Origin of the sequence: Demequina sp. TMPB413, from assembly GCF_020447105.2 — a bacterium.
Taxonomy (GTDB): Bacteria; Actinomycetota; Actinomycetes; order Actinomycetales; family Demequinaceae; genus Demequina.
On the sequence record NZ_CP096184.1, the window covers coordinates 342,164 to 398,634 of the forward strand.

A 56,471-nucleotide genomic window follows, 5' to 3' on the forward strand; every position below is an offset into this window, starting at 1 on the left:
ATTCGCACCTATAACTACCCAGAGAACCGCATCGCTGATCACCGCACGGGCTACAAGGCGTACAACCTTGACCACGTGCTCGCAGGTGAACTCGGCCCCGTCGTTCAGTCGGCGATTGACGCCGACGAGGCGGCTCGGCTCGACGCATACGAGTCCTGATGGCGCGGCTGGGGGACCAGGTCAGGGCCGCCTCGCGCGCCCTCGCCGACGCCGGGGTTGCGTCTCCCTCGCACGACGCTCGCGAGTTGGCTGCCTTTGTCTTGGGCGAGCCGCGGTATCCCGTTCTTGAGCCCGACGCTCTTCCTGAGGGCTTCGACGCCGAGTTCGCCGACGTGGTGGCAAGGCGAGCGGCGAGGGAGCCCTTGCAACACATCGTCGGCTACACCGTGTTTCGCCACGTGACGCTCACGGTCGACCCTGCCGTGTTCGTGCCGCGACCCGAGACAGAGGTGGTCGCGGGCGTGGCGATCGACGAGGCGCTACTGCTCACCGGCGCCGGACGCGCGGCCCTCGTGGTTGACCTGTGTTCTGGCTCTGGCGCCATTGCCGCGTCGCTCGACGTCGAGGCCCCTGACGCTACAGTCGTCGCCGTCGATGCGAGCCAGGACGCGGTGCGTATGACGCGCTCAAATCGCGCCACCGTCGGCGCGATAGGCGGGAGGACGGAACTCGGCGATGTGGGCGATTCCTCGTTGCTCGCCGACCTCAACGGAACCATCGACATCGTCGTGTCCAACCCGCCGTACATCCCCCCGGGCGCGATCCCTCGCGACCCAGAGGTCCGCGAACACGACCCCCAACTCGCCCTCTTCGGAGGCGGCGAGGATGGGCTTGAGATTCCACGCGCCGTCATCGCCGCCGCCGCGCGCCTGCTGAGGCCTGGCGGCCTGTTCGTCATGGAGCACGCCGACGTGCAGGGCGAGAGTGCTCGCGAGGCGGCGGAGGCGACGGGTGTCTTCACCGCCATCGAGACCCGCCAGGACCTGACGGGCAAGGACCGCATGCTGGTGGCGCGGCGGCGCTGAAAAGTCTCCGCAGCGTCGGCGTCATGCCACACTGGGGGCGTGATTCTGCCCTGCTTCGACCCCGCAACCTGGGGTCCGTCGCTTGACGCCGCCGTCCACGCCTTGTCGCGGGGAGAGGTGGTCGTGTTGCCCACCGACACGGTGTACGGAGTGGGGGCCGACGCCTTTCAGCCTCAAGCGGTCGCGAGGGTCCTCGCGGCGAAGGGCCGCGACCGGCAGATGCCCCCGCCGGTGTTGATCCCGTCCGTCCGCACCGTCGACGGCCTCGCGCACGACGTCTCGGCGCCCGCGCGCGCGCTCATGGATGCGTGTTGGCCAGGCCCTCTCACTGTCATCGTCCTTGCGCAGCCAAGCCTCGCTTGGGATCTCGGCGAGACCCGCGGCACCGTCGCGCTCAGGATCCCTGACCACGCGGCCGCTCTCGCGCTACTTGCACGGACCGGCCCGCTTGCCGTGACCAGCGCCAACCGCACCGGGCAGCCGGCGGCCACCACAGCGGACGACGCGAAGGAGCAGTTGGGCGACGCCGTGTCCGTCTACCTCGACGCGGGAGACAGTCCTTTGGGCGTCGCCTCGACCATCGTCGACGCCACCGGCCCGGTCCTCAAGGTGGTGCGCGAAGGCGGAGTGAGCTGGGACCGACTCGTCGAGATTGTGGGCGTCAAGGCCTTCGACGAGGAGACAAGCGCCTAGATGAAGGTCTACCTGACGCTCCTGGTCGTCTCCGCTCTCGTGACGTACGTGGCGACGCCAGCCATGCGACATCTCGCGATCCGACTGGGCGCTGTCACCGCGGTGCGAGCGCGCGATGTCCACCTGGTGCCCACCGCGCGGCTCGGCGGAGTCGCGATTTACCTGGGGCTTGCGGCAGGTCTGTTGTTGGCCTCGACCATTCCCTTCCTCTCCGGAGTATTCGCCGCGTCAAACAGTGCGTGGGCCGTGATGGCCGGTGCCGGTCTGGTGTGCGCCGTCGGCGTCGTCGACGACGTGTGGGACCTCGACTGGATGGCGAAGCTCGCCGGGCAGATCCTCGCGGCCCTGCTGATGGCGTGGGGAGGCGTCCAACTTGTCGCGCTGCCCATCGGCGGCCGCACGATCGGCGACAGCTACCTCTCGCTCATCGCCACCGTCGTCATCGTGGTGGTCGCGATCAACGCGGTGAACTTTGTCGATGGCCTTGATGGCCTTGCCGCAGGGCTGGTCGCGATCGGCGGCATGGCCTTCATGGTGTACACCTACGCGCTTGCTCGCGACGCCTCGCCAGGCGACTACTCCTCGCTCGCGACGGTGCTCGCCGCCGTGATGGTGGGAGCGTGCCTTGGCTTCCTGCCTCACAACGTGCATCCCGCCAGAATCTTCATGGGCGACTCAGGGTCGATGGTGCTCGGCCTCGCCTTTGCTGCCGCCGCGATCACGGTGACGGGGCAGATCGACCCGCAGGTGGTGAGCCAGCGCGCAACAATTCCCGCTTTCTTGCCGATGCTGTTGCCGCTCGCCGTCGTCGCGATCCCGCTGTTGGACATGGGACTGGCGTTCCTCAGAAGGCTTGGCAAGGGCAAGTCGCCCTTTCAGCCTGACGCTCATCACCTTCACCACCGTCTCCTGAAGTTCGGTCACTCGCACCGGTGGGCCGTCGCGGTGCTGTGGCTATGGACCTTTGTGGTCTCCTTCTCCGCCGCGTCCGTTGTGTTGGTGCGGCTGAGATACGCCGCGTTGATGGCGGTACTGGGATTGATCGTTGCCGCGGGCATCACGTTCTCGCCAGGGTTGCGCCGATGCTTTGGGCGGTTGTGGCGCGGCATGGGGGTAGCTGCGGGGCCAGCCCGCAGGCTTACGCCTGAGGGCCGCGAGACGCTGCAGGGCTCACCTGGCTCCCACGACTCACCTGACTCACCGTAGGAGACGAATCATGACATCTGACAACGGCGACGCCGAGGCGCGCACCTATCGCTGGGCGTTGACGGCGACCGGCATCTCGCTCGCCGTGCTTGCGGCGATCAGCGTGGCGGCGGGGGCAGTGTGGCGCGGTCCAGACGGCGTGTGGGCGGCCGTTGCGGGGGTAGTTGTCGCGGCAGTGTCCGGCCTGGTCACTCAGGGTGCGATGCTCGTCGCCTACCGCCGTGACCCCAACGTTTTTGCCAGCATCGTCGCTGGCGCATGGCTGGCCAAGATGTTCGCGATCGTGATCGGGGTTGTCGCCCTTGGTCGCGTGGACGCGATCGATCGCCAGATGTTTGGAATAGTGGTCTTGGTGGGCGTGACTACCACCCTTGCTATCGACCTCATCGCCGTAAAAAGGGGACGAGTGTCCTATTCAGGATCGAGTTCGAACCGTGACGACTCATAGGTTAGGCTTGCGTCCAGTCCCACACAGACACGGGCGCCATGTGTGCGTGCGCCCTGCCGCCCACCCCAGGGAGAGATGCGAGTGCTGAACCTGGCCGCCACCGTGCTGACGGCTGCCGACGACGGCAATGCCGAAGGCTCGTCGCAGAATTTCTTTGAGTGGCTCGTCACGTCCACGGGATTCCACCCCCCGTCGGTCGAAGACTTCAATCCAGACGCGCTGCTGTTTGGCGGCACGATCTTCGAGTTCAACCGCATCACGCTCGTGCGCGTCGTCGCCGCCGTGGTCATGGTCGGGATCGTCTGGCTGGTAGCGCGTCGTGCCACCATCGTTCCCACCCGCGGGCAGGCAGCAGTGGAGATGGCGCTCGACTTTGTGCGGGTGCAAATCGCAGAAGAGGTCATGGGCGCTGAGCGGGCACGCAAGTACGTGCCGTTCCTCACGACCCTGTTCATCGCGATCGTCTTCTTCAACATCACTGGCGTGGTGCCGCTGCTCAATATTGCGGGAACCTCGCTCATCGGCTTGCCGATCATCATGGCGCTGTGGGTCTACGTCATGTACCTCGGAGCAGGCGTCCGCAAGCATGGTCTAGGCGGGTACCTTCGATCGAGCCTCTTCCCTCCCGGCGTTCCGTGGCCCATCTACTTCCTGCTCACGCCCATCGAGGCCTTGCAGATCTTCTTCCTGAGACCGGCCACCTTGGCGTTGCGACTCGCGGCCAACATGATCGCCGGTCACCTGATGCTCGTCCTCACGTTCTCTGCCACCCACTTCTTCTTGCTGGAGGCCACGGGCGCATTGAAGGCTGCGGGTGCGGTCTCGCTCGCTGCGGGCCTTGCATTTACTTTGTTCGAGATCTTCGTGGCGCTGCTGCAGGCGTATGTGTTTGTCATGCTGGCCACCGTGTACCTCAATATGTCGTTGGAAGAAGAGCACTAGACCATCACCCAAGACCTGCGGGGTCGGATCGGCCTCGTGACAACGGAAGGAACAACAGTGGACACCACCACTCTCGCCGAAGTCTCCGGCAACATTGCCACCATCGGCTACGGCATTGCCACGCTCGGCCCAGGCATCGGCCTCGGCATTCTCATCGGCAAGACCGTCGAGGGCATGGCGCGTCAGCCAGAGGCCTCCGGCCAGCTTCGCACCACCATGTTCATCGGTGTCGCATTCGTTGAGGTGCTCGCGCTCCTCGGCCTGATCACCGGATACCTCTTCACGTAATGAACCGCCTCATCATCTTCGCGGCCGAACCTGGCGAGTCGGGGTCGGAGTTCGTTCCCATCTTCCCGACGAACTACGACCTGCTGTGGTCGACCGTCATTTTCGTGATCATCGCTGTGGTGTTCATGCGCGTTCTGTTGCCCAAGCTCCAGAAGGTGTTCGACGAGCGCGCAGAGTTGATCGAGGGTGGCATCTCCAAGGCCGAGCAGGCGCAGGCCGATGCGGCGGCTGCTCTCGAGGAGTACACGGCGCAGTTGCGTGAGGCCCGCACGGAGGCGGCCAAGATCCGTGAGGATGCCAGGAACGAGGCAGCCCAGATCGTCGCCGACGGCCGCGAGAAGGCAGCGCTCGACGCCGAACGCATCGCCGAGACTGCCGCCAAGCAGATCGACGCCGAACGTCAGCAGGCCGTCGTGTCACTGCGCGCGGACATCGGCTCGCTTGCCACGGAGCTCGCGTCTCGCATCGTGGGCGAGTCTCTCGCTGACGAGGCACGTCAGCAGCGCCTCATCGACGGCTTCCTCGACGAGCTCGAGGGCTCGGTCAAGGAGAAGAGCTGACGATGAAGGGAACCAGCCAGAACGCACGCGACGCGGCATTGCGCGCCTTTGATCCGGTGGCTTCTGCCGCCGGCAAGGATGGAGCGCGCCTCGCCGCTCAGTTGTTCGCTGTCGTCGACGCGCTCGACGGCTCTGGCTCGCTGCGCCGGGCGCTGACAGATCCTTCTCGTCCTGCCAAGGACAAGGCGGCGCTGGCTGCGAACCTCTTTTCCGGCTCTGACGAGCGGGTGCGCACGGTTGTTGGCGATCTCGTGAAGGAACGCTGGTCAGAAGAGGAAGACCTCGTGCAGTCGGTGGAGGACGCTGGCTCGCTCGCGCTTCTCGCGCAGGCAGACGCGGCAGACACTCTGCACCAGGTCGAAGAGGAACTGTTCCGCTTCGAACGTGAACTCACCGCCCACCGCAGTCTGCTCACGGCACTCGGCGACCGCTCTACGGACGCCTCCCGGCGCGTGGCGCTGCTCAAGGACGTCGTTGGCAACAAGGTGGGCGCGACCACCCTCGCGCTGCTCGAGCGCAAGGTGGCCGCTCCACGTGACACGCGCCTTCTCAATGCCGTTCGCGAACTGGTCCAGGCCGCCGCAGAGCGTCGCGAGCGACTCGTGGCACGCGTGACAGCCGCCGTCGAGCTCAGCGCGGCTCAGCGCAACCGGCTGGCGACAATCCTCAAGGACGCTTTCGGTCACGACATTCAGGTGAATGTTGCCGTGGACCCAGAGGTTCTGGGTGGCATCAAGGTTCAGGTCGGTTCCGAGGTGGTGGACGGCACGATCGTCTCCCGCCTGGCCGACGCACGACGACGACTTGTCGGCTCGTAGCCGACACCCCGACTTCCGCCTTCCCAGCGGTATCGACAGGAGAGTAATAAATGGCCGAGTTGACGATCAGCCCCGACGAGATCAGGGCCGCGCTCGACGCTCACGTGAACTCATTTGAGCCGCAGGGCACGAAGACAGAAGAGGTCGGTACCGTGACCCTCGCGGCCGACGGCATCGCGCAGGTAGAAGGTCTGCCAGGCGTGATGGCCAACGAGTTGCTGCGCTTCGAAGACGGCACCCTTGGCCTCGCCCTGAACCTCGACGTGCGCTCCATCGGTGTGGTGGTGCTCGGCGAGTACACCGGCATCGAAGAGGGTCAAAGCGTGCAGCGCACGGGCGAAGTGCTGTCCGTTGAGGTGGGCGATGGCTACCTCGGTCGCGTGGTCGACCCGCTCGGCAACGCCATTGACGGTCTCGGCGAACTGAAGACAGAGGGCCGCCGTGCTCTCGAGTTGCAGGCGCCTGGCGTGATGGCCCGCAAGTCGGTGCACGAGCCACTGCAGACAGGTCTCAAGGCGATTGACGCCATGATCCCGATCGGCCGCGGCCAGCGCCAGCTCATCATTGGTGACCGCCAGACCGGTAAGACGGCCATCGCGATCGACACGATCATCAACCAGAAGGCCAACTGGGACTCTGGTGACCCAAACAAGCAGGTCCGTTGCATCTACGTCGCGATTGGTCAGAAGGGTTCGACCATCGCCGCGGTGCGCGGCGCCCTTGAGGACGCTGGCGCGATGCAGTACACGACGATCGTGGCGTCGCCCGCTTCAGACCCCGCAGGCTTCAAGTACCTCGCGCCCTACACCGGCTCGGCCATCGGCCAGCACTGGATGTACGGCGGCAAGCACGTCCTGATCATCTTTGATGACCTGTCGAAGCAGGCGGAGGCCTACCGGGCCGTGTCGCTGCTGCTGCGTCGTCCCCCGGGCCGCGAGGCATACCCTGGCGACGTCTTCTACCTGCACTCTCGCCTGCTCGAGCGTTGCGCCAAGCTGTCCGACGAGATGGGCGCTGGCTCGATGACGGGTCTGCCCGTGATCGAGACCAAGGCAAACGACGTCTCGGCGTACATCCCGACGAACGTCATCTCCATCACCGACGGCCAGATCTTCTTGCAGTCTGACCTGTTCAATGCGAACCAGCGCCCCGCCATCGACGTCGGCATCTCGGTGTCGCGAGTCGGCGGCGCGGCTCAGGTGAAGGCGATGAAGAGCGTCTCAGGAACCCTGAAGATCGACCTCGCGCAGTACCGCTCGCTCGAGGCGTTCGCCATGTTCGCTTCTGACCTCGACGCGGCGTCGCGCCAGCAACTGACGCGTGGTGCCCGCCTCATGGAGCTGCTGAAGCAGCCCCAGTACACCCCGTACCCCGTCGAGGAGCAGGTGGTTTCCATCTGGGCAGGGACCAAGGGCAAGCTCGACAAGATTGCGTTGAGCGACGTCATGCGCTTCGAGCGCGAGCTGATCGATCACCTGCGCCAGTCAAGCAAGGTCATGGACCACATCGCTGGCACCGGCAAGCTGTCTGAAGAGGACGAGGCAGAACTGCACTCTGCCGTCGACAGCTTTGTGGAGACCTTCTTGGAGTCCGCGAACGCAGAACTGACCACCGATGCGAGCATCGAGGGCGGCAGCGACGCGGAGACCGAGCAGGAGCAGATCGTCACAAAGAAGAAGAAGTAACGCATGGCCGGCCAGCAACGCGTCTATAAGGCGAAGATTAAGTCGACCCAGTCGCTCAAGAAGATCTTCCGTGCGATGGAGCTTATTGCTGCCTCGCGCATCGGGAAGGCTCGCGACAGGGTGGCCGCTGCTGCGCCGTACTCACGCGCCATCACGCGGGCGATCTCTGCAGTGGCCAACCACTCCGACGTCGAGCACCCGCTGACGAGCGAGAGGGATGACACCAATCGCGTTGCCATGCTCGTCATCACCGCTGACAGGGGTATGGCGGGCGCGTACTCGGCGAACGCCTTGCGTGCTGCGGAACGCTCCCGCGAACGTCTCGAAGCCGAAGGCAAAGAGGTTGTTCAGTACGCGGCAGGGCGACGCGGTGTCTCGTACTACACGTTCAGGCATCGTGAGCTCGCCGGGAAGTGGACAGGAGACTCCGACGGTCCGACGCACGCCGTGGCAAACGAGATCGCGACCGAATTGCTCAGGGCGTTCCTTGCTCCTGTGGAAGAAGGCGGCGTGTCAGAACTGCACATCGTCTACACCCACTTCACGTCGATGGTCAGCCAGGAGCCCCGCGTCATCCGCATGCTCCCGCTCGAGATCGTGGAGGGCGTCGCCGAGGCGGCAGACGAGGCCGAGCCGCTGTACGCCTTCGAGCCAAGCGCAGAGGAAGTGCTCGACGCCCTTCTGCCGCGCTACATCGAGTCCCGCATCTACAACTGCTTGCTCCAGGCAGCCGCCTCCGAGCTCGCCAACCGTCAGTCGGCCATGAACACCGCAGTGTCGAATGCCGAAGACATCGTTCGTCAGTACACGAGGCTCGCCAACTCGGCGCGCCAGTCCGAGATCACCCAGGAAATCAGCGAGATTGTGTCGGGCGCTGACGCGCTCGCCGCCTCGTGATCGGAAGAGAGCAACCATGACTCCCACCGCCAAGACCGCGTCGAAGGCACCGGCGAAGAAGACGACGGCCAAGAAGGCGCCCGCCGAGACAACTCCCGCTGCGCAAGGCGGCGCCGTCGGACGTGTTGCCCGCGTCATCGGCCCCGTCGTCGACATCGAGTTCCCCGTGGACGCTCTGCCAGGGATGTACAACGCGCTCACCACCGAGATCGACCTGTCTGCTCAAGGCGAGGGCGAGGGTGGCGGCATGCTGCACATGACCCTCGAGGTCGCTCAGTACCTGGGCGACAACATGGTGCGCGCGATCGCGCTCAAGCCGACCGACGGACTCGTGCGCGGCGCCAAGGTGATCGACACCGGCGAGCCCATCTCGGTGCCGGTCGGCGACGTCACCACCGGCCACGTGTGGAACGTCACGGGTGAACTGCTCAACGGCAAGGAGGGCGAGACGGTCGAGATCACCGAGCGTTGGCCCATCCACCGCAAGCCCCCCGCCTTTGACCAGCTCGAGTCGAAGACACAGATGTTCGAGACGGGCATCAAGGTCATCGACCTGCTGACGCCATATGTGCTCGGCGGAAAGATCGGCCTCTTCGGAGGCGCTGGCGTCGGCAAGACTGTGCTGATCCAAGAAATGATCTATCGCGTTGCCAACAACCACAACGGCGTCTCGGTGTTCGCGGGGGTGGGGGAGCGCACCCGCGAGGGCAACGACCTCATCGAAGAGATGACCGAGTCTGGCGTCATCAAGCAGACCGCCTTGGTGTTCGGCCAGATGGACGAGCCGCCGGGCACCCGTCTGCGCGTCGCGCTGTCGGCTCTGACGATGGCGGAGTACTTCCGTGACGTCCAGAAGCAAGACGTGCTGCTGTTTATCGACAACATCTTCCGCTTCACTCAGGCCGGTTCCGAGGTCTCGACCCTGCTGGGTCGCATGCCTTCGGCCGTGGGCTACCAGCCCAACCTGGCCGACGAGATGGGCCAGTTGCAGGAGCGCATCACGTCGACGCGTGGTCATTCGATCACCTCACTGCAGGCGATCTACGTGCCAGCAGACGACTACACGGACCCCGCCCCCGCCACGACGTTCGCGCACCTCGACGCCACCACGGAGCTCAGCCGCGAGATCGCCTCGCGCGGTCTGTACCCAGCCGTGGACCCGCTGGCCTCGACCTCGCGCATCCTTGACCCTCGCTACGTGGGCCAAGAGCACTACGACGTCGCCAACTCGGTCAAGTCGATCCTGCAGCGCAACAAGGAACTGCAAGACATCATCGCGATCCTCGGTGTGGATGAGCTGTCGGAAGAGGACAAGATCATCGTCGCGAGGGCTCGCAAGATTCAGCAGTTCTTGTCGCAGAACACGTACATGGCGACGCAGTTCACTGGTGTCGAGGGCTCGACCGTTTCGCTCGACGAGACCGTGACGGCGTTCAAGGGCATCACCGAGGGCACCTACGACCACATCTCGGAGCAGGCCTTCTTCAACATCGGTGGGCTCGAGGACCTCGAGAAGAACTGGGCGCGCATCCAGAAGGAAAGCAGCTAAGCCATGGCGCTCATCGTTGACATCGTCGCGCCAGACCGCGTGCTGTGGAAGGGCGAGGCCACCTTTGTGTCCGCGCCAGCGGTCGAGGGCTCGATTGGGCTCCTTCCCGGTCACGAGCCCATCCTGTCGGTGCTCGGTCGCGGCGTGGTGAAGGTGGTTCAGGCGGGTGGCGAAGACCGCCTTGTCGACATCGGCGGCGGCTTCTTGTCCTTCGACCACGACACCATCACGATCGTGGCCGAGCCAGCCGAGCAGAGCTAGCGCGAGGGGCCGTGCGCGTCGTCATCGCGCGTTGCGTCGCCCGCTACTCAGGTCGGCTCAACGCTCACTTGCCCGTGGCGACCCGGGTCATCATGGTGAAGGCAGATGGCTCGGTGCTGCTCCACTCCGACGGCGGATCGTATAAGCCGCTGAACTGGATGAGCCCGCCATGCTCGTTGAGGATCGAGGCGATCGAGCCGGACCAGGCCGACGGCGAGGAGACTCCCGTCGCGCGCTGGGTTGTCCAGCACGACAAGACCGATGACCGGCTCGAGATCGAACTGTTCACCGTCTTTGCCGACACCGAGCACGAACTGGGTGCCGACCCTGGCCTCATCAAGGATGGCGTCGAGGCACACCTTCAAGAGCTCCTGGCCGACCAGGTGGGGCTCCTTGGCCCAGGACACACGCTCGTCAGGCGGGAGTTTCCCACCGCGATTGGGCCTGTGGACATCCTCGCTCGCGACGCCACAGGCAGGGCGGTGGCGGTCGAGATCAAGCGCAGGGGAGACATCGACGGGGTGGAGCAACTCACCAGGTATCTCGAGCTCCTCAACAGGGATCCTTTGCTGTCGCCGGTCGAGGGCGTCTTTGCCGCTCAAGAGATCAAACCGCAGGCGCGAGTGCTCGCAGAGGACCGGGGGATCCGGTGCCTGGTTCTGGACTACGACGCGATGCGCGGGGTCGACGACGGCTCCGCGAGGCTGTTCTAGCCATCGGTGCGGGGTCACGGAGCAGCGAGATAGCCGGATTCGGCGCCGCGCCGCTGGGTAGCCACACCGCTGGGTAGCCACACCGCTGGGTGGTCGCGCCACTGTGTACGTTGCGCCCCGCGTGCTCCAGCGCTGGCGTGACAACGCCCCCCTCGCCGTAGCGGGGGAGGCGTTGTCGGGGAGGGGAGAGGGCTAAGCGTGCATCCCTGCAGGGCTCTCCTCGTCCGAAAGAAGCGGGTCGCCTTCCCGTGGCCGGGCGCCGGCCGGTTCGCCAACGTCGTCGCGCTTGGCGTGTGTGGGGGAGACGTTAATCAGCAGTGCGGCGAGCAGCGCGGCTAGCAGCACAGCACCGACCGAGATCCACATCGCCGTCGTGAAGCCATGCACCGCCGCTTGCGCCATCTCGGCAGGGGCGGCGGCGCCATTGGCCACGATCCAGTTGGCGGTCGCGGTAGCGGCCACGGTGTTGAGCAAGGCGATGCCGATTGAGCCACCCACTTGTTGGGTCGTGTTGAGCGTCGCTGACACCACGCCAGCATCGGTGCCGCGGACTCCGCCGGTCGCGGTGGCCATACTGGGCATGAAGGTCATGCCCATGCCGAGCCCAAGGAAGACCAGGCCGGGCATGACGTGCAGCAGGTATGTGGATCCGGGTTCGATCTGGGTGAGGAAGGCGAGCGCGGACGCGGCGATCAGCAGGCCGGGCAACATGAGCCTGCGAGGGCCGATGCGTGGCAACAGGCGGGCGGAGATTCCGACGGCCCCTGTCATCATGCCGACCACCATGGGCAAGAAGGCGAGGCCTGTCTTCATGGGTGAGTAGCCCTGTACTCCTTGCAGGTAGTAGGTGAGGAACAGGAAGACGCCGAACATGCCGATCTGGGTGAGGCCCACTGCCAGAAGGGCGCCGACGCGGTTGCGGTCTCGCAGCAAGTGGAGCGGCAGGAGAGCGCGCGGCGTGCGCCTTTCGACAAGGACGAAGGCGGTCATCAGCAAGAGGCCCAGAGCGAGCGCAGAGACGACGACGGTGGATCCCCAACCGTTCTGTTCGGCTTCGCTGAGGCCGTAGACGATGGCGAGCAGGCCGCCGCTGGCAAGGATCGCTCCAGGGATGTCGAGCCGCGCGCGAATGCCGTGCGTGCTGTGGTCACGGAGGAACATGACTGTGCCAATGACGGCGACGATGGCGATGGGCACGTTGACGGCGAGGGTCCAACGCCAGTCCACGTATTGGGTGAGCAAGCCACCCAACATGAGCCCGAGCGCGGCGCCTCCGCCGGCGATCGCGCCGTATACGCCGAGCGCCCTGGCGCGCTCGCGAGGCTCGGTGAAGGTCACGTTCAGCATGGACAACGCCGCCGGGGCGAGGAGGGCAGCGAACACGCCTTGGAGGGCGCGCGCCACGAGCAGCGTCGCGAGAGACTGCGAGAAGCCGCCGATGGCGGAAGCGACCGCGAAGCCGCTCAGGCCGATGATGAGGACGCGTTTGCGTCCAAAGACGTCGCCGAGCCGCCCGCCGAGCAGCAGGAGCCCACCGAAGGCGAGCGTGTAGGCGGTGATGACCCATTGGCGGTCTGCGTCGGAGATGCCGAGGTCGGCTTGCGCGGTGGGGAGGGCGATGTTCACGATGGTCATGTCGAGCACGACCATGAGCTGCGAGAGCCCGATCGCGGCAAGTCCCCACCAGCGGCGGGGATCGGGAGCGGAGTCCATGGTGGGCCTTTCGAAGGGGAGTGAGAGGGGGAGGGGGCGCGAGGAACGGCACGGTACGTTGGGAACTACCTAGCCGCCCGGTAAGGTACCTGAGTGATAGTATGCAGTAACTAGCCGGGCGTCAAGTTAGTTGGAAAATCGCCCCAGAGAAGCTGAAGGGAAGAGCCATGATGGAGACCGCCGCACGACGACGTGGGGACACACGCGAGCGCATTCAGGGCATTGCCCTTGAGCGGTTCACCTCCAACGGCTACGACCAGACCTCTCTGAGGGAAATCGCCGAGGACTTGGGCGTGACCAAGGCCGCCTTGTACTACCACTTCAAGTCAAAGGAAGAGATCCTCGACTCGTTGCTGGGAGAGGTCTCGCGAGAGCTTGACGAGCTAATCAGGTGGATGCAGAGCGGCCCTCCCACGAGGGAACGCCGCGTCGAGTTGATTCAGCGCCTCGGCCAGATCACGCGCGGCGCTCCTGGTGGCGTCATGAGGTGCGTTCAACAAAACGAAGTGGCCCTTCAGAACCTCGGCGCCACCACTGAGCTGGTGCACGAACTCAAGCGCAAGGTCTGGGAATCGGCCTTGCCAGCGGACGCCTCTCTTGAGGACAAGTTCCGGATGAGGCTTGCGGTCATGGCCATTCTGTTCGCCAACAAGGCCGACACAGACCTGGGAGGAACGGCCGAGGAGCGGTCCGCCGCAGCGCAGGCGATCGCGGCGGAACTGGTCCCGTAGCGGCCGCAATCGGGCCGGGGTGCCCGTCATGTCTCGGCAGCCTCTATAGGAATCGAAACGTTTCGGGTAGACTCCTGGGCATGTCCTCCTCAGAGTTTCCAGACGACTTCTTCTTTGGCGCCTCGACGGCGTCCTACCAGATTGAGGGGGGCGCCGCCGAGGGCGGCAGGCTCCCCAGCATTTGGGACACGTTCGCCCATGCGCAGGGCCGCACGCTCAACGGTGACAGCGGCGACGTGGCTTGCGATCACTTCCACAGGTACGCAGAGGACATCAAGGCGATGGCCGAGATCGGTCTCACCGCCTACCGCTTCTCGATGGCGTGGCCGCGCATTCAGCCCACCGGCGACGGCGACTTCAACCAGGAGGGCTTCGCCTTCTACCACCGCATCCTCGACGAGTTGGCGAAGTACAACATCGAGCCCCTCGTCACGCTCTACCACTGGGACCTTCCTCAGAGCCTTGAGGACGCCGGCGGCTGGCCGGAGCGCGCGATCGTGGACAGGTTCGTCGAGTACGCGGAGCGTACCGTCGCGGAGTTCAAGGACAAGGTCACCTACTGGACCACGTTCAATGAGCCCTGGTGCACCGCGTTCCTCGGCTACTCGTCTGGAGCCCACGCTCCTGGTCGCAGCGAGCCGGCCGCATCACTCGCGGCTGCTCACCACCTGAACCTGGCTCACGGGCTCGCCTACAAGGCGATCAAGAACGTCCACCCTGACGCCAAGGTCAGCATCGTGTTGAACTCTCACTTGCCGAGGCCGTGGAACGTTGCAGACCCGCGTGACGTGGCGGTCGCCCAAAAGATCGATGCCTTGGCCAACCGCATCTTCATCGATCCATACACGCTGGGGCAGTACCCCGAAGTCCTTCTCGAATCCACATCGAAGCTCACCGACTGGTCGTTCGTACACGAAGGCGACCTCGACGCGATCAAGGGCACCATCGACGTGCTCGGCGTGAACTACTACTCGAGCCACATGGTGCGTTTCAACGACTCGCCCCACCGACTGTCTGGCGAGGATGGCCACAAGACCACGGTCCACAGTTGCTGGCCGGGGGCCGACGATGCCGAGTTCATGCCGCTGATCGGCAAGCGCACCACGATGGGATGGAACGTCGACCCGAGCGGCTTCCACGCACACTTGATGCGCATGCATCGCGACACGGGACTCCCGATGATCGTGACGGAGAACGGCGCCTCGTGGCCGGACGAGGTCAGCGAGGACGGCCGGATCCGCGATGTGGACCGCTACACGTACCTTCACGATCACATGGGCGCCTTGCTCAGGGCCCGCGAAGAGGGCGCTGACGTTCGCGGCTACATGGCGTGGAGCCTCATGGACAACTTCGAGTGGGCCTACGGCTACTCCAAGCGGTTCGGGATGCTGAGGGTCGACTACACGACCCAGGAGCGCACGTGGAAAGACTCCGCATACTGGTACCAAGAGACCATCCGCAACCGGGCGATCACGCCTCTCGACGCGGTACAGTCGCTGGTAAATACGCCACCGCGCGCATACTGACTGTCCGACGCCGCGCTCATCCCCCCTCGAGCGCGGCGTCGGCTTGTGTGTGGTTGAGCCAGCCACCGCCTGCGTTCCGTAGACTCGAACCATGCCGTCAAAGCGCCGTTCCACCAAGCGCCCTTACGGCCAGCCCCATCAGGAGCTCGACGTCGACAAGGTGCGCGGCAGCATGGGCGCGCAACGCCAGCCAGGCCCACGGGGCGAGGACTACTGGGTCGCGGTGCCGCGCCCATCCGACAAGACCTACACCTGCCCGGCGTGCGGAAGGGAAGTCTCCGGCGCCCAAGAGCACATCGTCGCCTGGCCTGTGGACGGCCTCTTCGGCGCCGACGCTGCGGGCCAGGAGCGGCGGCATTGGCACCGCGGCTGTTGGCAAACCTTCGGGAGGATGCATGGCTGAGTTGACGGAGATTCGCGCGATGACGGTGCTCCCTGCGCACCGCGAGAACATCGAGATCGTGACGGAAGACGGGCTGACCCTCGTGGGGGAGTTGGCGCTGCCCGCGTCTGGCAACATCGCGGCCACGCTGGTGACCTTGCATCCGCTTCCCACTCACGGCGGATTCATGGATTCGCACGTGTTGCGCAAGGCGTCGTGGCGCCTGCCCTATCTCGCCGACGTCGCCGTCCTGAGGTTCAACACGCGGGGAACGTCCTCGCCGCGCGGCACATCAGGAGGCCACTTCGAAGAGGGCGTCGGCGAGGCGGCCGACGTGCGCGCGGCGGTCAAGTTCGCCGTGGAGCGGGGGTTGCCGAACCGATGGCTCGTGGGCTGGAGTTTCGGCACTGAAGTCGCGCTCATGCACGGTGCAGACCTCGAGGTCGAGGGCGCTGTGTTGCTGTCGCCGCCCTTGCGCCGCGCAGAGCCAGAGCATTTGGAGCACTGGGCGAGGTCGGGAAAGCCTGTCACTGCGCTCGTGCCCGAGTTCGACGACTTCCTCACGCCCGATCAGGCGGTACCCGCATTCGCGCCGCTGACCCAAGCGCGCGTCATCCCCGTCGAGGGAGCCAAGCACTTGTGGGTGGGGGAGAAGTACGTGCGCATCGTGCTCGACCTGCTGCTCGCCGCTGTCTTGCCAGGCGCGCGGGCGCTTCCCACCTCCGTGCCTGCCACCGATGCTACCGACGCAGAAGACCTTGGAGATGCCTCATGAGCTTGCTGCCCACCGGAACGCCCCTCGTCCTCCTCAACGCCTTTCCCCTCGATCGAGAGCAATGGGAGCCCTTGATCGCCGCCCTCGACACGTGGGAAGGCGACATCATTACTTTCGACCCTCCAGGCATCGGCGACATGCCCCCATCGTCGAGCGACCCGTCCCTCAACCTCATCGCTGACGCGGCCGTATCGGCGATGCGCGAGGTGACCGGCTCGCGAGACGCGATCTGGGTGGGCTGCTCCATGGGCGGCTACGTGGCAATGGCGGTGTTGGAACGCCACGCCGACGCTGTGGCTGGGCTCGGCCTTATCGGTACCAGGGCGACTGCAGACACGGCAGAGGCCCGTGAGCGGCGCCTGACGGCCGCTGAGAAGGCCGAAGAGGCAGACGGGGTCGCCGACCCCCGTGCGAACGTGGAGGGACTCGTGGGAGCTCGCACGCGCGCTGACGACGCCCTCTCGGAGTCGCTCGTGGCGAATGTGGCCCGCCAGGCAGGAGTCGGTGTGGCGTGGAACCAGCGGGCCATGGCCGCCCGTCCTGATCGCACAGCCGTTCTCGCTGCGTGCGACGCTCCCGCGTTCGTGGCACGGGGCCATGATGACGGATTGACGACGCAGCAAGAGGCCGAGCAGATGGCGGCGGCGCTTGGCGTTGACGTGACGGTCGTTGAGGGCGCCGGGCATGTGGCCCACGTCGAGCGGCCTGAGGTCATCGCGCGTCTCATCGACCAGCTCGCCTCCGCCTAGCCGTCACCCGACCTGCTAGCCGTCACCCGCAGTGCGGGCGCTGAGCGTTCGCTACGGCCAGACGTTTCCCGCGGCCAGTCGAATGGCGAGCGCCTTCTCCATCGGCATCGACTCGCCATCGCGCGCGCCACGGCCGAGCTCCATGGGGGGATCGGAGGGGTCGAGGTGGACGCCCTTGAACCATGCGGACCAACCGCCAGGTGCGTGAAGCAAGTAGAAGTCGCCGTCCGTGCTCACGCCGACGCTGCAGTCGCGCTTGATGTACCAACCCACCACGTCCGTCTTCAGCACCGTGCGGCCAGAGTACGGCCGCGCGGTCAGGCGAATAGGCTCTATCCCTGCCGCCTTCGCCTGCTCGGCAAACTGCTTGACGAGCGCCGACGCTTGGGCGCTCTCCACCTCGCGTTGGCGGTCAAGGCGCGCGGCAAGAGCGAACGCGTCGTCTTTGCGCTCCGCTGACACGTCAGTCCTCGCGGTCTTGCTCGCCTCCGGGGGCGTCAGCGGACTGCTCAGCAGCGTGTTCCTGGGCGAGGCGAGATGCGGCCGCGAGGTTGTTGACGGGGTCGGCCGCGAGGAGCGAACGCAAGTCGTCGAGGTAGGTGGTGATCGACTCGCGCTGGTGGTTCAGCTCCTCGACCTCCTTGGAAGCGAGCGACCGCTCCCTCTCGGCATCCGTGACGGCCTCGGAGATGATGGTCTCCGCGTGTTCGCGCGCCTGGGAGACGATGTCGTCGGCGTTGTGGCGGGCGTTGCTCAGCAGCGTGCGAGCGTGTTCCTCGGCGTCCCTGCGAGCCTGCTCCGCCCGCTCGAGAGCGTCGGTGAGGCGCGACTCGGCTTCGTCGGCCCTGGTGCGCGCGTCGGCGACCATGGCCTCCGACTCCGCCTTCGCCTCGTTGTGGCGCTCGTTGATGGTCGCTTCTGCTGCCTCGCGTCGCTGAGCGATCTCGATCTGGAGATCCTCCCTGGTGCGGCGGGCCTCCTCCTTCGCCGCTTCCGCGTCGCCGTAGGCCTCCGACCGCACTTGCTGTGCCTCCGCGGCCGCCGAGTCGATCATGCTCTTCGCCTGGGCCCGTGCATCGCTCAACAGCGCGTCGGTCTCGGCGGCGGCTTCGTCCCGTAGCGCCTTGACCTCGGCTGCGGCCTGGGCGCGCAGCTTCTTCGTGTCGGATTCCGCGCGCTTGCGCAAGTCTGCCGTCTCGTTGTCGGCACGCTGGCGCAGCTGGACGTCGTAGTGTTCCGCCGCGGCTCGCAGATCCGCGTCGTACTGGTCAGCGTCTGCTGTCGTGGTGGCGTGGTACTGATCGGCTTCCACCAACTTGGAGCCGTGGTACTGGTCTGCCTCGCCGACCTTTGCGGCGAAGTAGCGCTCCGCGGCCGCCGTCCGCTCAGAAGCAACCCGCTCGGCCTGCTCTCGAGTGGTCCGCTCGTACTTGTCGGCTTCCGCTTGCTTGGCGGCGGCGTACTTGTCGGCCTCTGCCTGCTTGGTCGCTGCGTACCTGTCGGCTTCCGCTTGCCTGGCCGCCGCGTACTTCTCGGCTTCGGCGTGCTTGGCCGCGACCTGCTGGTCAGCCTCTGCCTGCGTGGAGGCCACGTACGCGTCGGCCTCGGCGCGCTGAGCGGCGTCGTACTGGTCTGCCGCCGCGCGCTTCGACTCGTCGTACTCGTCCGCCGCCGCTCGCGTTGCGGCGTCGTAGTCATCGGCTTCCGCTCGCTTCGAGGCGTGGTACTCGTCGGCCTCGCCACGCTTGGCAGCGAGGTAGTCGTCGGCCTTGGCGCGCGTGTCCTGGTCGTAGGCGTCCGCTTCGCTGCGCTTGGCGGCGTCGTACTCGTCAGCAGCGGCGATGGTGTTCGCGTGGTACTGAGACGCCTCGACCTTGAGGTTCTCAGTCTCGGCCTGTACCGACGACATGATCTGAGCGGCCTCGCGACGCCCTGCGGCGAGTGCAGAGGCGGCATGCTTGTCCGCTTCGGCCCTGATCGAGGCGGCCTCTCGTTGAAGCGTCGTCGCCTCGTCGTTTGCGCGCTCAAGGGTGGTCTGGGCGTCAGCCTGCGCTGCCGCGAGAGCGTCGGCGCCTTCGACGGCCAGGCGCTCCGCGTCCTCCCTGGCGGCGGCGAGGGCCTGTTCCGCCTCTTCACGCAAGCGTTGTGCTTCCGCCTGCGCGTTACTGACAGTCGATTCGGCCTGGCCGCGCGCCCCTTCAACCAAGTCGGTGGCTTCGCGCTGGCTCGACACCTTGAGTTCCGTGATCTCGCGCTCCGCGGTCGCACGCATTGCGTGCACCTCGCGCTCGGCGCCCGTGCGCTTCTCGGCAATCTCGGTGTCGATCACCGAGGTAATCCGGTCGGCCTCACGCTGGGCCTTTGCCACAACTTCTGCGGCCTGGCGTTCCGCCGCCTCCCTGGTGCCCTGGGCCGCGCTCTCCGCGGCCGCCTTGACCTCGTCGGCCTCGCGCCTGCTCTGCGCGAGAATTTCGGAGACTTCGTTGTCCGCCCGTGCCCTCAACTGCTGTGCGGCAACGTTAGCCCTGGCAATCGTGTCTTGAGCATGAGTGTTGGCGCGATTGACAACGTCGGCCGATTGCTCTTCTGCCGATCGCAACAAGTGCTCGACCCGTGCGCCCAGACCCTTGTAGGTGGGCTGATCGGTCTCGTTGAGATTGCGCTGCATATCGTCGAGCGCGCGCTGGGCCTGCTCCGCCTCTTGACGGGCCTGTGTGGCCGTCTCTTGAGCCTGCGACAGGGACTCTTCGAGCCTCTTCATATGCGCAGCCACCGCGTCGCGGTCGTAACCGCGCATGGCGACAGGGAAGGGCAGGGTCTCGTCAGCCATCGGTTCTCCTCATCGCTTGCCCCCAGCGTCACACCACATTAGTCGCGGGCTTATGGCATGACAAAGCCACACCTGGGGGTCCTCGTGCGTTGTCTCCTAGACTGTACGCCGGACACAGGAGGAAAAGACGTGACCCTACGCACGACAGCGATCATCGCAGGAGCCCTCGGGCTGCTGATGCTGATCGCGGGGCTCATCGCCCAAGCCGTGAGGCCAGAACAGGCTGTGGTGACCCAAGCGACGCTGGGAACACCAGTGGTCGTGCTCGGTCCCGAGGTGCTCGCGCTTCCTGGCCTTCAACGCCTTGCCGTCACGTCGGACGGAGCGATCGAGGCACACACGGCGCGCCCCGTCGACGCTCAGGCGTGGCTGGGCGACCACTCGGCGACCTTTGTCACCGGTTACGCGAGTTGGGACGAGTTCACGACTCGCACCGCTTCGCGGATCGTTCCTGAGTCTCCTTCGCCAACGCCCACGGCGTCGGCTGATGCGGAGGCGGCAGCATCGCCAAGTCCGACGCCCACGCCAAGTCCAGAAGCAACGCCGGTTCCCGAGGATGCCGCCGACGACGCTGACGAGGTGGTCTTCGACTACGGCTCAGGCGATGTGTGGAGGCAGAACTGGGCGGGCGAGGGCCGCGTGTCGGTGGCGCTATCGGCCGTCGCACCCGGCGAGTCCTTTGTGGTCACGTCCGTCGACGGCAGCGACCTTGCCACGCTCGAGGTCAGCGCCCTTCGCGAGGTGAACGACGCCTGGATTAGTCCCCTCATCTGGATTGGCGCCGCGCTCGCGGCGCTCGGCGTGCTTGCCGTGTTGTCGGCCATCATCGATGTGCGCCCGCTCCAGGAGCGGGTCGAGTCCTGGACGACCTCGCGATCGCGAACCGCGCCGACGGACTCCGTCAGGCCCGGTTCACGGCGCGAGCGGCGACTGGCTGGCTCCACGCTGCCGGATGTCGACCTTGAAGAGAAGGAGGACCGGCCATGAGGCGCACTGTGATCGCGATGAGCGCCGCCGCGCTCCTGCTTGCCGGTTGCGCCGCCGCGCCGCCTGTTGCGACGGCCACGCCAGAGCTCGAGGCGCAGGCTGCGCTGATCGAGTCTCAAGCCGAATCCATCATCGAGTCGACCTTTGCCGAGTTGAGTGCCGCCGACGCCGCGCGGGATCCAGAACTCTTCACCTCGCGTTTGGCGGGAGACGCAGCGCAGGTCAGGAGCGCCGAGTACCTCGTCGCGGCGCAGGTGGCCGAGTCGCCCATCTCGGAGCTCCCCTCGGACATGCAGGGGATTTACGTGTCGCGTTCCGACTCATGGCCGCGCATGTTCGCGGCGGTCTCCGAGCCGCCGAGTGACGAGTTGACGCCCGTCGTGTACCTCTGGGTGCAGGACGCTGTCCAAGAGCCCTACCGGCTCGTGGCATGGGCACACATGATTCCCGGGGCAGTGCTGCCGGCGATGCCTGGTGCGGTCAACGGTGCCGAGCCGCTGGCATTGGGCGAGGATGGCGTCGAGCCGTCGCCCCGCAAGGCGCTCGAGGACTACGTCGAGTACTTGCGTCAGGGTCCTGAGGGCGAACTGGCGGCCGCTTTCGGCGCAGATTCGTACGCCGAGCAGTTGTTCGGCGCCCGGTCGGCGCTCACCACGGCTGCCCAAGGAGCGGGGGGTGCATACGTCGACACGATCCAGCCGGACTTCGCGGGAACCTATGCCCTTGCGACGTCCGACGGCGGTGCGCTCGTGTTCGCACCCCTTCAGATCTCCTCGTCGTTCTCCGTGTCTGACGCGACGCTCCAATTGTCTGCGCGTGACCTTCCCCTCCTTGAGGGCAGCGCGACGGACAAGGTCACGTACTCCTACCGAGACTTCGTCGTGCTCTCGGTTCCGCCGCCCGGCGGCGAAGAGTTGCCGACTGTCGTGGCCGCCGAGCACCACCTTGTCTCCATCCAGCCCTCGTAATCCTCGTCGAGAAAGGACGCCATGACCTCGCTACCTCCCTTCAGCGGCGTTGTTGACCTTGCCGCGCTCGCGGCGAAGTCCCCACAAGGACAGCAGGCAGGCTCAGCCAACGGCCCCCAAGCCATGACGGAGGCGAACGCAGGAGAGTACCTCCAGGAGTCCACGAGGCGCCCGGTCTACGTGCTGTTGTGCTCCGCTGCGGCGCCGCAGTGCGAAGAGCTGCGGGGGCGCGTCGTCGCCCTCCTGGGGCGGTACGGCGAGAGCGTCACCCTTGTCACGGTAGACATCGACACTGAACCAGGACTCGCGGAAGCGTTTCAGTTGCAGGCGGTACCTGCCATGCTCGCGTTGTTGGCTGGGCGGCCGGTGCCCCTGTTCCAAGGAACTCCTGACGACGCGCAACTTGCCGATGTGTTCGAGCAAGTCGCGCAGGTCGCCCGCGAGGCGGGAATGGATGTGCGCGACTCGGGACCGGTTGCGGACCAGACGGTAGATGGCGAGGCGGAGGAGGCTCCGCTCCCACCGCTGCACCAAGAAGCCTTCGACGCGATCGAGCGCGGCGACTACGAAGCCGCCGTAGCGGCGTACGAGCAGGCTCTCAAGGAGAATCCCAAGGACGCCGATGCGCGGGCAGGCAAAGCGCAAGTGTCGCTCATTGCGCGTAGCGGCACGGCCGACGCCGAGGCGGTACGCAAGGCCGCCGCCGATTCTCCCGACGACCTCGACGCCCAACTGGCCGTCGCCGACCTCGACGTGCTCGGCGGCATGATTGAGGACGCTTTCGACCGGCTCATCGACGCCGTATCTGTCACCGCCGGGCCCGACAGGGAGCGCGTGAGGGCGCGACTCATCGAACTGTTTGACGTGGTGGGTCCCACCGACCCGCGCGTCAGTGCCGCGCGCCAGCGGCTCGCCAGCGCCCTGTACTAGGCGTACCCGGCCTAGGCGTCCTCGTCCTTCGCGGGAGTGAAGAACACGGCGCCGAGCGGCGGTAGCCGCACCGTCGTCGAGGCGTCGAACCCGTGGTGGGGCAGTGCCGTTGCCTCGACCTTGCCGAGATTGCCGACACCGGAGCCGCCGTACGCCTCCGAGTCGGTGTTGAGCACCTCGTTCCACACGCCAGCATGTGGGAAGGCGAGGCGGTAGTTCTCGTGAGGCGTGCCCGCAAAGTTGACCACCACCACGATCGGTGTGTCGTCCCTCGCATACCGCACAAACGAGATGGCGTTGCGGGCAGAGTCGTCCGAGTCGATCCACCGGAAGGCGGACGCGTCGTCATCTCGCTCCCAGAGCGCCGGCTGGGCCCTGTAGAAGGCGTTCAGGTCGCCGATGAGGCGCCGCAAGCCGTCGTGGAGCGGGTCCTCCGTGTGCCACCAGTCGAGCGAGCGGCCTTCCGACCATTCGGCGGCCTGACCGAACTCACTGCCCATGAAGAGCAGTTTCTTTCCTGGGTGCGACCACTGATATGCCAACAGGGACCGCAGGCCAGCGATCTTCTGCCAATGGTCGCCTGGCATGCGGTCGTACAGCGAGCCCTTTCCATGGACCACCTCGTCGTGACTGAGGGGCAGCATGAAGTGCTCGGAGAAGGCGTACATCAAGGAGAACGTCACAGTGTGGTGGTGGTACGAGCGGTGGATCGGCTCTTCTGAGAGGTAGCGAAGGGTGTCGTTCATCCACCCCATGTTCCACTTGAGGCCGAAACCGAGCCCTCCTTGAGAGGTGGGCGCCGTGACACCAGGCCACGCGGTTGACTCCTCCGCCACCATGACGATTCCTGGGACGTTCTTGTACGCCGTGGCGTTTGCTTCTTGAAGGAACGCGATCGCGTCGAGGTTCTCGCGGCCCCCATGAATGTTGGGCCGCCATTGACCCGCCTCACGCGAGTAGTCCAGATAGAGCATCGATGCGACGGCGTCGACGCGCAAGCCATCCGCGTGGAACTCCTGCAGCCAGTACAAGGCGTTGGCCACGAGGAAGTTTCGTACTTCGGCCCTGCCGAAGTCGAAGATGAACGTGCCCCAGTCGGGCTGCTCGCCACGCAGGGGGTCGGGGTGCTCGTAGAGCGGCGTGCCGTCGAAGCGGCCGAGCGCCCAAGCGTCCTTGGGGAAGTGGCCAGGAACCCAATCGAGCAGCACACCAATGCCCTCTTGGTGCGCACGGTCGATGAAGTAACGCAAGTCGTCAGGATCGCCGAACCGTGACGTCGGCGCGTAGTACGACGTCACCTGGTAGCCCCACGAGCCGCCGAAGGGGTGCTCCATGACAGGCATCAATTCGAGGTGCGTGAAGCCGAGATCACGGACGTACGGGATCAACTCGTCGGCGAGGTCGCGGTAACTCAGCCCCTGCTTCCACGAGCCCAGGTGTACTTCGTAGACGGACATCGCGGTGTCGTGCGCCGAGCGCTGTGCCCTGGCGTCGAGCCACTCCTGGTCCTTCCAGTCGTATTCGCTCGCGGTGACAATCGAGGCAGTATGCGGCGGCACCTCGGTACGTCGCGCCATCGGGTCGGCCTGTTGCTTCCAGTGACCGTCCTTGCCAAGAATCTCGAACTTGTAGTGAGTGCCGTCCCCGACGTCGGGGATGAACAACTCCCACACCCCTGAAGAGCCGAGCGACCGCATCGCGTGGCCGACGCCTTGCCAGTGGTTGAAGCCGCCGACGACGCGCACCGCCCTCGCGTTGGGGGCCCAGACGCTGAACGACGTCCCCGTGACTTCGCCCAGCACGGACGGATACGTCCTCACGTGTGTCCCGAGCGCGTCCCACAGCCGCTCGTGACGGCCCTCCCTGATCAGATGGAGGTCAAGTTCTCCGAGCGTCGGCAGGAAGCGGTACGGGTCGTCGGAGACCACCTCGTCGGCGTCATACGTGACGTGCACCCGATAGTCAGGCACCTCGTCACCTGGCAGTTCCGCCTCCCAGAGCGCTCCCTCGACATGCTGCGCGGGAAACGTGCCGTCGAGCGTCCGAATGAGGATGGAGCTGGCGAAGGGCCGCAACACCCTGACGACAACACCGCCGTCTTGGAGGTGAGGTCCGAGGACGGCATGAGGTTCATGGTGAGTGCCGGCAAGAATGTCGGCCAAGGCCGCTGGATCAATGTTACGAGCCACAGGATTCCTCCAGCATGTTCATCGACGCACCGTAGCCACGTGGACCAAGGTTTGCGAGGGGTCGAGCCGCACAAAGAATTCGCGGCCCCAGGTGTAATCAGCCCCCGTGATGGCGTCTTGGATGTCAATGGGATCGTCGTCTTGCTTGCCGATCGCGCTCATATCGAGCGTCACGATCGCGTCGTTGATCGCATGTGGGTCGAACGAGGCGACGACGACCACGGTGTCTTCGCGGCCGTCTGGCGCCTCATCGGCTGGAACATGCTTGGTGAAGCACAAAATGTTGGGGTTCGTCGTGCGATGAACGGTCAATCCACGCAGCCTGCGCAATGCGACGTGTTCCGACCTCACTAGGTTCAGCGTCGTCAGGAGCGTCTGCATTCCATGCTCGTCCGCCTTGGACCAGTCGCGCGGTTTGTATTCGTACTTCTCGTTGTCGATCTGTTCCTCGACACCTGGCCTTGCCACCGACTCCACAAACTCGTATCCGGTGTAGATCCCGTAGGAGGGGGAGCCCGTGGCGGCAAGCGCAGCCCGCATCTTCCAGTAGGGCGCGCCTCCTCGCTGCATGTCGGGCGTCAGAATGTCGTGAGTCGTCGGCCAGAAGTTCGGCCGCATGTAGAACGAAGACTCGCCGGCGAGCTCTTCGAGATACTCACCCATCTCTTCCGCCGTCTGGCGCCACGTGAAGTAGGTGTAGCTCTGGTGGAAGCCGATCTTCGCGAGGGTGTGCATCATGGCGGGGCGCGTGAAGGCCTCCGCCAAGAAGATGACGTCCGGACGTTCCTTGGCGACGTCGGCCAGCAGTCGCTCCCAGAACGTGAGCGGTTTGGTGTGCGGGTTATCGATGCGGAACGCAGTCACACCGGCGTCGATCCACACCTGGAAGATGTCCCGCCACGCGTGGTAGACGCCCTCCGGGTCATTGTCGAAGTTGAAGGGATAGATGTCCTGATACTTCTTGGGCGGGTTCTCCGCGTAAGCAATCGTCCCGTCAAGGCGCGTCGTGAACCACTCGGGGTGCTCCTGGAGCCACGGGTGGTTGGGAGAGGCGTTGAGGGCGATGTCGAGGGCGACCTCCATGCCCAGTTCGTTCGCACGCTTCACAAAGGTCTTGAACGACCGCATCGTCCCGAGTTCAGGATGGATTGCGTCATGGCCGCCGGCCTCCGAACCGATCGCGTAGGGGCTGCCGGGGTCGCCCGGCGCTGCCTCGAGTGCGTTGTTGCGGCCCTTGCGGTGAGTCGAGCCGATCGGGTGGATGGGCGTGAGGTAGACGACGTCAAAGCCCATGTCGGCGATGCCTGGCAGGCGCTTGGCCGCGGTCGCGAACGTGCCAGACGTCCACTCGTCGGTCTTGGCGTTGTGCTTGGCGCCTTCCGAGCGAGGGAAGATCTCATACCAAGCGGAGACCAGGGCCTTCTCGCGCTGGACGAAGAGCGGGTACTCCTGTGAGGCCGTCACCCACTCGCGCAGCGGGGCCTTCGTGAGGGTCTGTCTCACCTTGGAGGACAAGGCTGCCTCAAGACGGGCCTCAGGAGCGAGCGTTCCGTCCGACAGGGCGGCGATCGCGTCGGTCAGAAGCTGCTTTGCTGCGGCGCCCCTGCGTACCGAGTCCCTCGCGCGTGTCAGCACGTCGACGCCTTCAGCAAGCATGAGGTTGACGTCAACGCCAGCGTGAATCTTCACCTCCGCCGCGTGAGCCCATGAGCCCACAGGGTCGGACCACGCCTCGACTCTGAAGGAGTGCATGCCCTCGCGAGTGGGGATGAAGTTCGCCTTGTAGAGCGAGTTTCCCCAGTTTTCTTGAGGCATCGGCACCGAGAGACGTTTGCCGTCAGGACCAGTGACGACGAGCGTGGCGCCTTCGGCGTCGTGCCCTTCGCGAAAGATGGTCGCGGTCACCGGGAGGGCTTCTCCGACGACGGCGCGGGCGGGCCATCGGCCCTGCTCGAGTGACGGCTGGACGTTCACGATGGGGATCCGGCCGACGGACAATTCCTGGCTTCGCTCCATGTCACGAACCTACTCGGGAATGCGCCCGCGTCCAACACGAAGCACCCTTCGTGCGGCGGTGCCGGCCCTCGCCGCACGGCGGACGCCGGTCACGCGTGAGGCATGGCCTCCCAGGCAGTCGACACCATCTGCGCGACCGTGAAACTGGTCTTCCACTTGAGGTCGCGAGTGGCGAGTTCTCCAGAGGCAACGATGCGGGCAGGGTCACCTTGACGGCGCGCACCTATCACCGGCGCGGTCGCAATCCCTGTCACTTCGCGCATGGCGTCGACGATCTGCCTCACGGAGGTACCTGCCCCGGATCCGAGGTTGTACACGGGCTCCAAGAGGCGGCCTTTCTCGAGGGCGCGAGCGGCCTCCACGTGAGCGTCAGCGAGGTCGGACACGTGCACATAGTCCCTGACGCAGGTGCCGTCAGGGGTCGCGTAGTCGTCGCCGTTGATGCGCGGTGCCTCGCCGCGCAGCAGGGTTGCGAAGACCTTGGGGAAGAGGTTGTGGGGGGAGACGTCGTAGATGTCACTGCGGCCGGAACCCACGACATTGAAGTAGCGCAAGCTGGTCGCGGCGAGCGGGACTGCGGAGTCAGTAGTCGCGACGGCCTGGTCGCGAATGAGCCACTCGGCGACAAGTTTGCTCTCGCCGTAGGGGCTCTCGGGGTGGCATTCGGTGTCTTCAGTCACGACTTCGGTGGCAGGCGTTCCGTATACGCCTGCGGAGGAGGAGAACACGAGCGCGCCGACGCCGGTGGCGGCCATGGCGTCGAGTAGCACGGCGGTCCCTGAGACGTTTTGAAGGTACGTGTGGGTGGGGTACTTGACGGACTCTCCTGCGTACTTGTAGCCGGCGCAGTGGATCACGCCAGAGCAGCCGTGCGCCTCGAGTGCCTCAGTCAGCGCGCTCGCGTCGAGGATGTCGCCCTCGACAAACGCGGCGCCTCGTGGGACAAACTCGGGCTTGCCCGTCGACAAATTGTCGTAGGCCACGGCGCCGTAGCCGGCATCGAGCAGGGCCGACACGACGTGCGCGCCGATGTATCCAGCGCCGCCGGTCACGAGCCACGTAGTCATGATGGAGATCCTTCCGCTCGGGAGCAAAGGCTAAAGGTCACGACGCGCGCCTTGGGAGGGATTGACGGTGAGGACCGCAGGCTCAGTGAATCCTTGAGCGTGCGCGGCGGCGTGCACTGACTCCGTCAGGGCCTGGACCTTCTCGGCAGGAACAAGCGCCACGGCCGAGCCCCCAAAACCCCCGCCGGTGAGCCGTGCGCCGACAGCGCCAGCGGTCATGGCGGCGTCGACGATCACATCAATTTGTGGCACGGAGATCTCGAAGTCGTCCCGCATGGAGGCGTGGGAGGCCAGGAGCAGATCGCCGATCGCCTGAGGTCCGGCGGTGGCAAGCGCCTCGACGGTGTCGAGGACCCTTGCGTTCTCGGTGACGACGTGCCGTACGCGCCTGAAGGTCTCGTCGTCGAGGAGGCCTTTGGCCTTGTCCAACTCGGCCACAGTGAGTTCGCGAAGAAAGGTCACCCCGAGGGCTGCGGCGCCTCGCTCGCAGGCTTCCCGCCGCGACGCATAGCCACCGTTTGCGTGAGCGTGCTTGACTCGCGAATCGATCACCACGAGTGCCAAGCTGTTGGGCTCAAGCTTGAGCGGAACGGTTGCGGTGTGGAGTGAGGCGCAGTCGAGCAACACCGCGTGGTCGGATTGTCCGAACAGCGACGCGACCTGATCCATGATTCCCGTTGGCGCGCCGATCGCGCCGTTCTCTGCGCGTTGACCGGCCCTGGCGAGGGACATGCGGTCGAGCCCGAGGCCCCACAGATCGTTGAGGGTCACCGCCACGGCGGATTCAAGCGCGGCTGAGGATGACAATCCAGCGCCGAGCGGGACCGTCGAGTCCACGAGGATGTCAACCCCACGGGCGCCGCTGAGGTCGTGACCCGCTTCGTGAAACGCCCAGGCCACGCCCAGCGCGTAGCCCGACCAGCCCTCGAAGGTCGCATCGGCGATCTCCGCGATGGCGACGGAGTGTTGGCTGGGCTGAGCGGTGCTCGACACTCTCAGTTCGCCTGTGTCCGTGAGCCGCGCGGCGCACCAGGTGCGTTCGGCGATGGCGAACGGCAGAACGTAACCGTTGTTGTAGTCGGTGTGCTCACCGATCAGGTTGGCGCGCCCTGGGGCCGACCAGACCCCCTCGGGGACGGCGCCGTAAAGCGAGGCGAAGTGATCGGCGAGGCTTGACGGGACCGTCATGATCTGGCGCGGCTTTGTGTCATCACGCCGGCGAGGAGCCTCGTCGCCAGCGACCGTGGTGTGCTCGTCACTACTCGTCCTCATCTGCCTGGCGTTTGTGCGCCAATGTTAACGTTCAACTTGGAGCGTACACCAGTCCATTTTGAGGGTCACACAGGACGCAAATGACCCTGGCTCTGGGAGCGGTTTTCTACACCGCGCTGACGTAGAGGCGCATCGACATGGCGTGCATCTCGGTGGTGCTTCCTGGCGCCGTCAGATCTTCCGTGCGTTCTGCGGGGCTCTCCCATGCGGAGTCCCACGCGAGGTTCCACAGCGCGCCGTCGTCGTCAGGAATGGTCACGGATGCGTTGTCGCGCGAGCCGTTGATCACGAGCAGGGCGTCGGCCTCTGCAGGGTTCGACAGCGATCTCATGAACTGCACCACGCGCGTGGAAGGGTCCTCCCACCAGTCCTCGTCTTCGTGATCGCCCGAGAGGGTGAACCACGCTGAATCGGCCCTGAGGTTCTGGTCACGGGGGTCCTCGTCGACGCCGTCATAGAAGCGCTCCGGCCGCAACACGAGGTGACGCTTGCGCAGTGCGATCAGGTGAGCGACGGTGTCACGCAGCTCCTGTTGCCAAGGCTGCACCTCCCAATCGAGCCACGAGATCTCGTTGTCTTGGCAGTACGCGTTGTTGTTGCCGCCCTGGGTGCGGCCCAGTTCGTCTCCAGCGACCAGCATCGGCGTGCCGGCCGATAGCAGCAGGGTGCCGAGGAGATTGCGCAGCGAGCGCCTGCGCGCCGCCAGTACCTCGGCGTCGTCTGTGTCTCCCTCGACGCCGTGGTTGAACGAGCGGTTGTTGTCGGTGCCGTCCCTGTTGTGTTCGCCGTTGGCCTCGTTGTGCTTGTCGTTGTACGCCGTGAGGTCGTAGGCCGTGAAGCCATCGTGGGCGGTGATGAAGTTGATCGACGCCATGGGGCCGCGCATTCCGTACGGCTCGGTGTGGCCGAACAGGTCCGCGGAGCCCGCGAGACGCGTAGCGAGTTCGGGAGCCGTCGCGTGATCCCTTCCTCCCACCTTGCCGGCGCCAAATGTCAACCAATACGAGCGCACATAGTCGCGGAAGCGGTCGTTCCACTCGGCCATCGGCATCGGGAAATTGCCTACTTGCCAACCGCCGAGCCCGATGTCCCAAGGCTCGGCGATGAGCTTGGCCGATCCGAGCGAAGGATCAGTCGTGAGCGCAACGAGGAACGGGTGGTCGGTAGAAAAGCCGTTCATGGTGCGGCCCAGCGTGACTGCCAGGTCAAAGCGGAAGCCATCGACCCCCATCACATCGGTCCAGTACCGCAGCGAGTCGAGGGCCATCTTGATGACGGTCGGCTGCGAAAAGTCGAGCGAGTTGCCTGTGCCCGTGACGTCGTCGTAATGCTGCGGGTTCATGGGGCTGTGGCGGTAATACGCGTAGTTGTCGAGCCCCCTCCAACTCACCACGCGGTCGCCCCAGCCGCCCTCCATCGTGTGGTTGTAGACCACGTCGAGGATCACTTCGATCCCGGCGGCGTGCAGAAGATCGACCATCCCTCTGAACTCGTCACGCACCGCCTCCGCACCCGCGGCGCGCGCCTCGGCCGTGGCATACGGGGCGTGCGGCGTGAAGAAGTTCATCGTCGAGTAGCCCCAGTAATTGCTGAGCCCCATGCCCTCAAGGTGAGGCTCGGAAGCGAAGGCGTGAATGGGCAATAACTCGATGGCAGTGATGCCGAGGTTGGTGAGGTGCTCAATGCTTGCGGGGTGCGCCAGCCCTGCGTACGTGCCTCGAAGTTCCTCAGGGATACCAGGCATCGTCTTGGTGAAACCCTTGACGTGAGCTTCGTACAGCACCGTGTCCTGCCAAGGCGTACGGGGCTTGGGATGGTGCAGCGGTGCCTGCGGGTCGCCCACCACCACGGACCGAGGCGTGAGCGGCGCGGTGTCGGTGCCATCACGGTTCGACCTGAGGGCGCTCGCGCCAGGCGCGGTCATCGGCGCTAGTTGTCCGTCGAGGCCGCGCCCGTACGGGTCAATCAGCAGCTTGGCGGGGTTGTAGCGGTGACCTCGCTTGGTCGCCCAAGGACCTGATGCCCTGAAGCCATAACGCTGACCTGGTTCCACTCCGGCGACGAAGCCGTGCCACACGCCGTGGTGGGGTCCATTGAGCGCGAAGCGCGTCTCTACGTCGTCAGTGAACAGGCAGAACTCCACCGCGGACGCGTGCGCGGCCGTCACCGCGACCGATACTCCTCCGTCCACCACGTGCACGCCGAGCCGGTGACGATCGGGAGAAGGGGGGACGGGGGGCGTGTTACTCGAGGGGACAAGAGCCATAAGCCCATTGTGCAGTAGACGGCCGACGGGTGGGGCGTCGCCGTCCGCCCGATAGTCTTGGTCCATGCGCATCGTGGTCACCGTAAAGTTTGTCCCCGACCTCCAATCGCAACGCTCCTTCACCGACGGCACCGTCACCCGCACGGCGGACGACGGCACGATGAATGAGCTTGACGAGAACGCGGTAGAGGCAGCCCTGCAACTAAGAGAGTCTCTCCCCGAGGGCGAGGCAGAGGTCTACGCCGTCACCGTCGGCGGGTCCGACGCCGTGGCCGCCGTGCGGAAGGCCTTGCAGTTGGGAGTCGACCACGCCGTGCACGTCAGCGACGACGCCATTGCTGGCTCCGACGTGTTCGGCACCGCTCGGGTGCTGGCCGCCGCCGTGCGCGAGATCGAAAAGGACGGCCCCGTCGATCTGGTCATCACTGGCATGGCTGCGCTCGATGGGCTCACGTCGATGCTGCCCACCGCGCTCGCAGCCGAACTCGATATCGCCCAGCTGACCCTGGCGTCGTCCCTTGCCGTGGCAGACGGAAGTGCCACGATCGAGCGACACATGCCCGATGCTCACGAGACCGTGACGGCGCCGCTTCCGGCGCTCGTGTCCGTCACCGACGAGGCGAACAAGCCTCGCTATCCCAACTTCAAACTCATCATGGCCGCGAGGAGCAAGCCCGTCACCACGTGGTCCCTGGCAGACATTGGAGTGGACCCCGTGCAAGTGGGCGCGATGGCGTCCCGCACCACCGTGCTCGAGGCGTCGCCGGTGCCGGAGCGCGAGAATCGCGTCCTGGTCACAGACAAGGGAGACGGCGGCACGCGACTTGCCGAGTTCCTCATCGAAAGGGGACTCGCATGACCGACGTGATCGTGGCGGTGCTCGTCGAGCATCGCGGAACCGAGATTGCCCAACCGACGCTCGAGGCGCTCACCTTGGCGCGAAGTCTTGGCGCCCCCGTCGCCGTGTGGATGGGCGAGCAGCCCCCTCCCGCCCAGGTGGAGCGTCTCGGCGAGTACGGCGCCGCAGAGGTGCGCGTTCTCGAAGTGGGCGAAGGAGCCCGCCATCCCGTCACAGCGGCTGCAGCCGTGGGTGCGGCCACCGCCGATGCCTCGGTGGTGCTCATGGTCTCGACGTTTGCGAACAAGGAGATTGCGACAAGGCTCGCGCTCGCGACCGGCGCTGGAGTCGTGGTCGACGCTGCCGGTGCGGAGTTGGTCGATGGGCGGGTCGAGACGACCCAGACCGTCTTTGCCGCGACGTGGAAGGTGCGCACGCGCGTCAACGCCGACAAGGCGGTCGTGACGCTGCGCCCTAACACGACGCAGGCCGTCGCCGCCGATGCGGCCGGTGCAGCAGAAGTCGTGTCGGTCATCCCGTTGTTGCCGGAAGTACGCGAATCAGTGGTCTCGGTGACTCCAGTGGAGCGTGAGGAGGGCGTCCCGCTCTCGGAAGCCGCCGTCGTGGTCTCCGGCGGGCGCGGCACGAGCGGCGACTACACGCTGGTGCGCGAGCTTGCCGATGTGCTCGGCGGCGCGGTGGGCGCCTCGCGCGACGCGACGGACGAGGGCTGGATCAGCCACGAGCACATGGTGGGCCAGACCGGCGTGACCGTCACGCCCGCGCTGTACGTGGCATGCGGCATTTCCGGTGCGGTGCACCACCGCGGGGGCATGCAGGCCTCTGGCACCATCGTGGCCGTCAACATCGATCCAGACGCCCCGATCTTCGAGATTGCCGACTTTGGCGTGGTGGGGGATCTGAACGACGTGATTCCGCAGGCGATCGCTGGGATCAAGGCGCACCGGGACGCCTGACAACCTCGCGTCTCCTTTTTGTCACCGTCTCTTTGGACACGGTTCATCCGTTCGCCGCGCGCGTCTGGGCCAGAAGGCCTAACGTGAAGGCGGAAGAACAAAATGGACAAAAGGAGTCGCCGTGCGCTCGAGGATTGTCGCCCCCGTCGGATTGCTGTCGCTCACCGGAGGGCTGGCGGTGGCGGTTCCCGCCACAGCCGCTCCCGCCTCAGACCTGTTCTTGTCCGAGTACGTCGAGGGCAGTTCATTCAACAAGGCCGTGGAGATCTACAACGGCACCGGCGCCGACGTTGACCTCGCGCCGTACGTCCTCACGCAATACTCGAATGGCAATACCTCTGCGAGCGTCGCTCTCGACTTGACCGGCACCCTGGCAGCTGGGGACGTCTTTGTGGTCGCGCACTCGAGCGCCGACCCGGCAATCCTTGCGCAAGCCGATCTCACCACCGGAGCGGGCCTGTTCAACGGTGACGACGCCCTAGTGCTGAGCAATGCGGGAACGACCATCGACTCCTTCGGCCAGGTGGGCGTCGATCCCGGTGCAGAGTGGGTAGGTGGCGGCGCGAATGACACGTTGCGCCGACTCCCGAGCGTCTGTGCGGGTGACGCCGACGAGACGGATGAATTCGACGCCTCGGTCGAGTGGGAGGCGTTTGCCTCAGACACGTTTGACGGACTCGGAGCCCACACCGCGACGTGCACGGGAGATGGTGGCGATGGCGGTGACGGCGGTGACGGTGGCGATGGCGGTGACGGTGGCACCCCGACCGTGACGCCCATCCACGACGTCCAGGGCGCTGGAGCAGCGTCGCCACTGGCCGGTGACGTTGTGACCGTCCAGGGCGTCGTCGTCGGCGATTACGAGGGTCCGAGCCCCGCCCTGCGAGGCTTCTACCTGCAGCAGGACGACGCGACCGTCGACGGCGACCCTGCCACTTCTGAAGGCATCTTCGTCTTCAACTCCACCAATGACGATGTCGATCTTGGTGACGTTGTCGGCGTCACAGGGACGGTGGGCGAGTTCCAGGGCCAGACGCAAATCAGTTCGGTGACCGAACTCGACGTGCTCGGATCAGGAGCCGCGGTGACGGCTGCGACCGTGACGCTTCCCTTCGCGTCGGCCGACGCTGCCGAGGCTTACGAGGGCATGCTCGTCACCTTCCCACAAGACTTGTACGTCACCGAGTATTACCAGCAGGGACGTTCTGGCGAGGTCGTCTTGAGTTCTGGCGGACGGCTCCAGCAGCCGACTGCTGTCGCCGAGCCTGGCGCACCCGCGCAGGCCATTCAGGCGGCGAACAACCTCAACCGCATCACCATTGACGATGCGACCAACGCCCAGAACGCCGACCCCGTGTTCGGCGGCGGCGGCAACCCGCTCACCGCGAGCAACCCGCTGCGCGGCGGTGACACCGTGACGGACCTCGTGGGCGTCATGACCTACACCTGGGGCGGCTACTCCAGCTCGCCCAACGCGTACCGTGTGCGCCCTGTGGGCGACCTGAGCGACAGCGGGCTGGTGCCAGGGGGCGGCGTGCCGGTCTTCGCGTCAGCCAACCCGCGGCCCACCGAGCCGGAAGACGTCGGCGGCAGCCTCAAGGTCGCCAGTTTCAACGTGCTCAACTACTTCCTCACGCTCGACGCCTCCGGCAACCAGTGCGGACCGGTGGGCTTCGAGGATGACTGCCGCGGCGCAGAAACCGCCGAGGAGTTCGAGCGCCAGCGCACCAAGTTGCTCGAGGCACTCCAGGCGCTCGATGCTGACGTGATTGCGCTCATGGAGATGGAGAACACTCCTGGGGTGGACCCGGCGGCCGACCTCGCGGCAGGCCTCAACGCCGCGCAGGGCATCACCGGTTGGGAATCGATCGATACCGGCGTGCTGGGCACCGACGTGATTCGGGTGGGCCTCATCTACCGCGGTGACTTGGTCCGACCGGCGGGCGATTTCACCGTGATGGATTCCTCCGTGGACCCGCGTTTTGACGACAGCCGCAATCGGCCTTCGCTCGCCCAGACGTTTGTGCAGATGGACGGTTCCGAGCACGTCACGCTGGTGGTCAACCACCTCAAGTCGAAGGGCTCGTGCCCTGGGGACGGCTCCGCCAACGACGACGCTGGCGACGGTGCCGCGTGTTGGAACGAGACCAGGACGCAAGCAGCTGAGGCCCTTGTCGACTGGATCGATGCTGGCAATGCAGGCAATGGCGACCCCGACGTCGTCCTGATGGGAGACCTGAACTCCTACGCCATGGAGGACCCCATCCAGGTCTTCGTCGACGCGGGTTACGCGGACCTGAGCCTGGGCGAGTACTCCTACGTGTTCGACGGACAGTGGGGATACCTCGACTACGCGCTCGCGTCACCTAGCTTGCAGCCGCAGGTCACCGGCGTGACGGAGTTCCACATCAACGCCGACGAGGTGCCGGTGCTCGACTACAACACCAACTTCCAGACGCCGGAGCAGATCGCGGCCCTGTACGCGCCAGACATGTACAGGACATCGGACCACGATCCGATCCTGCTGGGGCTCGACCTTGACTCCGGCGTGACCTTCGCGGTGACACCGGACGTGGTGGCCGGCGCCGAGCACTCGCTGGTTGATGTCGACGTGACGGCGACCGGTCCCGACAGCGCGCCGTGGACGGTCGAGATCATCAACGCGTTCTCGACTCAGGCAGACGACGGCATGGCTGCGGGAGACCTGCCAGGTGACGCGAGCATCGTCGACAGCGACACTGCCCAGTTCCGCGCCGAGGAGTACGGCGGCGAGGAGCGTCTCTACGTCATGTACGTCGAGGCGGTCGGGCCCAACGGGGAGCGCGTGTTCCGCTCGCTCGAGGTGCCCGTCGAGGTCGAGCCTGCCGCTGCGCCCACCTGCTCGGTGCAGTCCTGGACCCACCAATGGTGGGGCGGGGGCTTCAAGACCACGGTGGTGGTGCGCAACCTGACCGACGAGCGGATCAACGGCTGGACGCTCGACTACAGCATGGACGAGCACGCGAAGATCTGGTTCGGTTGGAACGGCAACATGACCAAGACGGGCACCGATGTCTCGGTGGACAACGTGTTCTACAACGCGACCATCTGGCCGGGCTCCGCACGGTCGTTTGGATACCTCGGCACCAGCCGAGGCGACGCCGAGCCCGTGGGGCCCTTCATGCTCAATGGTCAGCAGTGCGAGGTGATCGGCTAGCGCCGCCGGGCTGCCCAGACAGTGCGAACCGTCTGCGCACGCCCCGGACAGTGCGAACCGTTTTGCGCACGCCCCGGACAGTGCGAACCGTCTTCACGAGCGGCACGCCGACGCGGAGGCCCCTCCGGCCCCTGCGTCGGCGTGCCGCCGATGGTTCTGGTTCGCAGTGTCGGTGGAGCTGCAGTGGCAGTGCGCGGGAGCGCCTACGCGGGCCGGTCGACCGACCGTGTCAGTTCCTCCCACGCGTCAACGTCGACCGTCAAGCGCTCGATCTTGGTGCGGGTGCCAGCGAGGGCGTGGACGCCCGCGATGAAGTGTAAGGGCGGTTCCGGCGCCTCGACAAGGGCGAGCATCGCCTCCGCGAGGGCCTCTGGCGAGCCTGGCTGGCGTCCCGGGAGGTTGTTGATGCGGTCCCAGAAGGGCTCCATCACCTCCGCGTAGTCCGCCATGACGTCCTGTTTCTTCTCGCCAGAGGGGATCCACAGGGACCGCACCGGCCCCGGTTCGATCAGGGTGATCTTGATGCCAAGGTGCGACACTTCGGCGGCGAGTGCCTCCATGAAGCCGGAAACCGCGAACTTGGTGGCGCAGTAGTAGCCGAGGCCTGCAGACCCACGCACGCCTGCAATGGATGACACGGTCAGGATGTGCCCCGCGCGGCGCTCGCGGAAGTGAGGAAGGAGCGCCGTGGTGACTCGTGCCGCACCCCAGAAATTCGCCTCCATCATGGCCCGCACGTCGGCCTCGTCAGACTCCTCGATGGTGGAGAAGTAGCCGATTCCGGCGTTGTTCACCAGCACGTCGATGCGTCCCAACCGCGCCACGGCGGCCGCGATGGCCGACTCAACCGAAGCGTCGTCCGTCACGTCGAGAGGCAGTGCGATCACGTTGTCCGGATGCGCCGCAACGAGGTCGTCGAGGGTCTCAGGGCGGCGCGCGGTCGCGACGACGGTGTGCCCCGCGTGTGCGACGGCCTCCACGGCGGTGCGTCCGATGCCGGTCGAGCAGCCGGTGATGAACCAGGTGGCCATGGGGGAGTCCTTTCGTCGGCAACGGACGTCACCGTACCAACTCGCATGCGCGCCTACCATGGTCGCGTGCGCCACTACCTTGATCATGCCGCGACGACGCCGATGCGTCCCGCCGCTCGCGAGGCATGGCTTGAGGCCTCACACGTCGTGGGCAATGCGTCGAGCCTGCATGCGTCGGGCCGCTCTGCGCGATCGCTGCTCGAGGATGCGCGCGATCGAGTCGCTGCGGCCCTCGGTGCTCACCCGACCGAGGTGATCTTCACCTCGGGGGGTACTGAGGCGAACAACCTCGCAATAAAGGGTGGCTATTGGGCGCGGCGGGCCCTCGACGCCGACAGGGCGCGGGTGGTGACGACCGCAGTGGAACACCACTCTGCGCTAGATCCCGGGCGCTGGATCGCCGCCGAGCAAGGAGGGATCGCTGTCGAACTCCCTGTCGACGCCGACGCGCATATATCGCTCGACGCGCTTGCCGCCGAGTTAGAGATGGCAAGCACCAGTACGTGCCTGGTGTCCATCCAGTCCGTCAACAACGAAGTGGGTGCTGTGCAGCCCGTGGCCAAGGTGGTCGCGCTCGCGGCCGCCCACGGCATCCCCGTGCACTCCGACGCCGTGCAGGCCATCGGCCACGTGCCCTTTGACTTTGCGAACAGCGGCCTGGCGACCGCAGCGGTGAGCTCTCACAAGGTGGGCGGGCCCGTGGCGGCGGGTGCGTTGCTCGCGCGCAGGGACGCCGCGCTGTCGTCGCTGACTCATGGGGGAGGGCAGGAGCGGAGAGTCCGTTCTGGCACGGTCGACGTGGCCGCCGCGTGGGCGTTCGCGGTGGCTATCGAGGAGGCAGTGGGCGGACTTGATGCCGAAGCCGCGCGGCTAGCGGCTCTGGGTGATCGGCTCGCTCACGCGATCACGGCGGCCTCCTCGGGTGCCGTCGTCCACGGTCCCAGCCACGGTGCGCCCCACATCGTTCACGCGATCATTCCTGGAGCCTCGTCCGAGGCGCTGCTGGTCGCGCTCGACCTCGCAGGCGTTGAGGTGTCGCCAGGCGCGGCCTGCACGGCCGGAGTCGTCGAGCCAAGCCACGTGGTGCTCGCGATGGGAAGGCCACCTGCCGAGGCGCTGTCAACAGTGCGCTTCTCGCTCGGATGGAACACGACAGACGCCGACGTCGACGCCGCCATCGCGGCGCTCCCTGGCGCCATCGCGCATGTGAGTCGCTAGCGAGACCCTACTGCTCCCGGTGCGAGGCGATGACGTCGAGCATCTCGTTGAGGATCGCTCGCTGGCCATGCGTGAGTGGCGTCGTCTCGTCGAGCGCTGCTGAGAGGGCAACTGCGAGGGCCGCGGCAGGGGTGTGAGTTGCTGGCACTGGGTCGGTGAGGATCGCGGCAAGCGTCGCTTCCCTCAAGATGTCCGAGGTGCGCGGATCGCGCTCGGCAGGGTCTTGTCCGATGAGGGTGAGCGTGACTCCCATGGACGCCGAGTGGGTCACGTGTGCCGCTTGGGCCACGGGTAGCGCCAGTCTGCCAGACCTCGCGATGCGTTCAAGGGTCGAGGTAAGCATCTGCCAGGCCTCGACCGCGGCGTCGCAGCGCGTGATCCTGGTCGGATCCCCGTACATGAGGAGGTACAGATCGGGCTCGTCGAGTCCGAACTCAACGTGGACGTCCCATGCCGCGCGCAGGGCCTGGACGGGATCCTTGTCGGACACCGCGCGTTTGCGTTCGAGATAGGTGTGGAATCCCTCCGTCGCGAGCGCTGAGAACAGTCCGTACATGTCCCCGAAGGTGCGATAGATGGCGGGTGCCTGCACGCCAGCAGCTGCGGCAACCGCTCGCACAGTCACGCCGCGTCGGCCCTCGCTCCGCAGCAGGCGCATGGCGGCTTGAGAGATGCGCTCTGCTGCGCTGTCGGTGGGCACGTGCACCTAGTGAGCATACGACGGGAATTGGACGCGAAATGTTAGCGTTGTTACCGCCCGAGGGGATATCACCGATAACAGCGCTCGCAAGAGTGCCACAAGGAGGATTCATGACGGAGACAAGCCAACAAGGACGCGTGGCCGTGGTCACGGGCGGCTCGCGTGGAATCGGAAGGGCCATTGCGAATCGGTTGTCCGCAGAGGGGTTCGCCGTGGGGGTGGGATTTGCGTCCCGCAAGGAGGAGGCCGACGCGGTGGTCGCCGCGATTGAGGCGTCAGGAGGCGCCGCAGCGGCTTTCCAAGTCGACGTTTCTGAAGAGTCGAGCGTCGGCGAGGCGTTCGATGCCGTCGAGGCTAGGTGGGGCGGCCTTGACGTCGTGGTGAACTCAGCGGGAGTGATGACCAATGCGCCGGTCGTCGCAGGAGACCTTGAGGCGCTCGACCGCATGATCGCCGTGAACCTGCGCGGGGCATTCATCGTCGCCGCCGAGGCGGCCAGGCGTGTTCGCGAGGGCGGGTCAATCGTGCTGCTCTCCTCCTCTGTGGTGCGCCTTAGGCCGCCCACATACGCTGCGTACGCAGCAACGAAGGCGGCGGTGGACGTCCTCACCGCGATTGCTGCCAAAGAGCTCGGTCCGCGAGGCGTCACCGTCAACGCGATTGCACCTGGGCCAGTCGAGACCGAGCTCTTCCACGCAAGCAACACCCCTGAATCGATCGCGATGCTCACGCACATGACGCCGTTGGGACGCATCGGCGTCCCCGACGACGTGGTGGCCGCGGTGTCGCTGTTGGCTGGCGAGGGGCGTTGGATCACGGGACAGACGCTCCACGTCAATGGGGGCCTCGCCTAGACACACGTGCCGCACCCCGGGCAACGCTCGCGGGTGCGGCACTGCTCCCGACCCATTCTGCGCCTCGGCCGACGTACCATGGTGTGGTCCCCAGCGTTCCCTTTGGAGTTCCCCGTGCGCGTTCTTGCTGCTCTGTCAGGCGGAGTCGACTCAGCCGTCGCTGCCGCGCGCGCAGTGGACGCCGGGCACGACGTCATTGGCGTGCACATGGCGCTCAGCCGGAATCGTGACCAGTACCGCTCCGGCTCGCGCGGCTGCTGCTCGATCGAGGACAGCAACGACGCGCGACGAGCTGCGGACAAGTTGGGCATCCCGTACTACGTGTGGGACCTGAGCGACGAGTTCCACGACCTCGTGGTGAACGACTTCCTGAACGAGTACGCGGCCGGTCGCACGCCCAACCCGTGCGTCCGCTGCAACGAACACATCAAGTTCGACACGCTGCTAGAGCGTGCACAGTCGCTCGGCTTTGACGCCGTGGCGACGGGTCACTACGCGCGCGTGGTGATTCGCGACGACGGCGTGCGTGAGTTGCATCGCGCGGTAGACGCCGCGAAGGACCAGTCCTACGTGCTCGCCGTGATGGGGCCGGAGAAGCTGGCACGAGCGATGTTCCCGCTGGGCGAGATCGCTTCCAAGTCGGAGGTGCGGGCCGAGGCCGCCGCGCGCGGACTGGGCGTCAGCAACAAGCCCGACTCCTATGACATCTGCTTTGTTGCCGACGGCGACACGAAGGGCTTCCTCGAGCGCGCGCTGGGTGAGAAGCCCGGCGAGATCGTGGACGAGGCTGGCGAGGTCGTCGGCGCCCACAGCGGCGCCTACTCGTACACCGTCGGTCAGCGCAAGGGCCTGCGCCTGCCGCGTCCCGCCGCCGACGGGGCGCCTCGCTACGTCACGGGAATCGACACCGACCGCAACATCGTGACCGTCGGGCCCGAGTCGCTCTTGAGCGTGCGCGAGCTGGTGGGGGAGCAGGCTGTGTGGCTGGCGCCGGACGCAAGCGCGGTGGCCCCCACTCCATGCCTTGCCCAGGTCAGGGCGCACGGAGAGCCAGTGCCCGGCAGCGTCGTCCGCGCAGGCGACCGCCTCACCGTCTCGCTCGACCAGCCGATGCGGGGGGTCGCCGCTGGTCAATCACTGGTGGTCTACGACGGCACCAGGGTGCTTGGCCAGGCCACCATTGCGAAGCGCGCAGTCGAGGAGTGATCAGCCCTCTGGCGGCTCGAGGCTCTCCGTCTGGATGAGGAAGACCTCGCTGGCTGACTCGCACGATGCGGGGATGACAGCGCTCGTGGGGGCCGTGACGAACCCGCCGCCAGCCCAGACGAAGTCTCCGATCTCGTAGTCGCGCCCGTCATATGACAGCACTGAATCGGCGTTGTCCCAAGCGGCGAAGGAGCGAGGGAAGACGGCCAAGACCGCCGTGTCGGCGTCGTCCCATGTCGGGTTGACCACCAGGCACCCGTCGCGCAACTCGAGCGTGCCCTCGAGAAGCGCATCCATGCCGCCGTCTTGCGGATTCCAGTCGTAGTGCGCCACGGGGCTATCGGGCGACTCGAGATCGGTTCCCTCGCTGCCGCAGCCCGTGAGCAGAAGGACGAAGGCCCCGGTGGCGAGCGCTCTGTTCATACGCCAAGTATGTGTCGCTTGCCCGCGAGCCGACTAGTACCAGGGGAGGGAATTGTCGAGCGCTTGCGGAGAAAAACCGTCGAACCGGGTCGCTTTCGGGCCACCGGCACATTGCGAAATCTGTTGGTAACGATTCGATGACGAAACAGGCTCAAGGGGCCATTCTCGATTGACACGCCCCCGGCTCAGACCTACGGTTGAGGCGATTCAGGGGAGCGCTCTCACACGGGAGTAGAGCGCTCTCAAGAGTCTGACCACCACCTACTTCACAAGGGAGTGAACGTGAGTCTCTCACGACGCAAGAAGACCCTGGGTATGGCCGCTGGAGCGACCGTATTCGCCTTGACCCTCGCAGCATGTGGTTCGAGCGACAACGCTTCGGACGACCCCACTGACGCGAGCAAGCCAGCCGAGAACGCGGAGCCTGTAACCCTCACGGTTGCTACCTTCAACAACTTCGGCTACACCGACGCCCTGCTTCAGGAGTACATGGACCTGAACCCGAACGTCACGGTCGTTTCCAACGTGGCAGCGACGTCAAACGACGCCCGCACCAACTACTTCGCCAAGCTCGGTGCCGGCGGACTCGCCGACATCGAAGCCATCGAGGTTGACTGGCTTCCTGAGGTCATGCAGTACACCGACTTCCTCGCAGACCTGTCCGACCCCGAGGTTGAGGGTCGCTGGCTCGACTGGAAGACCGCTGCCGCTACCGACCCAGACGGTCGCCTGATTGCGTACGGCACCGACATCGGCCCAGAGGCCGTCTGCTACGACGCAGCCCTGTTCGAAGAGGCGGGCCTGCCGACTGACCCGGCCGAGGTTGCTTCGCTCCTCGAGGGCGGTTGGGACACCTACTTCGAGGTCGGCCAAGACTTCGCCGACGCGAGTGACAAGGCCTGGTTTGACGGTGCCGGCGGCACCTACCAGGGCATGATCAACCAGGTCGAGGCCGCTTACGAGGACCCCGAGACTGGCGAGATCGTTGCCACCACCAACCCCGAGGTCAAGGCGATCTTCGACCAGCTCACCGCTGTGACGCCCGAGATCTCCGCTCACCTCTCGCAGTGGTCTGACGACTGGTTCGCCGGTCTTGCCACGGGCGAGTTCGCCACGATGCTGTGCCCAGGCTGGATGCTGGGTGTCATCAAGGGTGCCGCGCCTGACACCACCACGTGGAACGTCGCAGACGTCTTCCCCGGTGGCGGCGGTAACTGGGGCGGTTCGTACCTGACCGTTCCCGCTGCTGGCGACAACGTCGAGGCCGCTAAGGACCTGGCCAACTGGCTGACCGCTCCTGAGCAGCAGCTCAAGGCGCTTGCCGCTGCCGGTACGTTCCCGAGCCAGAACGTTGCGCTCGAGGACGAGGCCGCACTGAACGAGGCCATGGCCGCGGGCGAAGAGCCCACCAACGCTGTGTACTTCAACAGCGACACGCTTGGCACGACCTTCTCGAACCGTGCCAACGCCATCTCGGTCTCGCCTTTCAAGGGTGAGTTCTACTTCCAGGTGAACGACGCGATGCAGAACGCTCTGACGCGTGTCGAGGACGGATCTCAGGACCCGACCACCTCGTGGAACCAGTTCGTGTCTGAGGTCGAAGCAATCGGCTAAGACGCTAAGGACCCGGGCCGTCCCCTCGTGGGGCGGCCCGGGTAGCCGCGTTCAGATCTCTCACGAAGGACCTCCATGTCAACCACCAGCGCCCCGCAGGATGGCGGCTCTCAAGGAGCCGTTCGCCAGCGACAGACCAAACTGACCTGGCGCCAGCGCCGCGGTCAGTGGGATGTGAAGTACTCCCCGTACCTCTACATCGCCCCCTTTTTCATCGTCTTCGGTATCACGGGCCTCTTTCCCATCCTGTACACGGCGTACATTTCGCTGCAGGACTGGGACCTCGTGCGCAATACTGGCGAGTTCATCGGCTTTGATCAGTTCGCGTGGGTCCTTCAGGACCGCGAGTTCTGGATCGCCTTGCGCAATACCTTCTCCATCTTCCTGCTGTCCTCAGTGCCGCAGTTGGTGGCAGCCACCTTCATCGCAGCCATGCTCGATGCGAATCTACGGGCCAAGACGTTCTGGCGCATGGGGGTCCTGCTTCCCTACGTCGTCGCCCCTGTCGCCGTCGCGCTGATCTTCTCCAACATGTTTGGTGACAAGTTCGGCCTCATCAACACGGTCCTCGGAGACCTCGGCATCGATCCGATCCTGTGGCACACGGACATCATTCCTAGCCACTTTGCGATCGCGACGATGGTGAACTTCCGCTGGACGGGCTACAACGCCTTGATCCTTCTTGCGGCGATGCAGGCGATCCCGCGCGACCTCTATGAGGCGGCGGCCATCGACGGTGCCCGCACTGTGCGGCGCTTCTTCTCGATCACCATTCCCCAGATCCGTCCCACGATGATCTTCGTGATCATCACGGCGACCATCGGTGGACTCCAGATCTTCGACGAGCCGCGCATGTACGACGCCTTCGGGCTCGGCGGTGCCAACAGGCAGTGGCTCACCATCACGATGTACCTGTACAACACAGGTTGGGGCGACTTCAACTTTGGCCGCGCCGCGGCCGTCGCGTGGCTGTTGTTCCTCATCATCATTTCGATCACGCTGCTGAATAACTTCTTGACGCGCAAGTTTGTGGCGGATGACGCCACTGCTGTCAAGAAGGTCAAGAAGCAAGCACTCAAGGGTTCAGCAAAGGGAGGAAAGTGATGGCGCGCCGTCGACGGACCAGCATCGGCACGGGACGCCCCTCGCCCTACGTGTACGCGATGCTTGCGGTGGTTCTCATCGCCGCGATGTTCCCCTTCTACTGGTCGTTCCTGATCGGTTCGGGTGACCAGTCGTCCATCTATGACCAGAACCTGTCGTGGTGGCCAGGAGGCAACTTCCTAGCGAACGCCTCAGAGGTCATCAACAACGATGCCGTGAAATTCTGGAAGGCGCTGAGTAACTCGATCATCGTCTCCACGGTCACGGCAGCGTCAACGGTCTTGTTGTCCACGTTGGCAGGATTCGCATTTGCCAAGCTGCGCTTCAAGGGTTCAGGCCCCCTGCTCGTGGCGGTCATCGCCACGATGGCAGTACCCGTCCAACTGGGCGTGGTGCCGCTGTACATCGCGATGTCCAAGCTTGGCTGGACCGGCAACATCGGCGCAGTCATCCTGCCCGCTCTGGTCACGGCCTTCGGCGTGTTCTGGATGACGCAGTACCTGTCGCAGTCGCTGCCGACTGAACTGATCGAGGCGGCTCGCGTTGATGGTTGCTCCATGTTGCGCACGTTCTGGCACCTGGGACTCACCTCGGCTCGACCGGCTGCTGCGATGCTCGCGCTGTTCACCTTTGTGACCACGTGGAACAACTTCTTGTGGCCGCTCATTGTGCTCGACCCGCAGAGTCCAACGTTGCCCCTTGCCTTGTCGTTGTTGCAGGCCAACTACTTTGTGGACTATTCCTTGGTGTTGGCGGGCGTGCTTATCGCGACCGTGCCGCTGTTGCTCCTGTTCATCTTTGCTGGTCGCCAACTGGTGTCTGGCATCATGCAGGGCGCAGTAAAGGGCTAAAACGATCCCATCGTGAGGGGTGGCTCGCCTCAACGGCGGGCCACCCTCCACGATGACCAAACAAGGGACGAACATGCGATCCCCCGAATTGCCTCCGGCGCCGACGCTGGAGATGGTGGGCGCCCTCGCGGGGGTGTCACGCGCGACGGTGTCGCGCGTGGTGAACGGGTCGCCCCGCGTCTCGGAAGAAGTCGTCCAGGCCGTCAGGGCCGCGATCGTGGAGTTGGGCTACGTGCCCAACCGTGCAGCGCGGTCCCTCGCCAGCAAGCAAGCTCATGCCATCGCCCTAGTAGTGCCCGAGGACATGTCACGGCTGTTTGGCGACCTCTACCTCGCGTCGATCATCGGCGGCATTCACAACAGGCTCGAGCAGTCCGACTACGTACTGAACCTGATGGTGGCGTCCGAGCGCGGCGACGGCAAGACCATGCGCTACCTCCAGGGCGGCAATGTCGACGGCGCCATCGTGATTTCTCACCACACAGACGACACGTTCCTGTCCACCCTGACCCAGACGCTCCCCGTCGTGTTCGGCGGCAGGCCTGCGGTCCGAGTCCAAGGCGGCCACGTCGTCGACGTCGACAACGTCGCTGGTTCACGCACCGCCACCGAGCACTTGATCAGTACCGGTCGCACACGCATCGCGACCATCACCGGTCCGCAGACGATGCCGGGCGGCATCGACCGGCTCACGGGGTTCCTCGCCACCCTTGAAGAGGCAGGGCTCGCGCCCGGGCCGATCGTTGAGGGCGACTTCACCTTGCGCAGCGGCACGGAGGCGATGCGGCAGGTCTTGGAGCAAGACGCGACGATCGACGGGATCTTTGTGGCCTCCGACATGATGGCTGCGGGGGCCATGACCGTGCTGCGCTCGCAGGGACGTACCGTGCCTGATGATGTCGCTGTTGTCGGTTACGATGACTCGGCAGCGGCGCTCACCACGGACGTGCCCTTAACAACGGTGCGTCAGCCCTCGGAATCGATGGGTGTCACGATCGCGAGCATCCTCATGGATGTGCTCAACGGGATCGAGGACCATCCGCGGTTGACGTTGCTTCCGACCGAACTTGTGGTCCGTTCTTCTGCCTGAGCTGACCAGGCGCGTTCCGTCCGCACCAAGCCTTCGCACGGGATCCTGCCCGGCACATACCTTCGACACACACATCCTGACTGCCGAGCCGTCAGGCAACTAGAGTGGGGGATCTATGAGTCACGACGCGAACCGACCGGCCTTCGAGCCGCAGCGGTCCTCCGACGACCTCAGCGATCTCACCCTTTCGACGGACGGCACGGCAGGTGCCGCGCGGCCGGGATGGTGGCGCAGGCACCGGCCATGGATGACTGAGATCGGCCTGATCATCGGCCTGTACTACTTGTACTCCGTCATGCGTTCCGCCTCTCCTGACCGCGTCTCCCTCGCCATGAACAATGCCGATCTGGTGGAGCGCGTTCAGCGCGCCGCTGGCCTCGACATGGAGCTCGCGCTCAACCAGATGTTCGTCAGAAATCAATGGCTCGCAGACTTCGCCAGCCTTTGGTACCAGATCACGCACATGGTCGTCACCGCTGGCATTTTGCTGTGGTTGTGGCATAGGCGCCGCGAGAACTATGGCGCTCTACGTACGTCTCTCGCTGTGCTGATGGTGGCTGGCCTCGCAACGTACTGGTTGTTCCCACTCGCACCGCCGCGCTTCGCGCTCAACGGTGCGGTGGACACCATGCATGCCAATCCTGTGCTCTTTGCAGGCCAAGAGAGCGTGACGGGGCTTGCCAATCTCTACGCCGCGATGCCCAGCCTTCACGTTGGCTGGGCCGTGTGGTGTGCCCTTGCTGTCGTGATGACCACCAAGAGTCGCTGGTGGTACGCCGCATGGCTCTACCCACTCACCACCACTTTTGTGGTGATGGGGACAGCCAACCACTACCTGCTCGACGCTGCCGCAGGCACCGTCTACGCCGTCGGCGCGTATGCCGTGGTGCGCTCCGCATATGCGCGCGTGGTTGCCACCCCGGCGCCAGCCCAAGCCGGAGTCTGACGGCCGCGTTTTTGGGGCGCGTGCAGTAGCGCGTCCGCCCCTAGCCTTGCGTCATGAAGCCACCACCGATCACGCTCGTCGGAGCGCGTCTTTGGGAAGATCCTGCCGTTCCACGCGAAGGGGCGGCCCCTGAACTCGTCGACGTCAACATCGGCACTGAAGGTCGCATCGCGTCTATCGAGGCGACGGGTGCGCAGCCGCCAAAGGGTGCGAGGGTCATTGACCTTGACGGCCGGTGGATCATGCCGGGGCTTATGGATCACCACGTCCACTTCACGATGTGGGCCAAGCATCGCGGGCGCGTGAGCCTTGCGGGCGCGAAGTCCGCTGACGACGTCGTCGACGTGGTCAGAGGCGCGCTCGTCGATCACCCAGTGCTGAGCCTTGCGGACGTCGAACCGCTCGTGGGCAGCGGGTATCAGGATGCCTTGTGGCCGGAGCCTCCCACTGCCGCGATGCTCGATGAGGTGGCCGTTCACGTGGGTCAATACGGGCGACCCATTGTGCTGATCAGCCACGACCTTCACTCCGTGTGGATCAACACGGCAGCGGGGGAGCGCTACGGAGTGCCCGCCGGCCTCTTGCGAGAGAACGCAGCCTTCGAGCTGGAGATGGCGCTCGAGGCAGAAGAGATGGCGGACCCTCGTCGCATTGAGGTCTTGGTGTCGGACGCGGCGAACGCGGCCGCTAGCCGGGGCGTGACGGGCATCATGGACTTGGAGATGGCGGACAATCCGTTGGTCTGGGCCAGCAGGATCACGTCGGGCATCCGCGCGCTGAGAGTGATCGCCGGCGTGTACCCGCGCCACCTCGCGGAGTCCCTCGCCCGTGGCGAGCGAACGGGCAAGCGGGTCCCCGGCACCAAGGGTCAGGTCACCGTCGGCCCCCTCAAGGTCTTCGCCGACGGCGCGCTCAACACGCGGACGGCCTGGTGCTTCGACTCCTATCCGGGCACCTCCGACTTTGGACACGCCGCTCAGGCTCGCGGGGACCTCGAACGCATCCTTGCCGATGCTCGCGAAGTGGGCTTTGACGTCGCTTTGCACGCCATCGGCGACCGCGCCGTCTCGGAGGCGCTCGATGCCTTCGCCGCCAGTGGCGTCGGCGGTTCGATCGAGCACGCGCAAATGGTGAGGGAGCAGGACGTGGCGCGCATGGCGGCGCTCGGCGTCGCCGCGGGCATTCATCCGGAGCATCTCTTGGACGACCGCGAAGTCATGGATGTGATGTGGAGCGGGCGCACTCACCGAGCTTTCCCTTACGGCGACTTCGCCAGGGCGGGAGTGAGTCTTCGCCTCGGCTCTGATGCACCTGTCGCTCCGCTCGATCCATGGCTCGGAATATCTGCTGCCGTGCACCGCACTCGAGACGAGCAGCCAGCCTGGGAACCGGGGAACGCGCTCGACATCGGCACGGCGCTGAGGGCTTCTTGGGCCTCGCCGACGCTGGCGCCAGGGGTTCGAGCGGATGTCGCCGTCATCGAAGCCGATCCTTCGACATCAGACGTGACGCAGTTGCGAGATATGCCGGTCGCGCTCACCTTGCTTGGCGGTCGCGTCACGCACGACGCCCTCGACGCTTGAGGCAAGCAAAAGGCCGGGCGCAAGAGCGCCCGGCCCTTTGTGTGGCGGTGGCGCCGACGCGTCGAGGCGCGCGGCGTTCCGCCACAGTTAGTCCGTCGTCACTTCGATGCGGCGCGGCTTGGCCGACTCGGCCTTGGGCACCGACACGGTCAGCAGTCCGTCCTTGAAGGCGGCCTTGATGCCAGCTGGGTCGACCCTGTCAGGGAGTCGGACGGCGCGGTGGAACGTGCCAAAGCGGCGCTCTACGCGTCGGAACTTGTCGGCGTCCTTGTCCTCGTAGAAGTCGCGGGAGCCAGAGATCGTCAGGACGTTCTCCTCGATGGAAACGTCGACGTTCTCGGCAGGGACACCGGGCAACTCCACGTGCAGTGTGAAGCCGTCTTCTGTCTCCTCGACGTCGAGCGCGGGGCTGAAGGCGCCGGCGAGGGAAGCGTCGGCATCGCCGATGAAGCTTCTGACGATGCGCTGGAAGTCGTCGTTCCAGGGCGCCGCGGCCGGGATTCCGTTGCGGACGAGTTCTCGTCTCATGATGATCCTCCTTGCAGTTGGTGATGCGGACCGGCCACCCGACCGGCCCGGGTTCAAAGTTGAGTTCATGACACTCATGTTACGACTTGAGCGGCTTACACTCAAGTCTGCCGATCGACTTTTCGCGCAGGGAGGACAACCCACCCACAAATGGCTCAATCCGTACCGGATTTCGCCGCTCCACGGCACAAGTGGCTCGATCCGTACCGGATCTCGGAGCACCATGGTGCAAATGGCTCGATCCGTACCGGATCTCGCGGCGGCGGCCAGCCAGTGGCTTGATTTGTACCGCGGCCGACGCTGGTGGGTAGAGATTGAGTCGTCGGAGGGGGTGGGCGCCGGGGACGGTACGGATCAAGCCATTTGCGAGGGTTGGGTGCGGAGAGCGGTACGGATTGAGCCATTTGCGAGGGTTGGGTGCGGGGAGCGGTACGGATTGAGCCATTTGCGAGGGTTGGGTGCGGGGAGCGGTACGAATTGAGCCACTAGGGGAGGGCCCTGAGCCGGACTCAGGGGCGATGTCATACCGGAGGACGAAGCGACAGCGGAAGCCCTGACTGTAGGTTCGGTGCATGCCCGCTATTGCCACGCAAGGCCTCACGAGGGTCTTCGGCCCCGTGACCGCGCTGTCGCAGCTCACCGTCGAGATGCCGTCAGGAGTGGTCGGCCTCGTCGGCGCGAACGGCGCCGGCAAGTCGACCCTCATCAAGATCCTGTTGGGCTTGCTGCCGCCCACCTCAGGCACGGCCAGTATCCTCGGGATGAACTGCCTCACCGACGGCGTCAAAATCCGCGAGATCGTCGGCTACATGCCGGAGAGCGAGTGCCTGCCCCCTGATGTCTCCGCAACGGAGTTCATCGTGCACATGGCACGCATGTCGGGACTGCCGACGGACGTGGCGCGCGAGCGCACCGCGGACACTCTGCGCCACGTGGGACTTTACGAGGAGCGTTACCGCCCCATCGGCGGCTACTCGACCGGAATGCGCCAGCGCGTGAAACTAGCCCAGGCGCTCGTGCACGATCCCAAGTTGGTCCTGCTGGACGAGCCCACCAACGGCCTCGACCCCGCCGGTCGCGATGACATGCTCGGCCTCATCAGACGCATCAGCACCGACTTCGATATCTCAGTGGTGGTCACATCGCACCTGCTCGGCGAGCTGGAACGGATCGCGGACCACATCGTGTCGATCGAGGGCGGCGTGCTCCAGCACTCGACCTCCACTGCCGCGGCGACGGAGTTCAGCGGCGTCGTGCTGGTCGAGGTGACCGACAAGGGGCCGGAGGTAGTTGAGCGGCTCAAGGCTGCAGGCGCCACGGTCACGACGGGCGGCCAGCCCAACAGTTTTGCGGTGGCGATCGACGACGAACGAGTGCTCGATGACGTGCGCGGTGCCGTCGCCGACCTCGAGGTTGGCTTGATCAGGATGCAGCACGGCCGCCACCACCTCTCAGAGATGTTCGCGACCCAGCAGGAGGCGCTCCATGGCTGACAACAAGGCGCCACACGCCACCACCGCCGACGCCCAGTCGCAGACAGTCATTCACGACATCGGCTTCCGTCACTACGACGGACCTCGCCTTGGCCGCGGGTGGATCGTCAGGTCCCTCCTAGTCGAGACATTCAGGGGAGTGTTCGGCTTCGGGCGTCCCGCGAAGGCCAAGATCATGCCGTGGATCCTCGTGGGCATCATGCTGGCGCCACCGCTGATCTTCGCGCTCATCGCGGTGCTGCTGGGCCTCGACGAGTTGCCGATGTCCTACACCGCATACCTGCCGCAGATGTCCTTTGTGGTGTCACTGTTCGTTGCGAGCAGAGCCCCGTACTGCGTCTCGCGCGACTTGCGCCACGGCGTCATGCCGCTGTATCTGTCGCGGCCGATGCGGCGCAACGACTACGTCCTGGCGAAGTTTGCTGGCCTTGCGCTGGCCATGTTCGCGGTGCTCGCGGCATCCGAGGTGTTGCTCTTCATCGGCGCCCTGCTGGCCAAACTGCCGGTCGGTGCCCAGATCACTGGGTTCTTGCAGGGCCTGGTCGTGGCGATTCTCCTCTCGCTCGTGCTCGCCGCTATCGGCCTGGTGCTCGCCGCGTTTACTCCGCGCAGGGGACTGGGCGTGGCGGCCATCATCACGGTGCTCGTGGTCATCAGCGGCTTCGCCGCGGTGGTCGCCCTGCTGCTGATCGACAACGGCAGCGAGACGCTCGGCGCCTACCTGGGAGCGCTCGATCCCTTTGCCCTGGTGGACTCCATCGCCGTCTCCTGGTTCGGAGTGGAGTCGGCGTTTGGGCGAGAAGTTGACTTGGGAGTCACGGGTGGCTTGGCCTTTACTGCGGCCGCCACCCTGATCGTTGCCGGGGGCATCGGCTTGCTGCTGCGCCGCTACAAGAAGGTCGGTGTCGCATGAGCACGCTCCAGTTGAGCGGGGTGTCGCGGTGGTATGGCGACGTGGTCGCGGTCAACGACGTCACGATGACGGTCGGACCAGGGGTCACGGGCCTGCTGGGGCCAAACGGCGCTGGCAAGTCCACCCTGATCTCGATGATGGGAGGCTTCCTGCCGCCCTCGTCTGGCACGGTGACTCTCGACGGCGAGCCGGTGTGGCGCAACACGGAGGCGTACCGCTCGATCGGTCTTGTTCCGGAGACCGAGGCCATGTACGACATGGTGACCGGCTGGGAGTTTGTGCTCGCCAACGCGCGCCTGCACGGCCTGGCCGACCCTGTCGGCGCCGCACGCGCCGCCGTGGAGCAAGTCGACATGGTTGACGCGAAGGATCGCGACATCTCCGGCTACTCCAAGGGCATGAAGCAGCGCATCAAGATGGCGACCGCGCTGGTTCACGACCCCAAGGTGTTGTTGCTTGACGAGCCCTTCAACGGCATGGATCCTCGCCAGCGCCTGCACTTGATGGAGTTGCTGCAGTCACTCGCGGCCGACGGCCGCACGGTGCTGTTCAGCAGTCACATTCTTGAAGAGGTCGAGCAGATCGCCGGGACCATCGAAGTGGTGGTGGCCGGCAGGCACGCGGCGTCAGGAGACTTCCGGCGCATCCGCAAGCTCATGACACAGCGTCCCCACCAATACACGATCCGATCGAGCAACGATCGGGCCCTTGCCGCCGCGATCATCGCCGACGGTTCTGCCGACAGTGTCGATGTCTCGTCTGGCTCGCTCGCGGTGCAGGCATCCGACTTTGGCCGTTTTGTTCAGGCGCTCCCCAAGCTGGCTCGCGATGGGGACGTGCGCTTGCTCGAAGTGACGCCTGCCGACGAGTCGCTCGAGAGCGTCTTCGCGTACCTGGTAGCGCGATGACCGCGCACGGAATGGGGCTATCACGATGAACGTCACCGTCATGCAACTCACTGCCCGCGGCCTCCTTGGCCGGCGCAGGGCGCTGCTGCTGATCATTCTGCCGCTGCTGTTGCTGGGCCTCGCGGGGCTCACGCGCTGGGCGTCTGAGGCCTCGCCGGAGGCCTCCAGCGTCTTGGCCAACAACTTCTCGATGGGCACGCTGCTTCCGCTGATGTGTCTGCTTGTCGCCACGGGAGTGATCGGCGCCGAAATCGACGATGGATCGATCGTGTACATGCTGGCCAAGCCGCTCAAGCGCAGGGTGATCCTGTTCTCGAAGTTGGCCGTGGGCTTCGCTGCGGTGTTCGTGTTCGCCGTGCTTCCCACCATGGCCGGTGTGGCAATTGCGGGGGACGAGGGCGGTCAACTCTCGGTCGCCTATGGGCTTTCCGCGACGCTCGCCGCGATCGCCTACACCGCCATCTTTGTGACTCTTGGCGTCATCACGCGCAATGCGGTGGTCTTCGGACTGCTGTATGCCCTGCTGTGGGAGACCGTACTGGGCGGATACGTACCCGGCATTAGGGCAGTGAGCGTGCGACAGTGGGCGCTGTCCGTGGGGGAGCGGCTGTTGGGCTCGCGCCAGGCCGACGAGTGGAGTTTCGCCGCTGAGGTGGGCATGACCACGGGTCTCATCATGCTGACCCTCACCACTGCTGGCGCCATCTACTTGGGCGTGCGCAAGCTCAGGACCCTCACCCTCAACTCGGTCGAATAGCTCCCCGGCGCCGCATCCCACCCGGTAGTGGCTTGATTCGTAACGCTACCCGCGGCGTGTCGCCCGCTGGTGGCTTGATTCGTACCGCGAGAGGCGGCGCACCACGCGGTGGTGGCCTGATTCGTACCGCGAGCCGCAGCGGAAGTTCGTTCGCAGTTGGGACGCCTTCTGCCTCACCTTTTGGCAGCACTCGGGAATACCGGCGCGCCCGGCGAGGTTGAGGCTGGCAGAAGGTGCGCCATGTCCCCGGCGGACCTCTACTTTTTTTCAGTGGCAAGTGCGAGGAGCGCCGTGATTTCCGTCGACGTCTGGTCGGACGTGGCCTGCCCGTGGTGCTACCTGGGTAAGCACCGGCTAGAGAAGGCGATTGAAGCGTCGGGCGCCGAGGTGACGGTCACGTGGCACAGCTTCCAGCTCGATCCCACGATTCCGCACGGCGAACACACTCCGCACGCCGAGGCGCTTGGCAAGAAGTTCAACGCTCCGCCGGAACAGATCGCACAGATGAATCAGCGGCTTGTCGACCTCGGCGCCGCGGAAGGACTCGAGTACCGCTTCGATCTGTACATCCAGGCGAATACGCGAGACGCCCACCGCGTCATTCACTTTGCGCAGGAGCGCGGGCTCGGCAACCAGATGAAGGACCGCCTCATGAAGGCGCAGTTCACCGAGGGGGCCATCGTGGACGACGCCGACGTCCTGGTTGGGCTCGCTGCCGAGGTGGGCCTCGACGCCGACGAGGTACGCGCCATGCTCGCGACCGAGCAGTACGACGACGCTGTCCAGGCTGACATAGCCGAGGCCGCGGCTCTCGGTGCGACAGGGGTGCCCTTCTTCGTGTTTGACCGTGCCTTCGCCGTCTCAGGTGCGCAGCCTGTCGCGACTTTTGAAGAGGCGCTACGCCGGTCGAGCGAGAAGCGCGCAAGCGTCGGCTAGCTTTCGCGCCAACCCGAACGAGCGTCGGCGCTGCCCGGAACTACGAGGCGAGTGCTCCCGAGAACACCTGCCACGCGAGCGCGGTCTTGGCGACCAAACTGAGGACGATGTAGGTCCGCTCGCCGCGCAGGTAGTTGGACCACTTGCCCTTGGCGCGGTACTGCAACCACTGCACCACGGCGAAGCAGTTGAAGAACACGAACAGCGAGACGATGATGCCCCACACGAAGCCGGGCACCGTCACGTCGCTCGTGTTGCCGGGCGCGATGAGGTTGAGAGCGATGAGAATCCACGGCACGCTCCCGACCATCGAGCCGAAAATGAAGGGCAGAAGATCGCCGTCGCCTGGCGTGGTGTAGCGCTCCTGGAGCCAGCCAAACAGGATCATGGCGGCGTTGACGGTGAAGAGTCCGGCGAGCGCAGTGACATTCGCGATGCCGTTGAGTTGCAGGATCAGCACGATCATGATGGACGACGACATCGAGTACTCGACCCACCTGAACGTATTGCGGTTCTCACGCAGCCCCGCGGTGTAGCGAGGAAATACCCAAGGCGAAATGATCAAGAAGTGGAAGAACGCTGACAGCAAGAGGAAGCCAGCCACCGCGTACGCAATGTTGATGGAGAACAGCGTGACGGGCTCGCCGAAGGCGTCAGAGCCAGGCGGACCGTTGAGGTAGGTCGCACGCACCGGTAGCGAAGCGTCGTTCGCGAGCACGAGGATCCCCACAAACGAGGCGAGGTGCAAGAGGCCGGCGATCAGGTTGAACGGTCGAAGCTTCGCAAGTGCGGTGTCCATGGTGTTCCTCGTCGTTGAGTGGCGAACAGGCCTACGTGCTGGTCCAACACGGCCCGTGCCTGCGCTGTTCCCGATGCCGGTGCTTCCTGCGTGGCACTCGCACCCCCCCACACACGTTCGCGCGATCACTTAGGCGTCAGTTAAGTAGTCGTCACCGAGTAAATGTCCCCACTTCTTTGTGTTGACGCTCGAGAGGCACGCAAGCGTTGGCGTTGGGCGGCCTTGAGTCAGATGATGGGGTGGATGACTAGGTTGTCTCTTCGCTCGTGGGTCCAGGCTCGGTGGAGGCATCCTGTATGCCGTCGCGAACGGCGCGGCGCACCACGACGTACAGCATGTAGAAACCGGCAGACGCGAGCGCGGCGGTGAGAAGAATGGCAGAGACGGCGTCGTTCATGCGGCCATCATCGCAAAAGCCGTGACCGACTTCTATCATCGTGTCCCGACGGAGCCCATGGCGTCGGCCGGGTCAACCAGGACACAGCAACGACTGCCAGCGCTAGGCCGTAACTGCCCACGACAGCGACAGGGTGCAGCGCGTGGACGGTCTGCGTCCAATAGGCATCACCATCTGCGTCGCGCCAGGTGCAGTCCACGCGGCCGAGCAGGGGCCTGGCATCGGCGGCGATATCCCCAGATGCCTCCTCGGTGAGCTTCCCGTCGAGGGCTGCGGCATCTGGACCCTCCGCGAAGAAGTCGCATGCCAGTGGTACATAGCCATCCGCCGCCGCGATCGTGAGCGCCGTGAAGCCCGTGGGCACCAGCGCCAGGAGCCCCGCGGCTGCAATAGTGACCAGTGCTCGCTTGAGGCTCAGCCCCGTCGCCCCGTTGATTCTCTTCACCACTTCCCCCTCCGGCGTCAACCACAACTCTACAAAAAGCGGGGCATTCACGCCCCCGGCTCGACCCCAAACTCTCGGTCGAGAACGCTCCGCCAATCGGCGTCGGCGAGGCCCGTCCGATCAAGCAGGTCGCGCCAGTCCACCACGGCGTGTTCGAGCGCGTCCTCAAAGAGCGATC

At 65.4% G+C, this 56,471-nt stretch carries 55 protein-coding genes (2 of these 55 running past the window's edge); 39 read left to right on the top strand and 16 right to left on the bottom strand.

What is annotated here, in order from left to right; translation table 11 throughout:
• From prfA to nucS, 14 genes are all read left to right on the top strand, one after another.
• Positions 1-159: the 3' portion of a peptide chain release factor 1 gene (prfA, locus tag LGT36_RS01555; RefSeq protein WP_226264509.1), read on the top strand. The gene continues 927 nt to the left of window position 1, outside the view; 159 of the gene's 1,086 nt are visible here — the last part of the coding sequence; the start codon falls outside the window, past its left edge; its stop codon occupies positions 157-159.
• Positions 159-1,025, top strand: coding sequence for a peptide chain release factor N(5)-glutamine methyltransferase (gene prmC, locus LGT36_RS01560; protein ID WP_226095769.1), 867 nt, complete (start codon positions 159-161; stop codon positions 1,023-1,025). The genes prfA and prmC overlap by 1 nt, the downstream gene beginning before the upstream one ends.
• Positions 1,026-1,064: 39 nt before the next feature.
• The gene (locus LGT36_RS01565; RefSeq protein ID WP_226095768.1) at positions 1,065-1,718 is read left to right on the top strand and encodes an L-threonylcarbamoyladenylate synthase; all 654 of its coding nucleotides are present in this window, start codon (positions 1,065-1,067) and stop codon (positions 1,716-1,718) included.
• Positions 1,719-2,924 (top strand): MraY family glycosyltransferase, encoded by a 1,206-nt coding sequence (locus LGT36_RS01570; RefSeq protein WP_226095767.1) that lies wholly within the window; start codon positions 1,719-1,721, stop codon positions 2,922-2,924. It begins immediately after the preceding gene.
• Between the two features lie 10 nt (positions 2,925-2,934).
• Entirely contained in the window at positions 2,935-3,372 is a 438-nt protein-coding gene (locus LGT36_RS01575) for a hypothetical protein (protein ID WP_226095766.1), read from the top strand.
• 75 nt (positions 3,373-3,447) lie between these two features.
• Positions 3,448-4,314 carry a F0F1 ATP synthase subunit A gene (atpB, locus tag LGT36_RS01580; RefSeq protein ID WP_226095765.1) on the top strand — a complete coding sequence of 289 codons (867 nt, stop codon included), beginning with the start codon at positions 3,448-3,450 and terminating at the stop codon, positions 4,312-4,314.
• Positions 4,315-4,371: 57 nt separating this feature from the next.
• Positions 4,372-4,602, top strand: a complete 231-nt coding sequence (gene atpE, locus LGT36_RS01585; RefSeq protein ID WP_226095764.1) for an ATP synthase F0 subunit C — start codon at positions 4,372-4,374, stop codon at positions 4,600-4,602.
• Positions 4,602-5,162: a F0F1 ATP synthase subunit B gene (locus LGT36_RS01590; RefSeq protein WP_226095763.1), complete on the top strand. Its 561-nt coding sequence runs from the start codon at positions 4,602-4,604 to the stop codon at positions 5,160-5,162. Before atpE ends, LGT36_RS01590 begins: the two co-directional genes overlap by 1 nt.
• A gap of 2 nt (positions 5,163-5,164) precedes the next feature.
• A complete protein-coding gene (locus LGT36_RS01595; RefSeq protein WP_226095762.1) occupies positions 5,165-5,980 on the top strand; it encodes a F0F1 ATP synthase subunit delta in 816 nt (271 codons plus the stop codon).
• Positions 5,981-6,030: 50 nt separating this feature from the next.
• On the top strand, positions 6,031-7,665 hold the full coding sequence (gene atpA / locus LGT36_RS01600) for a F0F1 ATP synthase subunit alpha (RefSeq protein WP_226095761.1): 1,635 nt from the start codon (positions 6,031-6,033) through the stop codon (positions 7,663-7,665).
• A gap of 3 nt (positions 7,666-7,668) precedes the next feature.
• Positions 7,669-8,562, top strand: coding sequence for a F0F1 ATP synthase subunit gamma (locus LGT36_RS01605; RefSeq protein ID WP_226095760.1), 894 nt, complete (start codon positions 7,669-7,671; stop codon positions 8,560-8,562).
• Between the two features lie 16 nt (positions 8,563-8,578).
• The gene (gene atpD, locus LGT36_RS01610; protein ID WP_226095759.1) at positions 8,579-10,111 is read left to right on the top strand and encodes a F0F1 ATP synthase subunit beta; all 1,533 of its coding nucleotides are present in this window, start codon (positions 8,579-8,581) and stop codon (positions 10,109-10,111) included.
• A gap of 3 nt (positions 10,112-10,114) precedes the next feature.
• Positions 10,115-10,372 carry a F0F1 ATP synthase subunit epsilon gene (locus LGT36_RS01615; RefSeq protein WP_226095758.1) on the top strand — a complete coding sequence of 86 codons (258 nt, stop codon included), beginning with the start codon at positions 10,115-10,117 and terminating at the stop codon, positions 10,370-10,372.
• Positions 10,373-10,383: 11 nt separating this feature from the next.
• On the top strand, positions 10,384-11,085 hold the full coding sequence (gene nucS / locus LGT36_RS01620) for an endonuclease NucS (RefSeq protein WP_226095757.1): 702 nt from the start codon (positions 10,384-10,386) through the stop codon (positions 11,083-11,085).
• A 192-nt stretch (positions 11,086-11,277) separates the two neighbouring features.
• On the opposite strand, the gene LGT36_RS01625 is transcribed toward nucS, so the two are convergent.
• Positions 11,278-12,798 carry an MFS transporter gene (locus tag LGT36_RS01625; protein WP_226264456.1) on the bottom strand — a complete coding sequence of 507 codons (1,521 nt, stop codon included), beginning with the start codon at positions 12,796-12,798 and terminating at the stop codon, positions 11,278-11,280.
• 167 nt (positions 12,799-12,965) lie between these two features.
• Here LGT36_RS01625 and LGT36_RS01630 point away from each other — a divergent pair, with 167 nt between their 5' ends.
• From LGT36_RS01630 to LGT36_RS01650, 5 genes are all read left to right on the top strand, one after another.
• Positions 12,966-13,529 carry a TetR/AcrR family transcriptional regulator gene (locus LGT36_RS01630; protein ID WP_226094778.1) on the top strand — a complete coding sequence of 188 codons (564 nt, stop codon included), beginning with the start codon at positions 12,966-12,968 and terminating at the stop codon, positions 13,527-13,529.
• 80 nt (positions 13,530-13,609) lie between these two features.
• Positions 13,610-15,055 carry a GH1 family beta-glucosidase gene (locus LGT36_RS01635; protein WP_226094780.1) on the top strand — a complete coding sequence of 482 codons (1,446 nt, stop codon included), beginning with the start codon at positions 13,610-13,612 and terminating at the stop codon, positions 15,053-15,055.
• A 91-nt stretch (positions 15,056-15,146) separates the two neighbouring features.
• A complete protein-coding gene (locus LGT36_RS01640) occupies positions 15,147-15,458 on the top strand; it encodes a hypothetical protein (RefSeq protein ID WP_226094689.1) in 312 nt (103 codons plus the stop codon).
• Complete coding sequence (locus tag LGT36_RS01645; protein ID WP_226094690.1) at positions 15,451-16,212, top strand: alpha/beta hydrolase; 762 nt, start codon at positions 15,451-15,453, stop codon at positions 16,210-16,212. The genes LGT36_RS01640 and LGT36_RS01645 overlap by 8 nt, the downstream gene beginning before the upstream one ends.
• Positions 16,209-16,961 carry an alpha/beta fold hydrolase gene (locus tag LGT36_RS01650; protein WP_226094691.1) on the top strand — a complete coding sequence of 251 codons (753 nt, stop codon included), beginning with the start codon at positions 16,209-16,211 and terminating at the stop codon, positions 16,959-16,961. Before LGT36_RS01645 ends, LGT36_RS01650 begins: the two co-directional genes overlap by 4 nt.
• 51 nt (positions 16,962-17,012) lie before the next feature.
• Here LGT36_RS01650 and LGT36_RS01655 read toward each other — a convergent pair whose 3' ends face one another.
• Positions 17,013-17,423, bottom strand: a complete 411-nt coding sequence (locus LGT36_RS01655; protein ID WP_226094692.1) for a hypothetical protein — start codon at positions 17,421-17,423, stop codon at positions 17,013-17,015.
• A 1-nt stretch (position 17,424) separates the two neighbouring features.
• Positions 17,425-19,791 (bottom strand): hypothetical protein, encoded by a 2,367-nt coding sequence (locus tag LGT36_RS01660; protein WP_226264711.1) that lies wholly within the window; start codon positions 19,789-19,791, stop codon positions 17,425-17,427.
• 129 nt (positions 19,792-19,920) lie between these two features.
• Here LGT36_RS01660 and LGT36_RS01665 point away from each other — a divergent pair, with 129 nt between their 5' ends.
• The 3 genes from LGT36_RS01665 to LGT36_RS01675 are packed head-to-tail and all read left to right on the top strand — an operon-like array spanning position 19,921 to position 22,676.
• Positions 19,921-20,778 carry a hypothetical protein gene (locus LGT36_RS01665; RefSeq protein ID WP_226095673.1) on the top strand — a complete coding sequence of 286 codons (858 nt, stop codon included), beginning with the start codon at positions 19,921-19,923 and terminating at the stop codon, positions 20,776-20,778.
• Positions 20,775-21,746 (top strand): hypothetical protein, encoded by a 972-nt coding sequence (locus tag LGT36_RS01670; RefSeq protein ID WP_226095672.1) that lies wholly within the window; start codon positions 20,775-20,777, stop codon positions 21,744-21,746. Before LGT36_RS01665 ends, LGT36_RS01670 begins: the two co-directional genes overlap by 4 nt.
• A gap of 21 nt (positions 21,747-21,767) precedes the next feature.
• Entirely contained in the window at positions 21,768-22,676 is a 909-nt protein-coding gene (locus LGT36_RS01675; RefSeq protein WP_226095671.1) for a co-chaperone YbbN, read from the top strand.
• 11 nt (positions 22,677-22,687) lie between these two features.
• Here LGT36_RS01675 and glgB read toward each other — a convergent pair whose 3' ends face one another.
• The 5 genes from glgB to glgX form a co-directional block, all read right to left on the bottom strand.
• Positions 22,688-24,865, bottom strand: coding sequence for a 1,4-alpha-glucan branching protein GlgB (gene glgB / locus LGT36_RS01680; protein WP_226095670.1), 2,178 nt, complete (start codon positions 24,863-24,865; stop codon positions 22,688-22,690).
• Positions 24,866-24,883: 18 nt separating this feature from the next.
• Complete coding sequence (locus LGT36_RS01685; RefSeq protein ID WP_226095669.1) at positions 24,884-26,881, bottom strand: alpha-1,4-glucan--maltose-1-phosphate maltosyltransferase; 1,998 nt, start codon at positions 26,879-26,881, stop codon at positions 24,884-24,886.
• Positions 26,882-26,970: 89 nt separating this feature from the next.
• Positions 26,971-27,948, bottom strand: a complete 978-nt coding sequence (gene galE / locus LGT36_RS01690) for a UDP-glucose 4-epimerase GalE (protein WP_226095668.1) — start codon at positions 27,946-27,948, stop codon at positions 26,971-26,973.
• Between the two features lie 30 nt (positions 27,949-27,978).
• Positions 27,979-29,136 (bottom strand): galactokinase, encoded by a 1,158-nt coding sequence (gene galK / locus LGT36_RS01695; RefSeq protein ID WP_226095675.1) that lies wholly within the window; start codon positions 29,134-29,136, stop codon positions 27,979-27,981.
• A gap of 190 nt (positions 29,137-29,326) precedes the next feature.
• On the bottom strand, positions 29,327-31,486 hold the full coding sequence (gene glgX, locus LGT36_RS01700) for a glycogen debranching protein GlgX (protein WP_248642144.1): 2,160 nt from the start codon (positions 31,484-31,486) through the stop codon (positions 29,327-29,329).
• Between the two features lie 64 nt (positions 31,487-31,550).
• Here glgX and LGT36_RS01705 point away from each other — a divergent pair, with 64 nt between their 5' ends.
• From LGT36_RS01705 to LGT36_RS01715, 3 genes are all read left to right on the top strand, one after another.
• Positions 31,551-32,345, top strand: a complete 795-nt coding sequence (locus LGT36_RS01705; protein ID WP_226096289.1) for an electron transfer flavoprotein subunit beta/FixA family protein — start codon at positions 31,551-31,553, stop codon at positions 32,343-32,345.
• A complete protein-coding gene (locus LGT36_RS01710) occupies positions 32,342-33,301 on the top strand; it encodes an electron transfer flavoprotein subunit alpha/FixB family protein (protein WP_226096287.1) in 960 nt (319 codons plus the stop codon). The genes LGT36_RS01705 and LGT36_RS01710 overlap by 4 nt, the downstream gene beginning before the upstream one ends.
• 121 nt (positions 33,302-33,422) lie before the next feature.
• Positions 33,423-36,497 carry an ExeM/NucH family extracellular endonuclease gene (locus LGT36_RS01715; RefSeq protein WP_226096285.1) on the top strand — a complete coding sequence of 1,025 codons (3,075 nt, stop codon included), beginning with the start codon at positions 33,423-33,425 and terminating at the stop codon, positions 36,495-36,497.
• 203 nt (positions 36,498-36,700) lie between these two features.
• On the opposite strand, the gene LGT36_RS01720 is transcribed toward LGT36_RS01715, so the two are convergent.
• Positions 36,701-37,528, bottom strand: a complete 828-nt coding sequence (locus LGT36_RS01720; RefSeq protein WP_226096282.1) for an oxidoreductase — start codon at positions 37,526-37,528, stop codon at positions 36,701-36,703.
• A gap of 66 nt (positions 37,529-37,594) precedes the next feature.
• On the opposite strand from LGT36_RS01720, the gene LGT36_RS01725 reads away from it, so the two are divergent.
• Positions 37,595-38,746, top strand: coding sequence for a cysteine desulfurase family protein (locus LGT36_RS01725; RefSeq protein ID WP_226096281.1), 1,152 nt, complete (start codon positions 37,595-37,597; stop codon positions 38,744-38,746).
• A 7-nt stretch (positions 38,747-38,753) separates the two neighbouring features.
• Here LGT36_RS01725 and LGT36_RS01730 read toward each other — a convergent pair whose 3' ends face one another.
• Positions 38,754-39,452 carry a TetR/AcrR family transcriptional regulator gene (locus LGT36_RS01730; RefSeq protein ID WP_226096280.1) on the bottom strand — a complete coding sequence of 233 codons (699 nt, stop codon included), beginning with the start codon at positions 39,450-39,452 and terminating at the stop codon, positions 38,754-38,756.
• Between the two features lie 104 nt (positions 39,453-39,556).
• On the opposite strand from LGT36_RS01730, the gene LGT36_RS01735 reads away from it, so the two are divergent.
• A complete protein-coding gene (locus LGT36_RS01735) occupies positions 39,557-40,300 on the top strand; it encodes an SDR family oxidoreductase (RefSeq protein WP_226096279.1) in 744 nt (247 codons plus the stop codon).
• Positions 40,301-40,414: 114 nt separating this feature from the next.
• A complete protein-coding gene (gene mnmA / locus LGT36_RS01740; protein WP_226096278.1) occupies positions 40,415-41,506 on the top strand; it encodes a tRNA 2-thiouridine(34) synthase MnmA in 1,092 nt (363 codons plus the stop codon).
• Here the strand turns inward: mnmA and LGT36_RS01745 are convergent, their stop codons facing one another.
• Complete coding sequence (locus tag LGT36_RS01745) at positions 41,507-41,929, bottom strand: hypothetical protein (RefSeq protein ID WP_226096276.1); 423 nt, start codon at positions 41,927-41,929, stop codon at positions 41,507-41,509.
• 315 nt (positions 41,930-42,244) lie between these two features.
• On the opposite strand from LGT36_RS01745, the gene LGT36_RS01750 reads away from it, so the two are divergent.
• The 6 genes from LGT36_RS01750 to LGT36_RS01775 all read left to right on the top strand — a co-directional run bounded on the left by LGT36_RS01750 (position 42,245) and on the right by LGT36_RS01775 (position 49,117).
• The gene (locus LGT36_RS01750; RefSeq protein ID WP_226096293.1) at positions 42,245-43,543 is read left to right on the top strand and encodes an ABC transporter substrate-binding protein; all 1,299 of its coding nucleotides are present in this window, start codon (positions 42,245-42,247) and stop codon (positions 43,541-43,543) included.
• Between the two features lie 75 nt (positions 43,544-43,618).
• Entirely contained in the window at positions 43,619-44,647 is a 1,029-nt protein-coding gene (locus LGT36_RS01755) for a carbohydrate ABC transporter permease (RefSeq protein ID WP_226096275.1), read from the top strand.
• The gene (locus LGT36_RS01760) at positions 44,647-45,498 is read left to right on the top strand and encodes a carbohydrate ABC transporter permease (protein ID WP_226096274.1); all 852 of its coding nucleotides are present in this window, start codon (positions 44,647-44,649) and stop codon (positions 45,496-45,498) included. The genes LGT36_RS01755 and LGT36_RS01760 overlap by 1 nt, the downstream gene beginning before the upstream one ends.
• 73 nt (positions 45,499-45,571) lie before the next feature.
• Positions 45,572-46,588, top strand: coding sequence for a LacI family DNA-binding transcriptional regulator (locus tag LGT36_RS01765; protein WP_226096272.1), 1,017 nt, complete (start codon positions 45,572-45,574; stop codon positions 46,586-46,588).
• A gap of 115 nt (positions 46,589-46,703) precedes the next feature.
• Positions 46,704-47,534: a phosphatase PAP2 family protein gene (locus tag LGT36_RS01770; RefSeq protein ID WP_226264709.1), complete on the top strand. Its 831-nt coding sequence runs from the start codon at positions 46,704-46,706 to the stop codon at positions 47,532-47,534.
• A gap of 53 nt (positions 47,535-47,587) precedes the next feature.
• Positions 47,588-49,117: an amidohydrolase gene (locus LGT36_RS01775; protein ID WP_226097106.1), complete on the top strand. Its 1,530-nt coding sequence runs from the start codon at positions 47,588-47,590 to the stop codon at positions 49,115-49,117.
• 87 nt (positions 49,118-49,204) lie between these two features.
• Here LGT36_RS01775 and LGT36_RS01780 read toward each other — a convergent pair whose 3' ends face one another.
• A complete protein-coding gene (locus LGT36_RS01780; protein WP_226097105.1) occupies positions 49,205-49,645 on the bottom strand; it encodes an Hsp20/alpha crystallin family protein in 441 nt (146 codons plus the stop codon).
• A 572-nt stretch (positions 49,646-50,217) separates the two neighbouring features.
• Here LGT36_RS01780 and LGT36_RS01785 point away from each other — a divergent pair.
• The 5 genes from LGT36_RS01785 to LGT36_RS01805 all read left to right on the top strand — a co-directional run bounded on the left by LGT36_RS01785 (position 50,218) and on the right by LGT36_RS01805 (position 54,652).
• Positions 50,218-51,138 (top strand): ABC transporter ATP-binding protein, encoded by a 921-nt coding sequence (locus LGT36_RS01785; RefSeq protein ID WP_248642145.1) that lies wholly within the window; start codon positions 50,218-50,220, stop codon positions 51,136-51,138.
• Complete coding sequence (locus tag LGT36_RS01790; protein WP_226097104.1) at positions 51,131-52,051, top strand: ABC transporter permease; 921 nt, start codon at positions 51,131-51,133, stop codon at positions 52,049-52,051. The genes LGT36_RS01785 and LGT36_RS01790 overlap by 8 nt, the downstream gene beginning before the upstream one ends.
• Entirely contained in the window at positions 52,048-52,959 is a 912-nt protein-coding gene (locus tag LGT36_RS01795) for an ABC transporter ATP-binding protein (RefSeq protein WP_226097103.1), read from the top strand. The genes LGT36_RS01790 and LGT36_RS01795 overlap by 4 nt, the downstream gene beginning before the upstream one ends.
• 25 nt (positions 52,960-52,984) lie before the next feature.
• Entirely contained in the window at positions 52,985-53,716 is a 732-nt protein-coding gene (locus LGT36_RS01800) for an ABC transporter permease (RefSeq protein ID WP_226097102.1), read from the top strand.
• Between the two features lie 291 nt (positions 53,717-54,007).
• Positions 54,008-54,652 (top strand): DsbA family oxidoreductase, encoded by a 645-nt coding sequence (locus LGT36_RS01805; protein WP_226097101.1) that lies wholly within the window; start codon positions 54,008-54,010, stop codon positions 54,650-54,652.
• 40 nt (positions 54,653-54,692) lie between these two features.
• On the opposite strand, the gene heR is transcribed toward LGT36_RS01805, so the two are convergent.
• The 4 genes from heR to LGT36_RS01825 form a co-directional block, all read right to left on the bottom strand.
• Positions 54,693-55,451 (bottom strand): heliorhodopsin HeR, encoded by a 759-nt coding sequence (gene heR, locus LGT36_RS01810; RefSeq protein ID WP_226097100.1) that lies wholly within the window; start codon positions 55,449-55,451, stop codon positions 54,693-54,695.
• A 247-nt stretch (positions 55,452-55,698) separates the two neighbouring features.
• The gene (locus LGT36_RS01815; RefSeq protein ID WP_226097099.1) at positions 55,699-55,848 is read right to left on the bottom strand and encodes a hypothetical protein; all 150 of its coding nucleotides are present in this window, start codon (positions 55,846-55,848) and stop codon (positions 55,699-55,701) included.
• A 7-nt stretch (positions 55,849-55,855) separates the two neighbouring features.
• Positions 55,856-56,293, bottom strand: coding sequence for a hypothetical protein (locus LGT36_RS01820; RefSeq protein ID WP_226097098.1), 438 nt, complete (start codon positions 56,291-56,293; stop codon positions 55,856-55,858).
• A gap of 47 nt (positions 56,294-56,340) precedes the next feature.
• A protein-coding gene (locus LGT36_RS01825) for a hypothetical protein (protein ID WP_226097097.1) crosses the window boundary here: on the bottom strand, positions 56,341-56,471 show its 3' portion. The gene runs 157 nt beyond the window's last position; only the last 131 of its 288 coding nucleotides appear in the window; its start codon lies beyond the right edge, outside the window; its stop codon occupies positions 56,341-56,343.

Bases quoted from the DNA above. Each gene is read 5' to 3' on its own strand.
- prmC (WP_226095769.1), top strand. From the start codon at position 159: ATGGCGCGGCTGGGGGACCAGGTCAGGGCCGCCTCGCGCGCCCTCGCC.
- LGT36_RS01570 (WP_226095767.1), top strand. From the start codon at position 1,719: ATGAAGGTCTACCTGACGCTCCTGGTCGTCTCCGCTCTCGTGACGTAC.
- LGT36_RS01575 (WP_226095766.1), top strand. From the start codon at position 2,935: ATGACATCTGACAACGGCGACGCCGAGGCGCGCACCTATCGCTGGGCG.
- atpB (WP_226095765.1), top strand. From the start codon at position 3,448: ATGCGAGTGCTGAACCTGGCCGCCACCGTGCTGACGGCTGCCGACGAC.
- LGT36_RS01590 (WP_226095763.1), top strand. From the start codon at position 4,602: ATGAACCGCCTCATCATCTTCGCGGCCGAACCTGGCGAGTCGGGGTCG.
- LGT36_RS01595 (WP_226095762.1), top strand. From the start codon at position 5,165: ATGAAGGGAACCAGCCAGAACGCACGCGACGCGGCATTGCGCGCCTTT.
- atpA (WP_226095761.1), top strand. From the start codon at position 6,031: ATGGCCGAGTTGACGATCAGCCCCGACGAGATCAGGGCCGCGCTCGAC.
- LGT36_RS01605 (WP_226095760.1), top strand. From the start codon at position 7,669: ATGGCCGGCCAGCAACGCGTCTATAAGGCGAAGATTAAGTCGACCCAG.
- atpD (WP_226095759.1), top strand. From the start codon at position 8,579: ATGACTCCCACCGCCAAGACCGCGTCGAAGGCACCGGCGAAGAAGACG.
- LGT36_RS01615 (WP_226095758.1), top strand. From the start codon at position 10,115: ATGGCGCTCATCGTTGACATCGTCGCGCCAGACCGCGTGCTGTGGAAG.
- LGT36_RS01625 (WP_226264456.1), bottom strand. From the start codon at position 12,798: ATGGACTCCGCTCCCGATCCCCGCCGCTGGTGGGGACTTGCCGCGATC.
- LGT36_RS01630 (WP_226094778.1), top strand. From the start codon at position 12,966: ATGATGGAGACCGCCGCACGACGACGTGGGGACACACGCGAGCGCATT.
- LGT36_RS01635 (WP_226094780.1), top strand. From the start codon at position 13,610: ATGTCCTCCTCAGAGTTTCCAGACGACTTCTTCTTTGGCGCCTCGACG.
- LGT36_RS01640 (WP_226094689.1), top strand. From the start codon at position 15,147: ATGCCGTCAAAGCGCCGTTCCACCAAGCGCCCTTACGGCCAGCCCCAT.
- LGT36_RS01645 (WP_226094690.1), top strand. From the start codon at position 15,451: ATGGCTGAGTTGACGGAGATTCGCGCGATGACGGTGCTCCCTGCGCAC.
- LGT36_RS01650 (WP_226094691.1), top strand. From the start codon at position 16,209: ATGAGCTTGCTGCCCACCGGAACGCCCCTCGTCCTCCTCAACGCCTTT.
- LGT36_RS01660 (WP_226264711.1), bottom strand. From the start codon at position 19,791: ATGGCTGACGAGACCCTGCCCTTCCCTGTCGCCATGCGCGGTTACGAC.
- LGT36_RS01670 (WP_226095672.1), top strand. From the start codon at position 20,775: ATGAGGCGCACTGTGATCGCGATGAGCGCCGCCGCGCTCCTGCTTGCC.
- LGT36_RS01675 (WP_226095671.1), top strand. From the start codon at position 21,768: ATGACCTCGCTACCTCCCTTCAGCGGCGTTGTTGACCTTGCCGCGCTC.
- LGT36_RS01685 (WP_226095669.1), bottom strand. From the start codon at position 26,881: ATGGAGCGAAGCCAGGAATTGTCCGTCGGCCGGATCCCCATCGTGAAC.
- galE (WP_226095668.1), bottom strand. From the start codon at position 27,948: ATGACTACGTGGCTCGTGACCGGCGGCGCTGGATACATCGGCGCGCAC.
- galK (WP_226095675.1), bottom strand. From the start codon at position 29,136: ATGACGGTCCCGTCAAGCCTCGCCGATCACTTCGCCTCGCTTTACGGC.
- glgX (WP_248642144.1), bottom strand. From the start codon at position 31,486: ATGGCTCTTGTCCCCTCGAGTAACACGCCCCCCGTCCCCCCTTCTCCC.
- LGT36_RS01705 (WP_226096289.1), top strand. From the start codon at position 31,551: ATGCGCATCGTGGTCACCGTAAAGTTTGTCCCCGACCTCCAATCGCAA.
- LGT36_RS01710 (WP_226096287.1), top strand. From the start codon at position 32,342: ATGACCGACGTGATCGTGGCGGTGCTCGTCGAGCATCGCGGAACCGAG.
- LGT36_RS01720 (WP_226096282.1), bottom strand. From the start codon at position 37,528: ATGGCCACCTGGTTCATCACCGGCTGCTCGACCGGCATCGGACGCACC.
- LGT36_RS01735 (WP_226096279.1), top strand. From the start codon at position 39,557: ATGACGGAGACAAGCCAACAAGGACGCGTGGCCGTGGTCACGGGCGGC.
- LGT36_RS01745 (WP_226096276.1), bottom strand. From the start codon at position 41,929: ATGAACAGAGCGCTCGCCACCGGGGCCTTCGTCCTTCTGCTCACGGGC.
- LGT36_RS01750 (WP_226096293.1), top strand. From the start codon at position 42,245: ATGGCCGCTGGAGCGACCGTATTCGCCTTGACCCTCGCAGCATGTGGT.
- LGT36_RS01755 (WP_226096275.1), top strand. From the start codon at position 43,619: ATGTCAACCACCAGCGCCCCGCAGGATGGCGGCTCTCAAGGAGCCGTT.
- LGT36_RS01760 (WP_226096274.1), top strand. From the start codon at position 44,647: ATGGCGCGCCGTCGACGGACCAGCATCGGCACGGGACGCCCCTCGCCC.
- LGT36_RS01765 (WP_226096272.1), top strand. From the start codon at position 45,572: ATGCGATCCCCCGAATTGCCTCCGGCGCCGACGCTGGAGATGGTGGGC.
- LGT36_RS01770 (WP_226264709.1), top strand. From the start codon at position 46,704: ATGAGTCACGACGCGAACCGACCGGCCTTCGAGCCGCAGCGGTCCTCC.
- LGT36_RS01775 (WP_226097106.1), top strand. From the start codon at position 47,588: ATGAAGCCACCACCGATCACGCTCGTCGGAGCGCGTCTTTGGGAAGAT.
- LGT36_RS01780 (WP_226097105.1), bottom strand. From the start codon at position 49,645: ATGAGACGAGAACTCGTCCGCAACGGAATCCCGGCCGCGGCGCCCTGG.
- LGT36_RS01785 (WP_248642145.1), top strand. From the start codon at position 50,218: ATGCCCGCTATTGCCACGCAAGGCCTCACGAGGGTCTTCGGCCCCGTG.
- LGT36_RS01790 (WP_226097104.1), top strand. From the start codon at position 51,131: ATGGCTGACAACAAGGCGCCACACGCCACCACCGCCGACGCCCAGTCG.
- LGT36_RS01795 (WP_226097103.1), top strand. From the start codon at position 52,048: ATGAGCACGCTCCAGTTGAGCGGGGTGTCGCGGTGGTATGGCGACGTG.
- LGT36_RS01800 (WP_226097102.1), top strand. From the start codon at position 52,985: ATGAACGTCACCGTCATGCAACTCACTGCCCGCGGCCTCCTTGGCCGG.
- heR (WP_226097100.1), bottom strand. From the start codon at position 55,451: ATGGACACCGCACTTGCGAAGCTTCGACCGTTCAACCTGATCGCCGGC.
- LGT36_RS01815 (WP_226097099.1), bottom strand. From the start codon at position 55,848: ATGAACGACGCCGTCTCTGCCATTCTTCTCACCGCCGCGCTCGCGTCT.